The organism is Campylobacter sp. RM9333 (assembly GCF_020137705.1).
GTDB lineage: Bacteria > Campylobacterota > Campylobacteria > Campylobacterales > Campylobacteraceae > Campylobacter_E.
Genome location: NZ_JACGAY010000020.1, coordinates 1 through 40,621 on the forward strand (window position 1 = coordinate 1; position 40,621 = coordinate 40,621).

General features: G+C 28.3%; 38 protein-coding genes and 2 pseudogenes. 26 read left to right on the forward strand and 14 right to left on the reverse strand.

What is annotated here, in order from left to right:
- Positions 1 to 940, reverse strand: a 940-nt coding sequence (locus AVBRAN9333_RS07280) for a cache domain-containing protein (RefSeq protein ID WP_336609703.1), incomplete at its 3' end; no start/stop codon positions are given.
- Between the two features lie 382 nt (positions 941 to 1,322).
- On the opposite strand from AVBRAN9333_RS07280, the gene AVBRAN9333_RS07285 reads away from it, so the two are divergent.
- From AVBRAN9333_RS07285 to AVBRAN9333_RS07310, 6 genes are all read left to right on the forward strand, one after another.
- Positions 1,323 to 2,039, forward strand: a complete 717-nt coding sequence (locus AVBRAN9333_RS07285; RefSeq protein WP_250325159.1) for an amino acid ABC transporter permease — start codon at positions 1,323 to 1,325, stop codon at positions 2,037 to 2,039.
- A complete protein-coding gene (locus AVBRAN9333_RS07290; protein ID WP_214117900.1) occupies positions 2,032 to 2,766 on the forward strand; it encodes an amino acid ABC transporter ATP-binding protein in 735 nt (244 codons plus the stop codon). The genes AVBRAN9333_RS07285 and AVBRAN9333_RS07290 overlap by 8 nt, the downstream gene beginning before the upstream one ends.
- An 8-nt stretch (positions 2,767 to 2,774) precedes the next feature.
- Entirely contained in the window at positions 2,775 to 3,479 is a 705-nt protein-coding gene (locus tag AVBRAN9333_RS07295) for a transporter substrate-binding domain-containing protein (protein ID WP_336609704.1), read from the forward strand.
- A 9-nt stretch (positions 3,480 to 3,488) separates the two neighbouring features.
- A complete protein-coding gene (locus tag AVBRAN9333_RS07300) occupies positions 3,489 to 4,208 on the forward strand; it encodes a transporter substrate-binding domain-containing protein (protein WP_214117898.1) in 720 nt (239 codons plus the stop codon).
- Between the two features lies 1 nt (position 4,209).
- Positions 4,210 to 5,289 carry a flavodoxin-dependent (E)-4-hydroxy-3-methylbut-2-enyl-diphosphate synthase gene (gene ispG / locus AVBRAN9333_RS07305; protein WP_214149785.1) on the forward strand — a complete coding sequence of 360 codons (1,080 nt, stop codon included), beginning with the start codon at positions 4,210 to 4,212 and terminating at the stop codon, positions 5,287 to 5,289.
- Positions 5,290 to 5,370: 81 nt separating this feature from the next.
- Positions 5,371 to 6,690: a DnaB-like helicase C-terminal domain-containing protein gene (locus AVBRAN9333_RS07310; RefSeq protein WP_214117896.1), complete on the forward strand. Its 1,320-nt coding sequence runs from the start codon at positions 5,371 to 5,373 to the stop codon at positions 6,688 to 6,690.
- Positions 6,691 to 6,711: 21 nt separating this feature from the next.
- Here the strand turns inward: AVBRAN9333_RS07310 and AVBRAN9333_RS07315 are convergent, their stop codons facing one another.
- The 3 genes and pseudogenes from AVBRAN9333_RS07315 to AVBRAN9333_RS09585 all read right to left on the reverse strand — a co-directional run.
- On the reverse strand, positions 6,712 to 7,488 hold the full coding sequence (locus AVBRAN9333_RS07315; RefSeq protein ID WP_336607301.1) for a tetratricopeptide repeat protein: 777 nt from the start codon (positions 7,486 to 7,488) through the stop codon (positions 6,712 to 6,714).
- A pseudogene (locus AVBRAN9333_RS09580) lies at positions 7,485 to 7,979 on the reverse strand (methyl-accepting chemotaxis protein); the annotation flags it as partial. The pseudogene AVBRAN9333_RS09580 and the gene AVBRAN9333_RS07315, both read right to left, overlap by 4 nt.
- Before the next feature lie 363 nt (positions 7,980 to 8,342).
- Positions 8,343 to 9,164: pseudogene (locus tag AVBRAN9333_RS09585) on the reverse strand (cache domain-containing protein); the annotation flags it as partial.
- Between the two features lie 159 nt (positions 9,165 to 9,323).
- Here AVBRAN9333_RS09585 and AVBRAN9333_RS07325 point away from each other — a divergent pair.
- From AVBRAN9333_RS07325 to AVBRAN9333_RS07375, 11 genes are read left to right on the forward strand one after another with little or no spacing between them, the layout of a single operon-like run.
- A complete protein-coding gene (locus AVBRAN9333_RS07325; RefSeq protein WP_239803509.1) occupies positions 9,324 to 11,027 on the forward strand; it encodes an acetolactate synthase large subunit in 1,704 nt (567 codons plus the stop codon).
- A complete protein-coding gene (gene ilvN, locus AVBRAN9333_RS07330; protein ID WP_214117892.1) occupies positions 11,024 to 11,485 on the forward strand; it encodes an acetolactate synthase small subunit in 462 nt (153 codons plus the stop codon). The genes AVBRAN9333_RS07325 and ilvN overlap by 4 nt, the downstream gene beginning before the upstream one ends.
- A gap of 1 nt (position 11,486) precedes the next feature.
- Positions 11,487 to 12,422: a UDP-3-O-(3-hydroxymyristoyl)glucosamine N-acyltransferase gene (lpxD, locus tag AVBRAN9333_RS07335; protein WP_336609706.1), complete on the forward strand. Its 936-nt coding sequence runs from the start codon at positions 11,487 to 11,489 to the stop codon at positions 12,420 to 12,422.
- Positions 12,419 to 12,640, forward strand: coding sequence for a hypothetical protein (locus AVBRAN9333_RS07340; protein WP_214117890.1), 222 nt, complete (start codon positions 12,419 to 12,421; stop codon positions 12,638 to 12,640). Before lpxD ends, AVBRAN9333_RS07340 begins: the two co-directional genes overlap by 4 nt.
- 2 nt (positions 12,641 to 12,642) lie before the next feature.
- Positions 12,643 to 13,824 (forward strand): FtsW/RodA/SpoVE family cell cycle protein, encoded by a 1,182-nt coding sequence (locus AVBRAN9333_RS07345; RefSeq protein WP_336609707.1) that lies wholly within the window; start codon positions 12,643 to 12,645, stop codon positions 13,822 to 13,824.
- Positions 13,821 to 14,801: a UDP-N-acetylglucosamine--N-acetylmuramyl-(pentapeptide) pyrophosphoryl-undecaprenol N-acetylglucosamine transferase gene (locus AVBRAN9333_RS07350; RefSeq protein ID WP_214149782.1), complete on the forward strand. Its 981-nt coding sequence runs from the start codon at positions 13,821 to 13,823 to the stop codon at positions 14,799 to 14,801. Before AVBRAN9333_RS07345 ends, AVBRAN9333_RS07350 begins: the two co-directional genes overlap by 4 nt.
- Positions 14,802 to 16,139, forward strand: a complete 1,338-nt coding sequence (locus AVBRAN9333_RS07355; protein ID WP_336609708.1) for an MBOAT family O-acyltransferase — start codon at positions 14,802 to 14,804, stop codon at positions 16,137 to 16,139. It begins immediately after the preceding gene.
- Positions 16,139 to 17,059, forward strand: coding sequence for a DUF459 domain-containing protein (locus tag AVBRAN9333_RS07360; RefSeq protein WP_336607305.1), 921 nt, complete (start codon positions 16,139 to 16,141; stop codon positions 17,057 to 17,059). The genes AVBRAN9333_RS07355 and AVBRAN9333_RS07360 overlap by 1 nt, the downstream gene beginning before the upstream one ends.
- Positions 17,056 to 18,174 (forward strand): GDSL-type esterase/lipase family protein, encoded by a 1,119-nt coding sequence (locus AVBRAN9333_RS07365; protein WP_214117885.1) that lies wholly within the window; start codon positions 17,056 to 17,058, stop codon positions 18,172 to 18,174. Before AVBRAN9333_RS07360 ends, AVBRAN9333_RS07365 begins: the two co-directional genes overlap by 4 nt.
- A 1-nt stretch (position 18,175) precedes the next feature.
- A complete protein-coding gene (locus AVBRAN9333_RS07370; protein WP_214120006.1) occupies positions 18,176 to 19,540 on the forward strand; it encodes a uracil-xanthine permease family protein in 1,365 nt (454 codons plus the stop codon).
- On the forward strand, positions 19,537 to 20,295 hold the full coding sequence (locus AVBRAN9333_RS07375) for a 5'-methylthioadenosine/S-adenosylhomocysteine nucleosidase (protein ID WP_336609709.1): 759 nt from the start codon (positions 19,537 to 19,539) through the stop codon (positions 20,293 to 20,295). The genes AVBRAN9333_RS07370 and AVBRAN9333_RS07375 overlap by 4 nt, the downstream gene beginning before the upstream one ends.
- Positions 20,296 to 20,337: 42 nt before the next feature.
- On the opposite strand, the gene AVBRAN9333_RS07380 is transcribed toward AVBRAN9333_RS07375, so the two are convergent.
- The 4 genes from AVBRAN9333_RS07380 to AVBRAN9333_RS07395 all read right to left on the reverse strand — a co-directional run bounded on the left by AVBRAN9333_RS07380 (position 20,338) and on the right by AVBRAN9333_RS07395 (position 25,175).
- The gene (locus AVBRAN9333_RS07380) at positions 20,338 to 21,981 is read right to left on the reverse strand and encodes a methyl-accepting chemotaxis protein (protein ID WP_214117882.1); all 1,644 of its coding nucleotides are present in this window, start codon (positions 21,979 to 21,981) and stop codon (positions 20,338 to 20,340) included.
- An 803-nt stretch (positions 21,982 to 22,784) separates the two neighbouring features.
- Positions 22,785 to 23,375 (reverse strand): hypothetical protein, encoded by a 591-nt coding sequence (locus AVBRAN9333_RS07385; protein WP_336609710.1) that lies wholly within the window; start codon positions 23,373 to 23,375, stop codon positions 22,785 to 22,787.
- A 344-nt stretch (positions 23,376 to 23,719) separates the two neighbouring features.
- On the reverse strand, positions 23,720 to 24,709 hold the full coding sequence (locus AVBRAN9333_RS07390; protein WP_214117880.1) for a GMP reductase: 990 nt from the start codon (positions 24,707 to 24,709) through the stop codon (positions 23,720 to 23,722).
- Between the two features lie 109 nt (positions 24,710 to 24,818).
- Entirely contained in the window at positions 24,819 to 25,175 is a 357-nt protein-coding gene (locus AVBRAN9333_RS07395; protein WP_336609711.1) for a RidA family protein, read from the reverse strand.
- Positions 25,176 to 25,349: 174 nt separating this feature from the next.
- Between AVBRAN9333_RS07395 and dcuC the strand changes: the two genes are divergently transcribed.
- The 5 genes from dcuC to AVBRAN9333_RS07420 are packed head-to-tail and all read left to right on the forward strand — an operon-like array spanning position 25,350 to position 32,022.
- Positions 25,350 to 26,741, forward strand: coding sequence for a C4-dicarboxylate transporter DcuC (dcuC, locus tag AVBRAN9333_RS07400; protein ID WP_214117878.1), 1,392 nt, complete (start codon positions 25,350 to 25,352; stop codon positions 26,739 to 26,741).
- Positions 26,742 to 26,756: 15 nt separating this feature from the next.
- Positions 26,757 to 27,914 carry a trans-sulfuration enzyme family protein gene (locus AVBRAN9333_RS07405; RefSeq protein WP_336609712.1) on the forward strand — a complete coding sequence of 386 codons (1,158 nt, stop codon included), beginning with the start codon at positions 26,757 to 26,759 and terminating at the stop codon, positions 27,912 to 27,914.
- An 11-nt stretch (positions 27,915 to 27,925) separates the two neighbouring features.
- Complete coding sequence (gene purB / locus AVBRAN9333_RS07410; RefSeq protein WP_214117876.1) at positions 27,926 to 29,296, forward strand: adenylosuccinate lyase; 1,371 nt, start codon at positions 27,926 to 27,928, stop codon at positions 29,294 to 29,296.
- A 2-nt stretch (positions 29,297 to 29,298) separates the two neighbouring features.
- A complete protein-coding gene (locus tag AVBRAN9333_RS07415) occupies positions 29,299 to 30,621 on the forward strand; it encodes an MmgE/PrpD family protein (protein ID WP_336609713.1) in 1,323 nt (440 codons plus the stop codon).
- Positions 30,622 to 30,675: 54 nt separating this feature from the next.
- Positions 30,676 to 32,022, forward strand: coding sequence for an ATP-binding protein (locus AVBRAN9333_RS07420; RefSeq protein ID WP_336609714.1), 1,347 nt, complete (start codon positions 30,676 to 30,678; stop codon positions 32,020 to 32,022).
- A gap of 32 nt (positions 32,023 to 32,054) precedes the next feature.
- On the opposite strand, the gene AVBRAN9333_RS07425 is transcribed toward AVBRAN9333_RS07420, so the two are convergent.
- Genes AVBRAN9333_RS07425 through AVBRAN9333_RS07435 form a run of 3 tightly spaced genes read right to left on the reverse strand, consistent with a single transcriptional unit; the run spans position 32,055 to position 34,767 of the window.
- On the reverse strand, positions 32,055 to 32,849 hold the full coding sequence (locus tag AVBRAN9333_RS07425; RefSeq protein ID WP_336609715.1) for a nitrilase-related carbon-nitrogen hydrolase: 795 nt from the start codon (positions 32,847 to 32,849) through the stop codon (positions 32,055 to 32,057).
- Positions 32,849 to 33,508: an RraA family protein gene (locus AVBRAN9333_RS07430; RefSeq protein ID WP_214117872.1), complete on the reverse strand. Its 660-nt coding sequence runs from the start codon at positions 33,506 to 33,508 to the stop codon at positions 32,849 to 32,851. Before AVBRAN9333_RS07430 ends, AVBRAN9333_RS07425 begins: the two co-directional genes overlap by 1 nt.
- Positions 33,509 to 33,528: 20 nt before the next feature.
- Positions 33,529 to 34,767 carry an MFS transporter gene (locus tag AVBRAN9333_RS07435; protein ID WP_214117871.1) on the reverse strand — a complete coding sequence of 413 codons (1,239 nt, stop codon included), beginning with the start codon at positions 34,765 to 34,767 and terminating at the stop codon, positions 33,529 to 33,531.
- Positions 34,768 to 34,998: 231 nt separating this feature from the next.
- Between AVBRAN9333_RS07435 and AVBRAN9333_RS07440 the strand changes: the two genes are divergently transcribed.
- From AVBRAN9333_RS07440 to AVBRAN9333_RS07455, 4 genes are all read left to right on the forward strand, one after another.
- Positions 34,999 to 36,297, forward strand: coding sequence for a GntT/GntP/DsdX family permease (locus AVBRAN9333_RS07440; RefSeq protein ID WP_214120533.1), 1,299 nt, complete (start codon positions 34,999 to 35,001; stop codon positions 36,295 to 36,297).
- A gap of 9 nt (positions 36,298 to 36,306) precedes the next feature.
- Positions 36,307 to 37,578, forward strand: coding sequence for a D-serine ammonia-lyase (locus AVBRAN9333_RS07445; RefSeq protein WP_336609716.1), 1,272 nt, complete (start codon positions 36,307 to 36,309; stop codon positions 37,576 to 37,578).
- A 71-nt stretch (positions 37,579 to 37,649) separates the two neighbouring features.
- Entirely contained in the window at positions 37,650 to 38,276 is a 627-nt protein-coding gene (locus AVBRAN9333_RS07450) for a helix-turn-helix transcriptional regulator (protein ID WP_214117868.1), read from the forward strand.
- Positions 38,277 to 38,360: 84 nt separating this feature from the next.
- Positions 38,361 to 39,251 (forward strand): radical SAM protein, encoded by an 891-nt coding sequence (locus AVBRAN9333_RS07455; protein WP_214117867.1) that lies wholly within the window; start codon positions 38,361 to 38,363, stop codon positions 39,249 to 39,251.
- 31 nt (positions 39,252 to 39,282) lie between these two features.
- Here the strand turns inward: AVBRAN9333_RS07455 and AVBRAN9333_RS07460 are convergent, their stop codons facing one another.
- From AVBRAN9333_RS07460 to AVBRAN9333_RS07470, 3 genes are all read right to left on the reverse strand, one after another.
- Entirely contained in the window at positions 39,283 to 39,753 is a 471-nt protein-coding gene (locus AVBRAN9333_RS07460; protein ID WP_336609717.1) for a hypothetical protein, read from the reverse strand.
- Positions 39,734 to 39,937 (reverse strand): hypothetical protein, encoded by a 204-nt coding sequence (locus AVBRAN9333_RS07465; protein ID WP_336609718.1) that lies wholly within the window; start codon positions 39,935 to 39,937, stop codon positions 39,734 to 39,736. The genes AVBRAN9333_RS07460 and AVBRAN9333_RS07465 overlap by 20 nt, the downstream gene beginning before the upstream one ends.
- Positions 39,934 to 40,621: hypothetical protein (locus AVBRAN9333_RS07470; RefSeq protein WP_336609719.1), on the reverse strand; the 688-nt coding region annotated here is incomplete at its 5' end. The genes AVBRAN9333_RS07465 and AVBRAN9333_RS07470, both read right to left, overlap by 4 nt.

Genomic DNA, 40,621 nt, shown 5'->3' on the forward strand with positions numbered 1-40,621 from the left:
GTCCTTGGGTGATTTTTGATAAAGGTTTTAAATAAAAATTAATAATTAAACTTAAAAATCCTATTACTATTATTAAAAATATTAAAAAGCTTATTAAAGTAGCATTTCTAGCATCATTTACACTATTATTTATTACATCTTCTAAAATAATGGTGCAAATACTAAATCCACTTATATCATTAATAATACAATAAGCTAAGTAATTTTTATTATCCTTTGTAAAAACAATATGATTTAAATTCTTATTAGTTTTTAGCGTAGATAATTTTTGATTTAGACTATCAAGCCATTCAGGTTTGCCTAATTCGTTTACGTTTTCACTAGCTATTATCTCATTATTTTTATCAAGAATTAAAGTGCTAATATCATTATGAGATTTAATTTTTGTAATGGTATCGCTAAAATCATTTATTAGTATATTTCCACCAATTACAGCTACGATTTTATCATTTTTAAACACAGGTGCAAAAATAGTTGTGGCTGATTTTTTGCTTGAGACATCTTGATAAATTGATGAATTACTAGCCTTTTTTAAAGCTACTGCTTCTTTATACCAAGCTCTAGTTCTACCATCAAAATTAGGGATTAATCTAAAAGTTAAATCAGGTTCAGCCTTATAAACATTTCCATTTGCTAAGCCTATAAATAATCCTTGAAAATCTAAAACCCTATTATCACTACTAATGATTTGCTTGATAAATTCTGGGCTTAAATCATCAGCATCTTCAAAAGTTTTTGCAATTTTTTCAATTTGCTCAATACGGGTTTTGATATATTCATCAACATAAGCATTTCTTAATTGCAACTCTCCTGCTATTGAAGAATCGTAATTATTTATGATTATATCTTCTGTCTTATTGCTTTGCATATAAGATAAAGCTAAAAGTAAAACTACAAATAAACTTGCAGTTGTTAATGAAATTTTGAAAGAAAGTTTCATTTGGTAATCCTTTTTTTAATTGAAATCGAATACCAATTTTACCCCCCCCCAACCTTAAATAAAAATAAAATTACAAAATATATTATTAGGTAATAAAAATTCTTTATATAAATTTAAATTCCAATTATAAGTATCTTAAAAAAATACAAAAAAGTTTTTAAGCTTAAAAATTAATAAATTTAATAAATCATTAAGCTAAAAAAGAGATAATCAAACTTATTTTTTTTAAAGGACGAAAAGATGAAAATTATAGATTTAATCAAGCACAACAAATATCTTACTATCCGTCATCATCTTCGTCATCTACATAATACTCATTAATTTATAATCGTTTTTTAGTTGTGTTTTTACACTTTTTATTATTTTGTTTAAAGGAAAAAAATTGAAGAATTTAGAAAATATTTTTAAAGTAATTTTTCCACTTGCAATAGTGATTATTACTACTTATTATTGTTATCCATTTAAAGAACTTAGCGAAGCAGAGCATTTAGCTTATCTTAAAAGTTATGGCACTACTTTAGGACTTACTTCACTTGGTTTGATTATTGGTCTTACTGGTGGATTTTTATTAGCGTTTTTATTAGTGCTTAGGAATAGATTTTTAACAATGTTAATCAATGAATATTTAGATTTAATTAGGGGTATGCCATTAATGCTGCTTTTAATGATATTTGCATTTGTGGTTTTTGCTCAAGTTGAAAATGTATTTTTTGTAGCTGTTATTGCTTTAGGACTTAATTCTAGTGCTTATGTTGCAGAGATTATTAGAAGTGGGATTGAAAGCGTTGATAAAGGTCAAATGGAAGCAGCAAGGTCTATGGGTTTATCGCACTTTCAAGCTATGAAAATGATAGTTTTTCCACAAGCTGTTAAAAATATCATTCCTGCTTTAGCAAATGAGTTTATATCGTTGTTTAAAGAAACTTCAGTAGTTGCGTTTATAAGCGTTGTTGATTTGACTTTTCAAAGCAAGATTTTTCAATCACTTTTATACGACCCTAAGCCTTATATTTTCGCAGGTGTTGTGTATTATGCTAGTGTTAAAGTATTTACTTGTTTTGTAAGATTATTAGAAATGAGGCTAAAAAGAAATGATTAAGATATCTAATTTATGCAAAAATTACGGGAATTTAGAAGTATTAAAAGATATTAGTGTAGAGATTAATAAAGGCGATATTATTGCTATTATTGGACCTAGTGGCGGTGGAAAAAGCACATTTTTAAGATGTTTAAATAAACTTGAAGTTGCAAGTAGTGGAGAGATTTTAATCAATAATGAAAATATCTTAGATGAAAAAATTGATATTAATAAGCACAGACAAAAAGTATCAATGGTATTTCAGCATTTTAATCTATTTGCAAATAAAAATGTATTGGATAATTTGATTTTAGCCCCTGTTAGTTTAAATATTTTAAGCAAAGATGAAGCTATTAAAAAAGCTAGAAATCTTTTAGCTAAAGTTGGTTTAGCTGATAAAGAAGAGTTCTTCCCACATAAATTAAGCGGCGGTCAAAAACAAAGAATAGCAATAGCAAGAAGCCTTATGATGGAGCCTGAAGTTATATTATTTGATGAGCCAACTAGTGCGCTTGACCCTGAAATGGTAGGAGAAGTTTTAGGACTTATTAAAGAAATAGCAAGTGGAGATAATGCTCCTATTATGATATTAGTAACTCACGAAATGGGTTTTGCAAAAAATGTAGCTAATAGGGTATTTTTTATGGAAAGTGGCAAAATAGCAGTAGATGATACGCCACAAGTTGTATTTAACTCTAGCACAAATGCTAGATTAAATGAGTTTTTAAACAAAGTTTTAAATCATTAGGATTAGATATGAGAAAGATTTTTTTAGCTTTATTTATAACTTTATTTGCTTATGCAAATGAAGTTGTTAAGGTTGGTATTTCGGCAAATTACGCTCCATTTGATATGATGGTTGATGGTAAATTGAGTGGTTTTGATGTTGATTTAGTAAATGAGATTTCAAAGGTTGCTAATCTTAAGATTGAATTTGTTAATATGAGTTTTGATGGGCTTATTCCATCTTTAGTAGCTGGTAAAATCAATATGATAGCTTCAGGAATGAGTATTAGCGAAAGAAGAATGAAGAATTGTGATTTTTCTAATCCTTATTTTTTTGGAAAAACTATGTATCTTAAAAGAAAGGGCGATATTTTCACTACAAAAGAAGATTTAAAAGGTGTTAAAACAGGAGTTAAACTTGGCACAATTCAAGAAAATACTGCAAGAAATTTAGGTGCTAATGTGATTTTACACGAAGATTCAGCAGTGGTTGTTATGAGCCTTGTGAATAAGCAAATAGATGCGGTTGTTTTTGATTCTTTTGTGGCTAAGAAATTTATGGCAAAAAATCCTGAAATTGAGAGTTTTTATGAAGAAAATGACGGGGCTTTAGGTTTTGCATTTGCATTTGCAAAGGATAAAAATAAAGACTTAATTGATATAATTAATAAAGCCCTTGAAGAAGTAAAAGCAAGTGGTAAGTATGATGAGCTTATCAAAAAATACGGGCTATAAGGAGTAGTTATGAAAAAGTTTTTATTAGTAGTGTTTGCACTGATTTTTAGTGCTTGTTTATATGCAAATGACAAGGTTTATAAAGTTGGGATTTCTCCTGATTATCCTCCATTTGATATGTTAGTTGATGATAAGATTAGTGGTTTTGATGCTGAATTATTTGATAATTTAGCAAAAATTGCTGGTATAAAATATGAGTTTAAAGCTATGAGTTTTGATGGACTTATTGCAGCACTTAAAGCGGGTAAGATTGATGCTATTATGAGTGCTATGAGTTCAAGCGAACAAAGAAAAAAAGCTTGTGATTTTAGCAATGTTTATTATAAAGCTAAGACAATTTATCTAAAGCATAAAGATAGTAGTATCGCAACTAAAGATGATATAAAAGGTAAAAAAGTAGGAGTGCAATTAGGCACGGTTCAAGAAGCAGCAGTAAAACAAGTAGGTGCGTTAGTGCAACCTAATGAAAATCCTGTTGTTTTAGTAATGGCTTTAAATGATAAAAAATTAGATGCTTTAGCATTTGATGCACTTGTAGCAAGAGAATATTTAGCAAAATATCCTAATTTAGCTGAATTTTATAATGAAGATGATGGCACAGAAGGATTTTCTATAGCGTTTAGCAAAAATGAAAATGTAGAGCTAAGAGAGAAATTAAATAAAGCTTTAGAAGAATTTATAAAAACTAGCGAATATGAAGCTTTACTTAAAAAATACAATATAAATTAATATGAGAAGTGATTTTTTTAAGCCTAGATTTAAAACTAGGCAAATTAGTGTAGGCGGGGTTAAAATCGGTGGTGATGCTCCAATTAGCGTTCAATCAATGCTATTTACAAAAACTCAAGATATTAATGGATGTTTAGAGCAATTAATTGAGTTAAAATTAGCAGGTGCTGATATAGTAAGAGTTGCGTGTTTGGATATAAAAGATGCAAGGGCTTTAGCAGAACTTAAAAAGCAAAGCCCACTGCCGCTAATTGTAGATATTCATTTTAATCACAAATTAGCTTTATATTGTGCTGAATTTATAGATGGGATTAGAATAAATCCAGGAAATATCGGTGGCAAAGAAAATATAAAAGAAGTAGTAAATGCTTGTAAGCAAAGAAATATTCCTATAAGAATTGGTGTAAATCACGGAAGTATTGAAAAGCAATTTGAAAACAAATACGGCAGAAGTGTAAAAGCCTTACTTGAGAGTGCTGTTTATAATATTAAATTACTTGAAGATTTTGATTTTAGGGATATTAAAATAAGTATTAAAACTTCAGACGCACAAAGCACAATAGAAAGTTATACGAGATTAAGAGAATTGTGTGATTATCCGTTTCATTTAGGAGTAACTGAAGCAGGAACTAAGTTTCATAGCACGATAAAAAGCTCAATTGCTATAGGTCAGTTATTATTAAATGGCATAGGCGATACTATTCGTGTTTCTATGACAGGAGAGCTTAGCGAAGAAATAAGGGTCGCTAAAGCGATTTTGCAAGATAGTGGAGTGCAAAAAAGCGGTATAAATATAATCTCTTGTCCAACCTGTGGAAGAATTCAAAGCGATTTGTTAAGTGCTGTTAAAGTGGTTGAAGAAAAGACAAAACACATTAAAGCACCATTAAATATAAGCGTAATGGGTTGTGTTGTAAATGCTTTAGGAGAAGCTAAAGGAGCTGATGTAGCGATTGCATTTGGCAAAAATGAAGGCTTAGTAATAAGACACGGCGAAGTGGTTGCAAAATGCAAATATGATACTTTAGTAGATAGATTTTTAGATGAAGTATTAGACGAAGCAAAACTTCACGAAGAATAGAATTTGAAATTCCTATTTCAAATTCTTATTTTAATTTCTTTAATTTTTACGAGAGATTAAAATAAGAATTAAGGAAGAATTATGAGTAAGTATTTTGATATCGAATTAGAGCAAAGTATTTTATTAGCTTGTATAGAAAATAATGAAAATATAGATATAGCCGCAAGTATTATTAAGCCAAGTGATTTTTCATATAGATTACACGCTGATATATTTGAGTTTATATTAAATAAAAGAAGACTTAGAGAGAGTGTGGATTTAAAATTAGTGAAAATTTCTTTTGCAAGTGCAAAGGATAGTTTTTGGACTGCACTTGAGCAGCAAAATTCTTTCATAGAAGTTGATGAATATTCAAAAATGTTAAGGAATTTAAGTGTAAAAGACCAGCTTAATTCTTTAATGAATACAAGCACACAAGAGCTAAGCAGTGTGCAAGATAGTATTGATTATACGCATAATTTAAATGCTAAGATTTATTCTTTAGTATCAGGCGTTAGTGATAATACTTTAAAGAGTTCAAGAACTGCTGTTAATGAGTTTTATGAAGAATTAAATAGGGTTAGTAAGATAATTGATAAAGATGTAATCGGAGTTGATACAGGTTTTTCTTTATTAAATCATTATACAAAGGGCTTTAAAGCAGGGGAGTTAATAATTCTTGCAGCTCGTCCTGGTATGGGTAAGACTACATTTGCTTTAAATATTTTATTAAATGCACTTAAAAAAGATGTTGGAGTGGTGTTTTATAGTCTTGAAACAGAAGCTTATAAGATAATGGCTAAATTAATAGCACAAGATACAGGAATAGGTTTGCAAAATATCTTAACAGGAGATAGATTAACAGAAGATGAGATAAATAATATGCAAATGAGTGCGAATATGCTTAGTGAAAAGACTTTATATATTTATGATAAGGGTAATTTAAATATAGAATTTCTTCGCTCATCTTTAAGAAGATTAAAAGAAGAGCATAACAATATAGGTTTATGTGTATTAGACTATATTCAGCTTATGAACTCACTAAATACAAGGGCTGATAGACATATTCAAGTAAGCGAGATTAGTAGGGGGTTAAAATTACTTGCATTAGAATTAAAAATCCCTATTTTAGCTCTTTCTCAAGTTAATCGTTCGGTAGATTCTAGGATGAATAAAAAACTTATGCTCTCAGACATTCGTGAGAGTGGTAGTATAGAACAAGATGCTGATTTGATATTATTTATTAATAAGGCTGATGATGATCCGACTATTTTAGCAGAACGCCACGCTATACTTGATATTGCTAAGAATAGAAGTGGGGAATTAAAAGAAATTCATTTTGATTTTAAAGCTTCTAAAGCGAAATTTTTACAACTTGAGTTTAGAAAAGACAACGAACCAAGCGAGACTGAAGAATTTTAATTTAGGAAATAAATTCCTAAATTATTCAAGTATTTTTAAATTTTCACAAGCTATATTGTTTCCTAAATCACAAGATTTTTTATAATACAATTTAGCCATATTTTTATCTTTTTTATGATACATAACGCCTAAATTATTACATGCGTATGCGTCTTTATTATCGCAAGATTGATTCCACAAACTAGCTACTTTATCATAATCTTTTAATTCATAATATACATTACCTAAATTATAACAAGCATTATAATCTTTAGCAGAACAAGCAATTGATAGATATTTAATAGCTAAGTTATTATTTTTTTCATTAGCATATAAATTGCCTAAGCCATAACAAGCTGGGATTAAATTATCATCACAAGCTTTTTTTAGATATATTTTTGCATTATCAAATTCTTGATTTTTCTTAAATAGTATTCCTAAATTATAGCAAGCGTCTTTATGGCTATTTTCACAAGCTCTTGCTAAATATTCTTTTGATTTATTAAAATCTTGAGTATTAATCCCTGCATAAAAGCAAGCTTCATAATTTCCATTATCGCAAGATTTTTCATAATATTTACTTGCTTTATCTTTTTCGTTATTTTTACTATAAATTACCCCTAAATTGTAGCAAGCATTATAAATATCGCCATCACAAGCTAGGGTAAAATGTCTTATTGCAAGACCTAAATTATCTTGATTATATTCAACTACACCTTGATTATAACAAGCAGCAGGGATTTTGCTATTTTCACAATCACTTAAATAATCAGCCATTGATACTAAACTCATACTAATTAAAAATAATATCTTTTTCATGTTCTAAACTCTTGTAATTTTTTATTTAGCTCTTCAGTCATTTCACTAAGGTGATTTGCTGCACCAGCTATTTCTTCAACGCTTCTTGCGTTTTCGTTCGTTATTGTATTCATATTGTTTAAATTATTTAGAATTTCTTCCATATCTTTACTTGTATTTATATAATCATTCACGGTTTTTTCACTTGAGCTAATAGCTTCTGCTACGCTATTTTTCATAATATTCATATTATCTTTAGTAGAATTTGCAATATTACTTAAATCTTGCATTTGGTTTGAGTTAATACTCATTTGCTCACTTGCGTCTTTTATACCTTGAACTATAATGCTTATAGTAGCATTCACCTCGCTAAGACTTCTTTGTGTTTTTTCAGCTAATTGTCTAACCTCATCAGCTACTACGGCAAACCCACGACCTGCCTCGCCTGCACGTGCAGCTTCAATAGCGGCATTTAGTGCAAGAAGATTTGTTTGGTCTGCAATTTCGTTAATGATTTCTAATACTGATTTTACATTATCAGCATCTGTGCTAAGCTTTTCTATTTTCATAGCAAGTTCGCTTTCAATACTTGCACTATTTATAATTTTATTACTTAATATATTAATTTCTTTATTTGAAGTTTCCATCATATTTAAAGCTTCATCTAATTTTATAGTAGCGTCTTTAGCCTTTTGAACTCCTATTTCCAAGCTTTCTTTGGTATTTTGTCCTTTTTTAGCTATTTGATTTACTATTTCACTGCCTTCTTCAGCGCGTTTTCCTGTTTGAAGACTAGTATTGCCTAATTCACTTGCTATTGAAGCATTTTCGTTAGAAATATTTTTAGCTTGTTTGATTAAAATTCTTATTTTTTCTAAAAATTCATTAATAGCACTTGAAGCGTGAGCTATTTCATCATTTCCTTTTACTTCTAATTTATTAGTTAAATCCCCATCTCCACTGCTTAAATCTCTTGCTTTAATCTCTAATATTTTTAAAGGTTTTGATATAAATAAAGTTGCGAAAATATATGCAATAAGCATTAAAACTATGAAAATAATTGCACTAATAATTATAAATTTTATTAATTCTTTAAATTGTTCTTCGCCTAATTCTTTTGCGTTTTTATCTAAAAATGTATAAACACTATCTAAATCAACTGCAGTGCTAAATATCAAGCCACTAGCTTTATCTTGTAATGAATATGCTAAGAATTTCTTAGTAGTTTTATCTTTATATTTAAACTCATATTCGCTAAAGCCACCACCATTTTTTCCAGCATTGATTATATCTTGTATGAAAGCTTTATTATTGGTATCAACTGAATTAATTTTATTAGTTCCAATCCAATCTTTTAGTGTGTGATACACAACTAAACCATCTTCTTGAAATACTAAAAATCCTTTAGTATTGTTATCGTATCTTACTTCATCTAATTTGTTTTTTAATATGTCATTAAATTCTTTTAATTTGTTTTGATTTTCTAAATCTTTATATGTTGTTTTTGTATATTGAACCATACTTTCTACTAAAGTTTTTACTTGTTCTTTTCTAAGATATATGCTTTCGTTTTCAATTTCAGTTAGCATTTTGTTTTCTAACTTATCAAACATTAAACTAGAATTAAAGCTAAGTGATACTACTAATAGTAATAATGAACAAAATACCAATATACTAATCTTAAGTGAAATTTTCATTCTAAATCCTTTTAATTTTTTGTAAATAATAAATATATTAGATAAATTTTTATTAATTAAATTTTATTTTTTTTACATTTTTCATTCTTTTTAATTTGTATTAATTATTAAATAAGCAAAATTTGATTAAATCCTAAGAAAAAACCTAATGGAGGCAGTATGATTACAGGTGCAAAGATGATTTGTGAAGCTTTAAAGCTAGAAGGTGTTGAAGTAGTTTTTGGTTATCCTGGTGGAGCAGCTTTAAATATCTATGATGAATTATATAAACAAAATGATTTTAAACATGTTTTAGTTCGTCACGAACAAGGTGCAGCTCACGCAGCAGATGGCTATGCAAGGGCTAGTGGTAAAGTTGGAGTTGCTATTGTTACAAGTGGTCCAGGATTTACAAATACTTTAACAGGGATTGCTACAGCTTATGCTGATAGTATTCCTATGGTTTTAATTTCAGCTCAAGTTGCAAATTCACTAATAGGAACTGATGCGTTCCAAGAAATTGATGCAGTTGGAATGAGTAGGCCTTGTGTAAAGCATTCTTATTTAGTAAAAACTATTGAAGAATTACCAAGAGTTTTAAAAGAAGCTTTTTTTATAGCAAGAAGTGGTCGTCCAGGGCCTGTTCATATTGATATTCCAAAGGATATTACAGCTATTAAAGGCGAATTTAAATATCCTAGTGAAGTAAATATGAAAACATATAAGCCAACTTATAAAGGCAATCCAAGACAAATTAAACGCCTAGCAAGTGCTTTAATGGAAGCTAAAAAACCACTTTTATATATAGGTGGTGGTTGTATTAGTTCAAATTCTAGCGAGGCTATCCGTAAATTTGTGGAAAAAACTAAAGTTCCTGCGGTTTGCACTTTAATGGGTTTAGGGGTATTAGAACACGATAATCCGTATAATCTAAGAATGGCAGGAATGCACGGAAGTTATAGAGCTAATATGGCTATGAGCGAATGTGATTTATTAATTTCATTAGGTGCTAGATTTGATGATAGAATTACAGGTAAAACTAGCGAGTTTGCAAAATTAGCAAAAATTGCTCATATTGATATTGACCCAACTTCAATTTCTAAAATCATTAAAGCTGATTTTCCTATAGTTGGAGATGTTGGTAGTGTTATTAGCGATCTTTTAGATGAGGTAAAAGAATTTGAATTTGATTTATCAACTTGGCATAGTGTTTTAGATAGACACGAGAGTTTATATCCATCATTTAGCTATGAAGATAGCGATGAAATCTTAAAACCACAATGGGTAATTAATGAATGTGCGAAAATTACTCCTAATGCAAATATTATTACCGATGTAGGGCAACACCAAATGTGGGTAGCACAATTTTTTAAATTCAATGAGCCAAGAAGACTTAGTACAAGTGGTGGTTTAGGAACTATGGGATATTCAATTCCTGCTGCTTTAGGAGTTGCATTTGCAAAAAATAATGAAGTAGTTCTTAATTTTGCTGGCGATGGTTCGTTTTTGATGAATATTCAAGAATTAATGACGCTAACTGCAGAGCGTAAAAAAGTAATTAATATTATTTTAAATAATGCTTATTTAGGAATGGTTCGCCAATGGCAAACTAGATTTTATAATGAAAGATATTCAGAAACTAATCTTGAAGATGTGCAACCTGATTATGAAATGTTAGCAAGAAGTTTTGGCTGTGATAGCTTTAGAGTAAAGAGTAAAGATGAATTTATTAAAGCATATCACGAATGTTTAAAAAGCCCTAGAACTTGCGTGATTGATGTTGTTATTTCAAGATTTGAAGATGTTTTACCAATGGTTCCAGCAGGTGCTGCAATTTATAATATGATATTACCACAAAAATTAATCACAAAGGATAGCAAATGAGAAGGGCGTTAAGCGTTATTGTAGAAAACCAACACGGGGTTTTAAGTAGAGTAGTAGGGTTATTTTCTGGTCGTGGTTATAATATAGATAGCTTAACTGTTGCTCCTATTGCAGGGACAGAGTTTTCAAGAATTAATATAATTACAAGTGGAGATGAAGCTGTGTTTGAGCAAATTACTAAACAACTTCACAAATTAATTTCTACTTATAAAGTCTTTGAAGATTGTGAATTTGTTGAGCGTGAATGTGTTTTGGTAAAAATCAATATAGACCAAAATCTAGCTGGTCTTGATAGTTTATTAAAAGGCTATAATGGAACAATAGCTCACTCAAATGATGAATATATGACAATTTGCGTAAATGATACTAGCGATAGAGTGGATAATTTTTTAAAGACGATTAAAAAATACAATCCTAAAGATTGTGCTAGAAGCGGCGTTGTTTTGATGGAAAATTAATATGAAAAGTTTAAAAGAATTATGTGAAAATATAGGAATTAAAATAGAATTTGAAATGCAAATTTCAAATCTAAATTCCTTAGAAGATGCAAATGAAAATGAGCTTAGTTTTTGTATAAAAGAATGTGATGCTTTAAAAACTACTAAAGCAGGTGCGGTATTAATTAGTGAAAAATTAGCAAATCTTTTACCAACAAATGTAAAAGCAATTATTTGCGAAGACCCAAAATATATTTTTGCATTGTTTAGTAAGGTATTTTCTAAGGATTTAATTAGAGTTGGTAAAGACGCAATTATAGGCGAAAATACAACAATAATGCCAAATGTTTATATAGGTAAAGATGTTAGCATAGGAAGTAATTGCACTATTTTAGCAGGTGCTTATATTGGCGATGGAGTTTGTATTAAAGATAATGTAATAATATACCCAAATGTTACAATTTACAATGATAGTGTAATAGGAAATCATTGTATAATTCACGCTGGAAGTGTTATTGGAAGCGATGGTTTTGGCTATGCAAGTAATAGCAAAGGACATTTTAAAATCTATCATAATGGTTATGTAGAATTACAAGATTTTGTTGAGATTGGTTCGTGCGTTTGTATTGATAGAGCAGTGTTTTCAAAAACACTTATAAAAACAGGCACTAAAATTGATAATTTAGTTCAAATAGGACATAATTGTGTTTTAGGTCAAGGTTGCTTAGTAGTATCTCAAACAGGACTTGCGGGTTCAAGTGAGCTTGGAAATGCTGTTGTAATGGGCGGTCAGAGTGCAACGAGTGGGCATTTAAAAATTGGCGATGGTGCTATTATTGCTGCTAGGGGCGGAGTTAGTAAAGATTTAGCTGGTGGCAAGGTTTATGGTGGATTTCCTATAATGGAGCAAAGTGAGTGGCTAAAAATGCAAGCAAAATTAAAAAGGATTAATAAATGAAAGCTGAACTAATTAGTTCAATTTTACTCAAAGGCACTCAAAGTGGCAAAATATCATTAGCTAATATTAAAAACCCTTATGGAGATGGTAGCAATGATGTTTTAAGCATAGCTGTGTGTTTAAAAGAAAATATTCCAGAATGGAAAGTTCATATTCCTTATGAAAATTTAGATGAATTAATAATAGCTTTACAATCAATTAGCGGCAAAAGGCAATAAAATTGATTAAAACCCATTTAAGAATTTTTGAAATAGTGCTAATACTTATGATGTGTAGCATTGTTTTTGTTTTCTCTATGGGTTTTTTTAATTATGGGGGACAAAAATCTCCTTATGGATTTTTATTTTCTCAAACTCTTTTTGCCTTAGTTGGTGTGCTTATAATTTTTACTTTTCAATTAATTAGCGAAAAAAATTGTTATAGAATTTTATATGCAATTTTATTTTGTAGTGTGTTAGCTTGTTTTATTTTACCATTTTTGCCATCTTCTTTAGTAGTAGAAACTAAAGGGGCTAGAAGGTGGATTAGGCTTTTTGGCTTTTCTATTGCACCATTAGAATTTTTAAAAATATCTTTTATAGCATTTTTGGCTTTTACATATTCAAGAAAGATTGATAAAAGCAAAAGAACTTTTATACAAGATTTAAAATTATTAGCTCCTACTATAGCTATATATTGTGTGATTTTTGGCTATGCTTATATTACTCAAAATGACTTAGGACAATGCGTTGTAACTGCTGTTACTATGTTTATTATGGCACTTTCTGCTGGGGTTAGATTTAAAAATATTTTTTATTTATTTTTAGCTGCAATTGCTGTTGGAATTTCATTAATAGCTTATAATCCTAGAAGACTTGAAAGAGGACTTGAGTGGTGGGGTAGTATTCAAGATTTTGTTTTACCAATTTTTCCTGAAAGCATTCAAGAAAGTCTTAAAATAGCCCATTCAAGTGAGCCTTATCAAATATCACATAGTCTAAATGCTATTACAAATGGAGATTTATTAGGGCAAGGATTTGGATTAGGAGTTTTTAAATTAGGATTTTTAAGTGAGGTTCATACGGACTTTATTTTATCAGGTATTGCTGAAGAAATAGGATTTTTAGGATTTTTATTCGTAGCTTTATTGTTTGGTTTTTTAATAGCTTCGGTATTAAAATTATCAATTTATATGAAAAGTAAGCAAAATTATTTGTTTTGTATAGGTTATGGTGTTTGTATTATGGTAACTTTTTTAATGAACACTGGTGGAATTATTTCTTTAATCCCTTTAAAAGGAATTGCAGTGCCGTTTTTAAGCTATGGGGGTAGTTCTATGTTGGCTAATTCTATAGCTATTGGAATATTATTAAGTATTTTTAAAAATACAGGAGAAAATATTAATTTGGAAAATAAAGAATGATAGCAATTACTGGTGGTGGAACAGGTGGGCATTTAGCAGTGGCTAAAGCTGTATCAAAAGAATTAGATGAGTTTGTTTATATAGGTAGCACTAAAGGACAAGATAGTTTATGGTTTGAAGGTAGCAATTGCTATTTTTTAAAAAGTAGTGGTTTTGTAAATCAAGGAATTTTAGGCAAGATTAAAGTTTTATTTTCTTTAATAGCTTTAGTATTTGAATGCCTTAAAATATTTAAAAAGCATAAAATTACTTGTGTTTTAAGCGTTGGTGGATATTCAAGTGTGCCTGCTAGTATAGCTGCAATTATCAGTTTTAAAGCACTAATAATTCACGAACAAAACTCAAAAATGGGTCTTGCAAATCGTCTTACAAAACCATTTGCTAAAAGGTTTTTTTCAGCTTATGAAAAAGAGTTTTGCCCTTACCCTGTGCAAGAAAAATTTGCACTCAATAAAAGAAAAAGAACCGAAATTAAAACGATTTTAATAATAGGTGGCTCTCAAGGAGCTAGATTTTTGAATGATTTTGCATTAGAGCTTTATCCTGAATTATTAAAATTAAATATTAAATTAATTCATCAATGTGGTGCTAAAGAGTATGATAAATACGAAAAAGCGTATGAGAAATACGAAATTAAACCAACACTAATAGGTTTTTCAAAAGAGATTGATAAGTATATGCAAGAAGCTGATTTTGCTATTAGTAGAGCAGGTGCTAGTGCTAGTTTTGAGCTAATAAATATAGCTTTGCCAACACTTTTTGTGCCGTATAAATATGCTTATAAAAATCATCAATATTTTAATGCCTTGCATTTAGTAGAAAACAAACTAGCATTTATTTGTGAAGAAAAGAATTTAAATAAAGAATTTGTATTGAATTTGCTTAAAACAAATGCCTTAGAATATGCTAATAATTTATATGAATATGAAAATGTAAATGGTGCTAAATTCTTAGCAAATGTTTTAAAGGAATATTGATTGAGCTTTTTTTCTGTTGAGTTTTTAATATTAATATTTATATTTTTCATTGTATTTAATTTACTAGGCAAAAATAAGCAAAATGCTTTATTGTTAGGGTTTAATATACTAATACTATATTTATTTAATCCTTATTGCTTATTAGTAGTGCTTGTTTTTAGCTTTTTTATTCATTTTTTTGCTTTGAGTGTTTATGTTAGAAATACTAAAAATATCTTTTATACTGCTATATTTTCTATAGTGTTAAATCTATGTATATTCAAATATTATTCAAGTATTAAAGATAGTGTTGATTATGTTCTAAGCTATTTTGATATTATGATTGCTGATATAATTTTTCCTTTAGGGCTTAGTTTTTATACTTTTAATGCAATTACTTATATTGTTTGGGTTTATAAAGAAAAACAAGAGCCAGTTGGTTATTTAACGCTTTTTACTTATCTTAGTTTTTTTGCTACTTTTGTTAGTGGTCCTATATTTAGATATGTTGATTTTATTAAGCAATTTAATACTTTAAAACGCTTTAAACACAAGGATTTAATACTAGCTAATTTATTGTTTGCTTTAGTAAAAGTATTTTTGATTTTACCTATTGTGGATAAGTATTTTTACGCATTTTTAAATGATTTAAATAATTTAAGTTTTTTAGGTTTATTAAATTGTTTTTACTTGTATTCAATCAAATTATATTTAGATTTTAGTGCTTATATTAATTTAGTTTCCGCATTTGCTTTAATGATTGGCTTTAAATTGCCTAAGAATTTTAATAATCCATTTAAAGCTAGAAACATTCAAGATTTTTGGAAAAGATGGCATATTAGTTTATCAAGTTTTATTCGTGATTATATTTATATTCCACTTGGTGGAAATAGGGTAAATAGAACAAGTTTAAATATTATTATTGCCTTTGTTATTTCGGGTATTTGGCACGGAAATTCGTATAATTTTGCTTTATGGGGTTTAGCTCACGCTTTAGGGCTGATTTTTATTTCTTTATTTTCTTATAGGTTTAATAAATTTGTAGCTTCATTTATAACTTTTACTTATATTAGCATTGTTTGGAGCTTTTTTTATTTTGTGAGTTTTGATGAGGTTAGAGAATATTTTTCATTTTTCTTGAAATTTAATTTCATTGATAAAAGAGAAATTTATATATTTTTAGTAGTATTTGTTTTATTTATAATTAATTTTTATTCTAAAAACCACTTAGCATTGGTTGTAAATATTTTAAGACATTTAAATATTTTTATAAAAATTATTGTAATTAATCTAGTTTTATTAATTGTGTTTATTTATATGCCAAGTGGAATTCCTAACTTTATATATGCAGGGTTTTAATGAGAGAATTTGTTTTAATAATTATTAGTTCAAGCATTATTTTTATTAGCTTATTTAACGACTCTTTAAAAGAATATTATGAAGTAAATTATCATAAAAATATAGATTTAGATTTTGCATTTTTTAAAAAAAGCAATGAATTTAAAGAATACCTAGAATACAATGTGTTTTTTACAAAGGTAAAAGAAATAAAACCACAAATAAGCAATGAAAACAATAATAAAATAAAGGTATTTCATAAATGCTATCTTGATACTTTATATATGATTAAGCTAATTGCTAAGCAAGAAATTCACAATAATCAAAAATTAGTTTTAAGTAAAGATAATGGAGTAATTTTATTAGGCGATAGTTTAATGCAAGGTGTTGGGCTAAGTATATGCAATTCTTTAAAAAAACAAAATATTAAATGTGAGAATTTAGCAAAGCAAAGCACAGGATTACTTAGGAAAAAATACTATGATTATGCAAAGGTTTTAAAATCTTCTTTACAAGAAAGTGCAATTAAAAATGTAGTAATTTTAGTAGGTGTAAATGATTTATGGAACGCTAATGAAAACAACAAGGTATTAAAATTTGGCGATAGTGAATGGAAGAGTTTTTATACAAAAAGAATTGATGAACTTGTAAAAATTACAAGAGATTATAACGCTAATATTTTTTGGTATGAATTACCTGTAGTTAAAAACGATGAGCAAAATGAAAAAATAAAAATATTAAATGAAGTATTTTATGAATTGGCTAAAAAAAATAATTATCAATTTATAAAATTAGATTCTGTATTAACCGAGCATTTTGATTTTTATATCAAGATAGATGGCAAAAGCAAAAGGATTAGGTCAAATGATGGCATACACTTTACTCCACTTGGGTATGAGTTGATTTCACAAGATTTTTTTAAAACAGTTGAAATACAATGAGAATTATTATTTATCTTAGTATAGTTATATTTTTTTCATCTTGTAGTTATGTGGATAGTTTATTTATAAAAGAGATAAAAACAGATAAGATTTATAAATCCCCTAAAATATCTCAAAAAAGCCAAAATGAAATTCTTGTAAGCAAAGAAGCAAAAGTTAAAACAAATTTAGTTAATTTTCAGTCTGATAAACCAAAAGAAATCCAAGTAAAACCTAAAAGCAATCTTTTAATTCCTTATAAAAAAATAGCATTTATAGGAGATTCTCATTTAGCAAGTGATTATATTCCCGAATATTTTAGAAAGGCTTTAAATATTCACTCTTTAGGATTTGTTCCTGCGATTTTACCTAAATGGCACAATCAGTATTTAGCAGATTATAATAATTTAGGATTTAATGTAGAGTATTTGATAAATACAAAAACTAATTTAAGTTTTGGTGGAATTAATGCAAATTGCAATGCAAAATGTGAAATTAATATAAATCTTAAATTCAAGGCTAATAATGTTGAGTATTTAGAATTTAAATCAGGAATTTGGAATATAAAAAATTATCAAAAAAATACAAATCAGATTAATTTTTCTACAACGGCAAATAAAATCGGTGGTTTTATTACTAATAATTCTAGTTATATTGATAATTTAGGTATTAATGGAGCTAGTATTTTTAATTATTCAAGAATAGATTATAACTTAGCTAAAAGTGTTGCTAAGAAACTAGATTATGATTTAATAATATTTTCTTTTGGCACAAATGAGAGTGTGTCAAATAAGATTAATCAAGAGAATTTCATTAATAACTATTTAAATATTATAGAACTTTTCAAAACAAAAAAATCAAAAATAATATTATTAATCCCGCCAGAACCAACATTATTTGTGAATAAAAACTATGTTAAAGGAGAGAATAATGCTTTAGTAAAAACTTTAATCAAACAAGTGGCAAAGACAAGTGGTGTTTATATTTTTGATATAGATAATTTAATGCAAAAAGAAGGGGGAAAAATTGCTTGGATAAATGATAAAAAATCATTAAAAAATACACATCTTACTAAGTCGGGCTATGAGTATGTAGCATTTAGGTTATTAGAGTTTTTAAAGATTACAAAGGAATAAAATGAAAGATGAATTAATATATAAATTAGAAGATAGGCCTCCGTTTGTGCGTGCTGTTTTAGCTGCACTTGTTCATTTATTAGCTATGTTTGTAGCAGTAATAACTCCTTCATTATTAATAGGAAAAGAATTAGGACTTAGCCCTGAAAATGCTACTAGGATTATTTCTATGTCATTATTTGCTAGTGGGGTGGCTGGATTTATTCAAATGATGACTTTAAAGGTTGGAAAATTTCAAATTGGTTCAGGTTTATTAAGTGTTCAAGGAACAAGCTTTAATTTCGTTTCAGCAATCATTACAGGTGGTTTGGTGCTAAGAAATCAAAACCTAAGTGATGCAGAGATTTTAGCAGCAATTTTTGGAACTCTTATGCTGTGTAGTATCACTGAAATGCTAGTATCTATCAGTTTAAAATATGTAAAAAGAATTATTTCAAATCTAGTTTGTGGCATTGTTGTAATGATAATAGGTCTTACTTTAATTAGTGCAGGACTTATTAGTGCAGGTGGTGGATTTGCTAGTATGAGCAAGGATATTCCTGCGAATTTACAATTTGCAAGTTTAGAAAACTTAGCTTTAAGTGGAGTAGTATTATTATCAATTGTAGTATTTAACTCTTTTAAAAAGCCTATTTTTAGGGTTGGAGCTTTATTTTTCTCAATTATTATTGGTTTAATACTTGCTACATTTTTAGGTAGATTTGATTTAAGTAATGTGCATTCGGCTAATTTATTTATAGTTCCTGAACCATTATTTTATGGTCTTAGTATTGAAGTTAGCCTAATTTTGCCATTTGCGATAATATTTTTAGTTACTTCACTAGAAACCATTGGTGATATTAGTGCTACAAGTGAGCTAAGTCATCAACCAATGAAAGGCGAAATATACGAAAGAAGATTAAGGGGTGGGGTATTTGCTAATGGGTTTAACTCTTTAGTATCAGCATTTTTTAATACTTTTCCAAATTCTTGTTTTGGTCAAAACAACGCAGTAATTGCACTAAGCGGGGTTGCAAGTCGTTATGTTGGATATATTGTTTGTATTATGCTTATGATTTGTGGGATTTTTCCTATTGTTGCAGAGTTTGCTTTAAGAATACCTGAACCTGTAATTGGTGGTGCTATTTTAGTAATGTTTGGAACAATTGCTGCAACTGGAATTAAGATAATTTCAAGAGAAGAATTAAATAAGCGTTCTGTTATGATACTTTCAATTTCACTTGCTCTAGGTTTAGGAGTAAGCACTCAACCACTTATTTTAGAGCATTTACCTGATGTGTTTAAAAATCTATTTGGCTCAGCAGTTGCGACTGCAGGATTTAGTGCTATATTGCTTGAGATTTTATTACCTAAGGATAATAAATGAGAAAACTATTAATATTATTAATTCCTAGCTTTATTTTTGCTAGGATTTTAATTCAAGGTGCAATGCCTATTGAGATTGATACTTTAGTAAATGCTATGAATGATAAAAAGGTAGTTAAAATAGGTAGTTATATATTTTATGAAGGCAAAATTAAAGGAAGAGATATTGTAGTATCAAGGACTTTAATAGGTCTTGTAAATGCTTCAGCAGCTACAACTTTAGGCATAACTTATTTTAAGCCTGATATTATCATAAATCAAGGCACAGCAGGTGCTATTGTAGAAGGTCTTAAATTAGGAGATATAGTTGTAGGAGATAGAATTTATAATGCAAATTCTTATAAAACTCCTAAGAGTTTATACACTATCAACCCTTTAGCAAAAGAGCCAATGATAGCTCCACTAACTTTGCTAGATACAAATAATGAAGATTTAAAAAATGAGTATTTTACAAGTGATGAAACTTTAGTAAATAAATTTATAAGCCTAGCTCCTAAAGGGGTTTTAAAGGTAAATATAGCTAGTGCTGATGCGTTTAATAAAGAAATCTTAATGCTTCATCTTTGGAATAAAACCTATAATGCAAGCGTTGAAGAGATGGAAAGTGTAGCTGCTGCTCAAGTTGCTAAAGCTTTTAATGTGCCGTTTTTAGCTATTAGAATTGTATCTGATAATTTGATTGAAGATATTGATTATACTCCTAGTATTGCTATTAAATTACAAGAATTATTAATAAAGATTATTGATAAGTTTTGATATTTAATTTTTATCCTAGCAAAAACTAGGATAAAAATCTTTTTATATTTTAAAATATTTTATATGTTGTGTTAAGGTATTTGCAATTTCTTTTAAGCTATTTGCTGCGTGTGTGTTTTCTTGCATAGATTTATTGGTATTTTCAGAGCTTTTTGTGATACTTATCATATCGTTATTTAGGCTTTGAAGTTTTTCTACTTGTGCGTTAGCAGCGTTACTTACTTCATTAGCTTTTAATAATGAATCATTTGCTTGATGGCTGATTTGCTCTAAAATCAAATTAGCTTCATTAGCTAGTCTCATTCCGCTTTCTACTTGTGGAACTGCTGTTTGAATAGCATCAACCGTTGCTTGAGTTTCGCTTTGTATTATTGAAATCATATTTGATATTTCATTTGTTGCTGTGTCAGTTTTTTCTGCTAATTTTCTAATCTCATCAGCTACAACTGCAAATCCACGCCCATGCTCTCCTGCACGAGCTGCTTCAATTGCAGCATTTAATGCAAGAAGATTTGTTTGCTCTGTGATTTCTTTAATCAATTCTGCACTATTGCTAATTTCGGTTGAGTGTTTATCTAGCATTTTGATTTGCTCTGAAGAATAATGCACGGTTTCTGTGATTTTTTCTATTTCTTTAATTGTAGTTCTCATAGAATTAATTCCATTATTTGATAATTCAACCGTTTTTTGAGAATTTTCTTTAGTTTGATTTGCTATATTTAATACATCTTGCATAGCTATTCTAGCATTGTTTATATTTTCTAAAGATTCTCTTGATTTGTTTTGTTGTTCGTTTGATAATTTGCTAGCATTATTTGAAGCATTTGTTACTTCTTTTGCACTATTTTCTAATTCTTTTGAAGAATGAATTACTTCTCCTACAATATCTTTTAATTTATTTTCCATTTCTTTTAAAGCATATAACATACTATCTTTATACTTAGTATCAATTTTAGTATCTAAATTCCCGTGTGATATGCTAATTACTGCTTTAACTGCGTCTTTTACTTCACCACCAAGTGAGCTAATAATTAATCTTGTTATATAAAGTGCTAAGAAAATCGCTACTAAAAATGCAACTATGCTAATTGCTATACTACTACTTAAAAAGCTGCTAATTGTCCCTCTTGCTTGTTTTGTTAATGCTTGATTTTTTGCTTCTTGATAGTCAATAAATTCATTAATAACATTTAGCCAAGTAACAAAACTATCTCTTGCTTGAGATAATAATATTTCGTGAGCTTTGTTTGTATCATTATTGTTTTTATATTGAATTATTTCTTTTATTAAAGGAAGAGTTTTTGCTTCTACGCCTTTAATTTTTTCTAAAATCAATCTATCTTTATCATCTACCAAATTAGCATTTGCAAATATTTTTGCCATATTATTAGCTGCTACATTGTAATTGTTTTCTAATTTATCAATTAAAGATATAGCATTATTTATCTCGTTTTTATCACTTAATAAAACAACATCTCTAATAGCTATTGCTCTATCATGCACACTACCTCTAAAATCAACTGCATACCTTTGTTTTACAGCATTTACATCGCTAATTTCGTTTAAATCATTATTTACGCTATTAATTTTAATATATCCGCTAAAAAATATGATTAAAATAAATGCAAGAATACTAGCAAAACCAATGAATAATTGAGCTTTTAAAGAAAGATTTTTCCCTAACATTTTATTTCCTTTTAAATTAAATTTATTTTATTATAATAAAAATTATTAATTAGCAAAATAAAAATTAGAAAAATTATAATGATAATTTAATATATGAATTAATTAAGTTTAATTTAAGCATATAAGCTAGGAATTTTAGTTGAAATTCATATATTTAATAGCGTTAAAATCAATATCTTATGATGATTTTTATATTTTAAAATTAAAAGAATTTAAATTAGGAATTAATTGCATAATCCTTTTAATTAATAGCTTTTGTGTTTTAAGGTGCTTAAATTTATTTTTTTAAAGGTTTTTTGATAATTTCAATTTTAGTTTAATAATTTTCATTAATTTAGCAAGATAGCTTATGGATTAGGTTTTTGTTTTATACCAAAATTGACCTAATCCCATTATAAGTCCTTTTTAATCTTTAATAATCTTACGAAGGTGTCTAAGACAGAGCTTCGTATTTTTCTAAACTTAAAGTGATTTCAAACGCTAATGTGTTGTAAGTCTATGATTAGTTTTTCCACTAAAGTGCTAAAATTTGAAAGAATTTTAAAAGTGGAAAAATCACTACTTTTTAAAAACTCTCAAATACTTAACATATAAGCAAGTTTTCCTTGCAATTGCAAACCTAATTCTACCACAACATGGTTTGAAACATTTGAATACTTAAAGTTTTTAGCTGATTTGTAATTGCAAACCTAATTCTACCACAACATGGTTTGAAACGCCAAGTACTCTACTGCTGAGCTACAATGACATAAAAATATATGTTAAGACATTGTTTTTTACAACATCTTAACATTTGAAACTTATTATAAGTTATAGAAGTCTTCAATTTTATCAGTACAATTTGTATCCTCTAAACCATAATTTTCATATTTTGTATAATTATAAAGTATTCCTTGCTCGTTTGTTCCATTACGTCTTTGAGCTTCTTTTACTAAAGTTAAAACCTGAGGTTTAATGTTTATATATAGTTCAAGCAGTTCTTGGTAAGCTTCTTTAGCCTGTTCTTTTGCTTTATCTAATTCCTCTTGTTGTTCTTTAGTAGTTGGCTTACGATCATATACAGGACCATTTTCTTCATTATGTCGTGCTTTTATACCATAAATTTTTGAAATACTTTCATGCATCTTTATTTTAGCATCTCTATATTGTGAAGTTATAACAAATATGTGATGATGAAGTCTTGCATTATCATAATTTTTAAAATTTGCAGTAGAAGCTTTTACATCATGCAATATATCTGCTTTTCGTATAACACATTCTGACATGTACTTATTATCTTTATTATCATCACTAAAAGAATCACTATTCATTCCTTTAAATGCTCCAAAAGAACCTACAATAGTTATTATGACTAATAATATTGCTATACCTTTAATATTAAATAATTTTTTCATTGTTTTTTCCTTTTAAAATAGTTTTTTAATTTTTAGATTTTTTATATTTTTTAGTTTTAAAATAAATTAGTTAGATAGCATCGTAATTTTTATCCATATTAACTCCTTTAATGAAATAAAATTTATTGTAATACCCCCCCCCATTAATAAAAGTTAATAAGATTAATTAGATAGTTTAAAAATAAGTTTTTTTATGTGAATTAAATATTAAATGTCGTTATAAGGCAAAATATTATATTTTGTGCTTAATCAAAATAATTACTAGTTTGGAATTTAAATTAAAAAAATTATTTAATAGAGTATGTATTTTCCTAATTTATAGCTAAATTAGGAAAATTTATTAATTAGATAGTATCTCCGTTAAAGATTGAGTTTTTAACCACTACATAATCAACTTTTCTAATATCACGAAGTTCTTTTCCACCTGCATAAGAAATTGAGCTTTGCAAATCTTCTCTCATTTCATTTAAGGTATCAAAAATATTTCCCCTAAATGGAACATACATTTTTTTACCTTCTACATTTTTACGCTCACCTTTTTGAAATTCACTTGCTGAGCCATAATATTCTTTCATTTTTTTGCCATCAATTTCTATGGTTTTTCCAGGACTTTGCTCGTGTCCGCTAAATAATGAGCCTATCATTACAAAAGTAGCTCCAAAACGAATTGATTTTGCTATATCTCCGTGATTTCTAATACCACCATCTGCAATTATTGGCTTTTTAGCACTTTTAGCACACCAGCGAAGCGCTGCAAGCTGCCAACCACCAGTTCCAAAACCGGTTTTAAGCTTAGTAATACATACCTTACCAGGTCCAATACCAACCTTAGTTGCATCAGCTCCAGCATTTTCTAAATCCCTAACAGCTTCAGGAGTTCCGACATTTCCTGCTATTACAAAGCTAGTTTTTAATGTGCTTTTAATGTATTTAATCATCTTAATTACATTGTCGCTATGCCCGTGAGCAATATCAATTGTAATATATTCAGGATATAGCTCATTTGCTTTTAATTCATCAATAAATTCGTATTCTTTTTGAGTAATGCCAACAGAAATTGACGCAAAAAGCCCTAATTCTTGCATTTTTTTTACAAAGTCTAATCTTTTTTCAGGCTCAAATCTATGCATAATGTAAAAATAATCACTTCTAGCAAATGAAATTGCTAATTCTTCATCAATGATTGTTTGCATATTTGCAGGAACTACAGGTAGTTTAAAAGTTCTATTACCAAGCCTTACGCTAGTATCGCATTCGCTTCTTGAATTGATTATACATTTTGCAGGGATTAATTGCACGTCTTCATAATCAAATACTAATAAATTATTTAACATCTCATCTCCTTAAATTAAAGAACTGATTTTATCTTATAAACAATTAATAAAAACTTGATTTTAAAAGTAAAAATACTTTACGGAATTTAAATCCGGATTTTCACCGGAATTATTTTTTAGCTATCGCTTCTATTTCTATTCTTGATGCTTTTGGTAATGCTGCTACTGCAAATGCACTTCTAGCAGGGAAAGGCTCTTTAAAAAACTCAGCATAAGCTTCATTAACTGCTACAAAATCATTTATATCAGCTAATAAAACCGTTGTTTTTATAACATTATTCATATCTAAACCTTGCTCGTTTAAGATAGCTTTTATATTTCTTAAACTTTGTCTTGTAAGCTCTTTAATATCGCCTTTTACAAACTCTCCTGTACTAGGGTCAATTGGTAGCTGACCACTAACAAATACTAAATCATCTGATTTACCACACACACTATAAGGTCCAATAGCCTTTGGATAATTCATTTTTTCTCCTTTTTTGAAAAATTTTGCAAAAATATTAGCAAAAAAATATTAATTGATAAAAAATAATAAAAAATATTACTTTTTTACTAAAATTTTCTTAAATTTATCTAATTTTAAGAAAATTTTATTAAATTTACTTCAAAATAATAATTTTATTTTTAAAGGAGAGTTGAGATGTTTAGCATTTTGTTTTCACTAGTAGCAATTGCTATATTAGTTTTTATGCTTGCAAAAAAGATAAATGCTCATATGGCGTTGTTGCTTAGTGGTTTATTTTTATTATTAGTTGCGACTATGCACGATAGTAATGCTATTTTTACTAGCAAAGTTTTAGACGCTAAAGGGGATTTAAATTTTTGGTTTTTTAATCTTTTTGAAGTTTTTAATAAAAACCTTTCTTCTACACTTAGTGGTCTTGGGCTTACTCTTATGTGTATAGCAGGTTTTAGTGCGTATATGGAGCATGTTGGGGCTAGTTATGCTTTATTTAAGGTTTTTGAAAAGCCACTTAGTATGGTAAAATCTCCTTATATGCTTTTAATAGTTTCTTATTTTGTTACACAATTTTTGGTAATTTTTATACCATCTCACGCTGGACTTGGACTTTTACTTATGGTTACTATGTATCCTATTTTGGTTAGGACTGGTGTTTCAAAATTATCAGCATTAACAGTTATTGGGACTTGTCAATATATTGACCATGGCCCTGGAAGTGGTAATGTTATATTAGCTGCTAAAACAGCAGGAGTTGATCCAGCTACTTATTTTGTTCAGTATCAATTACCAACTACTATACCTATTATATTAGCTGTTGCGATTGCTATTTATTTTACATCTAAATATTTTGATAAAAAAGATAATTTTGTGTTTAATAAAGATGAAATTGAAAAAGAACTTAGTGAAAATGGCGAAAATAAAACAAAATATCCGCCAAAAATTTATGCGATATTGCCAATAATTCCACTAATTTTAATATTAGGATTTTCAAAAGTTGTTGGAAGTAGCATAAAAATGAATGTTCCTGTAGCTATGATGATTTCTACATTTGCAGCAATTATTTTTGAAATGATTAGATATAAAAGCGTAATTGAAACTTTAAATTCTATTATGGTATTTTTTAAAGGTATGGGACATTTATTTGTAATAACCGTAAGCCTTATTGTATGCGGTCAAGTATTTGCTGCTGGGCTTTTATCAATAGGTTTTGTGGATACTTTAATTAATTTTGCAAAAGACGCTGGATTTGGTGTATTAGCAATAATTATATTTGTATCAATTTTACTTTCTTTATCAGCATTTTTGATGGGTTCAGGAAATGCAGCGTTTTTTAGTTTTGCACCATTAATTCCAAATATTGCAAAATCTTTTAATGTTGAAACAATTATGATGATAGCACCTATTCAAATAATGACAGGATTTGGAAGATGCGTAAGTCCAATTGCACCTGCTATTTTAGCAGTAGCAGGAATTGCTAAAGTTAGCCCATTTGCGGTTGTAAAAAGAACAGCAATACCTATGATAGTAGCTGGTATTGTAAATATTATTTGTACTTGTATTTATATTTAAAAAAAAGGAGAGAATATGAAAACTAAAACAAAATTAATTCATTTAGGTCGTGGTCAGGATTTACCTGTAAAAGCAGTAAATCCTAGTGTTATGAGAGCTTCAACTATATTATTTAAAGACCATAAAACTTGGCAAGAATATCGTGAGCTTAGAAAAACGCAAAGAGTTTTAAGTTATGGTGCAAGGGGAACTGAAACTACTTTTGAACTTGAAAAACTATTATGTGAGCTAGAAGGTGGATTTAGAGCTTCGCTTTATCCAACAGGACTTGCAGCACTTGCTATGGTTTTATTAAATTATGCAAGTAAGGACTCACATTTTTTAATAACTGATGGAATTTATGGACCTGTTAGAACTATATGTGATTTGTTTTTAAATAAAGTTGGAGTAGAAGTTGAGTTTTTAAAAGCAGATGCTAGTGATGTTGAAAGTAAAATAAAGCCAAATACAAAACTTATTTTATGTGAAAGCCCTGGTTCTATTATGTATGAAATAATTGATGTTCCTAAATTATGCGAAATAGCACACAAACACAATATACCTGTAGCAATTGATAGCACATATTCAAGTGCATATTTATCAAATCCTATAAAACTTGGGGTTGATATTTGCGTAATTGCAGCTACAAAATACCTTAGCGGACATTCTGATGTTGTTATGGGTTGTGTGATTGTTAATGAAAAAGAATACAAAAATTTTAATGAATTACCAGAAGCTTTAGGTTTAACTACAAGTCCTGATGATTGTTATTTAGTTCTTAGAGGTATGAGAACTCTTGGAATTAGACTTAAAAATCACGAAGAAAATGCAGATAAGGTTGTTGAGTTTTTACAAACAAGAAAAGAAATTAAAAATATTTTTTATCCAAAATTACCAACCCATCCAAACAATGAAATATTTAAAAGAGATTTCATAGGAACTAATGGTATGGTAACTATAGAATTTAATTCAGGAATTAGCAAAGAACAAGCTATTAAATTCGTAGATGATTTAGAATATTTTTCAATAGGTGCTAGTTGGGGTGGATATGAAAGTCTTGCAACGGTTACTATGCCACCAAGAACTGCTACTAAAGTTGATAGTAATAGGGTTTTTGTGAGATTTCATATAGGTTTAGAAGACGCTAGTGATTTAATAGCTGATTTAGAACAAGCATTTAACAAAATTAAATAAAAGGAGAAATTATGACAGGTATTAGTGTATTTGATATGAGATTATTAGGTGATTCTTGGAGCACAAAAGCTATGCGTGATATTTTTTGTGAAGAAAATAGAATTCAAAAATGGCTTGATGTTGAAGCTGCACTTGCAAAAGCTCAAGCAAAGCTTGGCATTATCCCAGAAGCTGCAGCTACAGAAATAGCTAAAAAATCATTTTATAAATATATGGATATGGATTTTATATTTAATGAATATAAAAAGACAAAACATCCGTTAGTTCCAACCGTTAGGGGCTTAGAAAAAGCTTGCGAGAATGGATATGGAGAATTTGTTCATTTTGGGGTAACTACTCAAGATATTATGGATACTGGGTTTGTTTTACAATTTAAAGAAGCTTTAAAGCTTATAAAAGATGATTTAAAAATCATAGCAAAATCTTTAAAAAAACTAGCAGTAGAGCATAAAAATACAGCTATGATGGGAAGAACTTTAGCGCTTCAAGCTCTTCCTATTACTTTTGGACATAAAGTTGCTATTTGGCTTGATGAGCTTAATAGACATTATGAAAGAATACTTGAATGCGAAGAAAGACTTTATGTAGGTCTTATAGTTGGTGCAGTTGGCACTAAAGCTAGTTTAAGTGATAAACATAATGAAGTTGAAAAACTAACAATAAAGAGTTTAGGATTAAAAGTTCCTTATATTTCTTGGCAACCAGCAAGAGATAGATTTATTGAGCTTGGATATGTATTAGCTAATATAAATGCTACATTTAATAAAATAGCTCATCAGATTTTGATTTTATCTCATAATGAAGTAAATGAAGTGGCTGAACCATTTGGCAAAGGTCAAGTAGGAAGCTCTACAATGCCACATAAAAGAAATCCAGCAATAAGCGAAAATGCTGTAACAGTTAGTAATACTTTAAAAGCAAATATTGCAATTTTAAGCGATATTGAAAGACACGAACACGAAAGAGATGGACAAGTATGGAAAATGGAATGGAAATTACTTCCTGAAATCTTTTTAATGCTTTCTTGTGTTCTTGATAATATGAAAACAGCTTTAGGCGGATTAGAAGTTAAAAAAGATTCAATGTTAAATAACCTTAATACTTTAAAAGGTTTTGTTTTAGCCGAAAGGGTTATGTTTGCATTAAGTGAGCATTTTGGAAAACAACACGCTCATGAGATTGTATATGAAAATGCTATGATTGGAATTGAAAATAATAAAACATTTAAAGAAGTTTTATTAGCAGATAGCAGAGTAAGAGAAGTTTTAGATGAAAAATCAATAGATGCTTTACTTGATGCTACTACTTATGTTGGATATGCACCAAAATTAGTTGATGAGTTTTTAGAAAAAATTAAAAACGCAGAGATTTTAAAGGATTAATTATGCTTTATAGTGAAAAATTAGCTGAATTTGTAGTAAATAAAAGTTATGAAGATATACCAGCTGATGTAAAAACTAGAGCAAAAGAATTGATGTTAGATACCATTGGAGTTGCTCTTGCGGGTAGCAAAAATGACGCTATTTTAAAAACCATTAAGGCATTTAAAGAAGAGAATGCTAATACAAGCATTTGGGGTAGTGAATTTAAGGCTACCCCACTTAATGCTGCTATGATAAATGCTATGAGTTCTCATATACTTGATTTTGATGATACTCTAACAGAAGCTATACTTCACGCAAGTGCTATTTTAACCCCGCTTTGTCTTAGTTATGGATTTTCTAAAACAAACGATGGTAAAAAAATATTAAAAGCTTTTATTATGGGTTGGGAAGTTGCAGGAAGAATTGGGGTTGCTAGTAATGGGACATTTCATAAAAATGGTTTTCATACAAGTGCTATTGCTGGAGTTTTTGGAGCAAGTGCTGCAGCTTGTGTTATCAATGATTTAAATGTTTCGCAAACAATCAATGCTTTAGGTTTTGCTGCTAGTTTTGCAGGTGGGATAAATGAGTTTTTAAGTAATGGAAGCAATTCTAAAATACTTCATATAGCAAGTGCGGTTTTAAATGGAATTAGAGCTTGTGAATATGCAAAAGCTGGTCTTTTTGCTCCTGTTAGTATTTTTGAAGGTCGTGATAATATCTTTAGAGCATTTGGTATAGAAGATGAATGCGATAAGACAAGGCTTGATAAAAATTTAGGAAAAGATTATATGGTAAAAGAAGTATCAATTAAGCCATATCCAAGTTGTCATTTCGCACACGGGCTTATTGATTGTGCTAAAGAACTTAGAAATGATGGTTTAAAGCCTGATGATATAAAGGAGATTTTATGCTATGTAGATAGCGTTCCTATTTCTTTTATATGCGACCCTATAGATAAAAAACACAATCCAAAAACAGATTATGAAGCAAAATTTTCATTTGCGTATTTAATAAGTTATATGTTTATAGATGGTAAAGTGAATTTAAATTCTTATAATGAATTAAATCGTGAAGAGATTGTTAATTTTGCTAAAAAAATTAAATATGAAAAATATATTTCAGGTGGATTTCCAAAGTATTTTTGTGGTAAATTTAAAGCAACGCTTAATAATGGAAGCACTATTATTAAAGAAGTAAAAATTAATAAAGGTAATCCAGATAATGCTTTAAGTTTAGATGAATTACTTGAGAAATTTAATGCAAATGTAAATGATAAAAATCTTTCAGAAAAAATTAAAAAACAAGTCTTAGATTTAGAAAACATAAAAAGTTTTGAATAAATTAAAATTTATCGTTTTTAGATTATAATAATTTAAAAACGATAAAGGTTAAATATGTTTGTTAATAGAGAAAAACATTTAAAAACTTTAAACGATGAATTTAATAAAATTGGTTTTACTTTCACTATTCTTTATGGTAGGCGTAGGGTTGGAAAAACTAGACTTATTAAAGAATATATAAAAGATAAAAAAGCTTTTTATTTTTTATCAAGCCTTGAAAATATTAACATTACAATTAATAGAATGAAAGATGAATTAGCTAATTTTTATAATGATGATTTATTAAAACAAATTCAAATAAATGATATTAAAACTTTATTTTTATATGTAGCAAATAAAATAGATGAAAAAATAATAATAGTAATTGATGAGTTTCAATATCTTGCAAAGCTTGATAATTCTATTCCATCGCAATTTCAGTATATTTGTGATGAGATATTTAAGAATAAAAATATTCATTTGATTTTATGTGGCTCAATTATTTCTATGATGTATGAATATACATTATCATACAATTCTCCTTTATATGGTAGAAGAACTAGTGCTATTAAGCTTGAAGCACTTGAGTTTAAGTATTTAAAAGATTTTTTTCCTAATAAAACTAAAAATGAACTTATAGAAATATATAGTGTGTTTTATAGTATCCCAAAATATCTTGAGCTTATAAATGATAAAGGGGATATTTATGAAAATATTAAAGGAAATATTTTAAATCCAAATTCATATTTATATAATGAAGCTAGTTTTGTATTACAAAATGAAATCAATGAACCTATAACTTATTTTTCAATTTTAAAAATTATTGCTAGTGGAGAACACAAGATTGGAAATATTGCTAGTAAATTAGGTAAAAGTCCAAATAATATAACATCTTTTATAGATAAATTAATTGAGCTTGATATTATTTATAAAATTATTCCTATAACCGAACAAAATCCAGAAAAATCAAAAAAAAGTTTATATTTTATAAAAGATAACTTTTTAAGATTTTATTTTGCATATATATTTCCTTATAAATCTCAACTTGAACTTGATAATACAGATTATGTAATTAATATAATTAAGACAAGTTTTATGGAATTTATAAGTAGGGTGTATGAAGATTTAGCGATTAATTATCTTTTAAACACACATAAAGACCTTTTAAAATGTGGTAGATGGTGGGATAAAAATACAGAAATTGATGCGGTTGGGGTCGCTAAAGATTATTTAATAGTTGCTGAATGTAAATATAAAAATAAAGCAGTAGGAACTAATGTTTTAGAAGATTTAAAAGCAAAAGCTACTAAAATAGATAGTAATTTACCTATTAAAAAATATATTTTATTTAGCAAAAGCGGTTTTACAAATGATTTAAAAACACTTGCTAGTGATGAAATACAATTAATTGAGTTATTATAAATTTCGTATGTTTAAGGCATACGAAATTTAGTTTATAGGCTATATAAATTAGGCTTTCTTTGAGATATACAAGGCAAGGCTTTTCTAGCTTCATCAATTTTATTAAAATCAATTTCAAATATTTGAATACCTTCATCAACGCCAAGTTTTATTTCTTCAAGTCCAAGTGGATTTATTAGGCACGAGCGACCTGTGTAGATATTACCTGTTTGATTACTAGCACATAAATATATTGTGTTTTCTAAAGCTCTTGTTTTAGTAAGTAGCATAAAATGTTCATCTTTATGTTTGCCATCTACCCAAGCAGTAGGAACTAATACAAGCCTTGCACCATCAAGTGCTAAAGTTCTAGCAATTTCAGGGAAACGAAGTTCATAACACACCATTATCCCCATTTTGCCCCATTTTGTATCAAAGGCTTTTATTTTTTCATTACTTGCATTTATATCTTTACTTTCATCATAGCTAAAAGCATCGTAAAGGTGAGTTTTTGAGTATTTATGGATTATTTTGCCACAATCAGCAAAAATTACACTATTTTTAGTTTTTTCATTATCTTTTTCATAAAAACCAAAAACAACTGCGATATTTAACTCTTTACTTTTATTAATAATGCTTGTTACAAATTCTTCATCAATATTTTGAGCAATGGTATTAAAATTAATCCCTTCATTACTAGGCACAAAAGCCTGTGAAGTTTCTGGAAACACCACAAGCTCAGCACCAAAAGATTTTGCCTTTTGCATAAAATCAATAATTTTTTCAAGGTTAATTTTATAATTTCTATCAGTTTTTATTTGAGCTAAAGCAATTTTTAATTTATTCATCATAAACCCTCAAAATATTTGTTTGCACCTAAAATTTCGCTAAGTGGAATGCCTTTATCTATTTTTGCTTTTGTTTCAATTTCTCCGATTTGAACATTTATTGCTCTTTTGCCAAGTTCTTCAACATTATCAATATCTGGATTTAAAACTAGTATTCCATCATCATCAGCCACTATCAAATCTCCTGGATTTATAACAACATTATCAATAGCAATAGGAACATTAATTGAGCCTTCAATTCCTTTAATTCTAGTTGTTAAAGCACTAACATTTCTATACCAAACATTAACGCCAAGATTTTTAATAGCATTCAAATCAGTTACACAACCATCAATGATTACCCCACCAACTTTTTTGTGTCTTGCCATATAGCAAACTAATTCTCCAAAAGGTGCTCTTTCATAATCTTTATTGGTATCAATTACTACAATATCACCTTCATTTACAATATCAAATACTTTATGAACAGCAGTAGAATCAAGGTGTGGTATTCTAACGGTTATAGCAGTTCCTACTAATTTTTTTCCACTATGAAGTGGCTTTAAATTTCTAATAAAACCACAATCTTGCATATGTCCTATAGTTGAAGGGCAAACCTCTTTATAAAGATTAAGAATTTCATCTGAAACTTTACTAACTCTTTTGTTTAAAATAAACATTTTTTCTCCTTTTATTAAAATTAATTACTTTCTAAAGCATTGTCAGGTTTGACAAATAAATAAGCTATCATAGCAAGTGTTACAGGAATTATATTAAATAATATAGCTATATTCCATCCATATTTTTGTGCCATCCAGCCAACTAAAATAGGCGAAAACGCTGAACCTACATTTCCCCATAAATTCATCCAAGAGCTAACTGCTGCTGCTTGACTTCTACCTTTATCAGCTGCAACAGCCCAAGATACAACAACAGGAAGTCCTAAAAACCCAAAACCAAGACTTAAAAATAAAATACTAAGCATTGTATTTTCAACATATACAACTAAAAATAAGCATATATCAAATATTAAAAATCCAGCAACTGCTAAATAAGTTCTAGCTTTTTTAAAACTATTTGTAATTTTTAAAATCTTATCGCTTAATCCACCACCAAGTGCAACAAATATACAAATAGCAAGCCAAGGAGCTCCAGCGTAAAATCCCATAGCTTTTAAATCAAGCCCTTTAGCTTCTAGTAAGAATGTAGGAAGCCAAGTCATAAACATACCTGTCATATAAACACAAAAAAAGTATGCAATTCCAAGTGCATAAAATTCTTTATTTTTTAAGAATGCTTTCCAAGGAGTTTTTTTAATACTATCTACAAATCTTTCACTTTGAATATATAAAAGTTCGTCTTTACTAATAAATTTATTATCTTCAGGTCTTGATGAACTTATAAAATAATAAATCAAGGCGATTAAAATTCCAATCGCACCAAATACATAAAATACACTATGCCAACCATAATTATTGACAAGCCAAACAGATATAAATGGAGCAATTACTGGCCCAAAGTATGAACCTGCTAGTAAAAATGAAGCTGCTCTTGCTTTTTCTTTTTTACCAAACCAGTTATTATTAAATGCTGCATTGCTAGGATATATAGGAGCTTCTCCTAAACCAAATAAAAATCTAACTACTAAAAGTAGCATAAATGTTCCTGCAAGTGGCGTTAAAATAGTAAAAATTGACCATAAAATTAATGCAAAAATAGTCATAAATTTATTGCCAAATTTTTGAATTAAAATACCACTTGGAATTTGAGCTGCGGCATAAGCTATAAAAAATGCAGAATTTAATAAGCCAAATTGAGTTTTATCTATATTAAATTCTTGCATCATAAAACTAGCAACGACAGAAATATTTGCCCTATCCATATAAGCGATTAAGCCTATTAGGAAAAATACAAAGGCTATAAGCCACCTAAATCTCATAATTTCTCCTTTTTTTAAAATTAACTTATTTTCATTATATAAAAATAATAAAATTTTATTATTATTTTTTCTAAAATTAATAAAAATTTGTTACTTTTTGTAATATTTTATGAAAAAGTAAGAAAAATTAAGAAAATTTATTAAAAAAAATCAAAAAAATTATTATTTTAAGAAAATTTTAAAGATGGGGGGGGTATAATCAAATGATGATTTTTAAATAAAGGAGAAAATATGAGCAATTTTGCTTTAATTTCGGTCTTAATAGCTTCTATTGCTTTAGTTGTGTTTTGTATTACAAAACTTAAAATCCACGCTTTTTTATCATTAAGCTTAGCAAGTATTTTTGTCGCACTTATAACTGGTGTTGATTTAACAAAAATCGGTTCTATTATTGAAAATGGAGTAGGTGGGACGCTAGGATTTTTAGCTGTTATTATTGGTTGTGGAAGTATCTTAGGAAAAATGCTAGAAGTTAGTGGCGGAGCGCAAAAAATAGCCCTATCATTACTAAATCTACTTGGTAAAAAAAGAGCTGATATTGTTATGATGTTGGTTGGATTTATTGCTGGTATTCCTGTATTTGTTGAGGTTGGATTTGTCTTATTAGTGCCTTTAGTTTTAGTTGTAGCTAAAGAAATAGGTGTTAGCAGAATAAAAATAGGCATAGCATTAGCAACTTCGCTAATGGCAGTTCATTGTATGGTGCCACCACACCCAGCAGCTACTAGCATAGTAGCTACTTTAGGTGCTGATATAGGTCAAGTAATTTGGATGAGTATAGTTGTGGGTATGATATGTGCTTTTATAGGTGGGGTTTTGTTTTTGAAATTCTTTGATTTTTCAAAAGATAATGAGATGAGTGTTTTTGATAATACAAGTTCTACTTATAACTCTATGCCAAGCACAGCAATTACTTATTTTACAATACTTTTGCCTTTAGTTTTAATGTTGCTTAAGACTTTAGTATTTAAAGATAATGCAGTATTTGCATTCATTGGAAATCCTATTATCGCATTATTAATAAGTGTTTTTGTAGCATACTATACTTTAGGTTTAAAGCAAGGCTATTCTATGCAAAATTTAATGGAATTTAGTTCTAATTCATTTACGCAAATTGCTTCAATTTTATTAATCATAGGAGCAGGTGGAGCTTTTAATGAGATATTAATTGCTTCAGGCATTGGCGAAGCATTAAAGCAGACTTTAGGAAGTTTGAGTTTAAATCCTGTGTTTTTAGCTTGGTTAATTGCTATTATTTTACATGCTAGTGTTGGAAGTGCAACGGTTGCTATGATTAGTGCAGCAGGAATTGTCTTGCAAATGGATAGTAATGTTAGTAAAGAAGTTTTATGCCTTGCAATAGGAAGTGGTGCTATAGGTTTTACTATCGTAACTGATAGCTTATTTTGGCTAGTAAAAGAAAGCTTAGGAATGAGTGTAAAAGCTATGTTTAAATATTTTACAAGTGCGACTTTAGTAGCAAGTATAAGTGGTTTAATCTTAAGCTATGTTTTATCAATAATTTTATAAGGAGTAAAAATGTTAATTGAAAATCTAAAAGCAATGAAAGAAACAAGTTGGATTAATACAAATCTAAGCAATGATGTATTAAATGAATTAAACAAAGGTGCTATTAAGCTTGATAGAATTGATGATGCAAGGGCTAGGCTTAATCGTTTTGCACCTTTACTTAAGATAATTTTTCCTGCTACAAATATTACTAATGGTATTATAGAAAGCCCATTAGCTTGTGTGAATAATTATAAAAAAGAGTTAGAAAAATTAAGTGGTGCTAGTATTCAAGGCGATGTTTATATAAAACTTGATTCACATTTACCAATATCAGGCTCTATTAAGGCTCGTGGTGGAATATATGAAGTATTAAAACACGCAGAAGATTTATTAATAGAAAATAATATGCTAAGCATTCAAGATGATTATTCAAAACTTGCCGAGCCAAAATATAAAGAATTTTTAAGTAAATATAAAATAGCAGTTGGCTCAACCGGTAATCTTGGTCTTTCAATAGGAATTATGAGTGCAAAACTTGGCTTTAAAGTAGAAGTTCATATGAGTGATTGTGCTAAAGAATGGAAGAAAAAAATGCTAAGAGAGCACGGATGCAGCGTGATTACTTATGAAGATGATTACGGCGTCGCAGTAGAGCAAGGAAGAAAGAGTGCTGAAAATAATCCATATTGTTATTTTATAGATGATGAAAACTCGCATAATTTATTTTTAGGATATAGCGTTGCTGCAAAGAGATTAAAAGGACAATTGCAAGCATTAGATATTAATATCAGCAAAGATAGACCGCTTTATGTTTATCTTCCTTGCGGTGTTGGTGGTGGTCCTGGCGGGGTTGCTTATGGGCTTAAGGCTGAATTTGGCGATTGTGTAAAATGCTTTTTTGCTGAGCCAACGCATAGTCCTTGTATGATACTTGGACTTGCTACCGGAAAACATAATGAAATAAGTGTAGCTGATATTGGGCTTGATAATATTACGGCTGCTGATGGGCTTGCTGTTGGTCGTGCGAGTGGGCTTGTAGGCAAAGTGCTTGAGCGTGTAATTGATGGAAGCTTTACGGTAAGTGATGAGAATATGTATAGATATTTAAGCTTACTTGCATCTAGCGAAGGTATTAAACTTGAGCCTTCGGCTTTAGCTGGGGTTAAAGGCTTAATGATTTCTAATGAGCTTAAAACTGAACACAAAAACGCAATTCATCTAATATGGGCAACAGGTGGAAGTATGGTGCCAGACGCTGAAATGGCTGAATTTATTAAAACAGGAGATGAATTATTATAAAATAAGCCCTAAAATAGGGCTTATAATTACTTTACGCAACTATAATTTACAAAACATTTACCGAGGGCTTTATGAATCAACAAACAAGAACAGAATATATAAAATTAGTGCATTTTTTAGCACAAGCTTTAGGCAAGGATTATGAAATAGTTTTGCACGATATAAATGATGATGGAATGAGTATTGCAGAAATTGCTAATAATCACATAAGCGGAAGAAGTATTAATTCTCCTATTACAGGATTTGCACTTGAGCTTGTTAATAAAAAGATTTATGAAGAAAGAGATTTTTTAAGCAATTATAAAGCAAGTGCAGGTGGAAAAAATATAAGAGGTAGCACATTTTTTATCAAAGAAGGCAATAAATTAAGTGGAATGCTATGTATAAACTACGATAAAAGTAGAATGGAAAATATAGCAGCACAATTATTAGGTAGTGATATACCTGTAGAAGAAGCTGCTTATGAAGAAGTTTTGAGCCTTGATTTAAATGAGCTAATTCAAGAATTAACAGGGCTTAGCGTAAATGAGCTAAAAAATACTAATCTAAAACCAAAACAAAGACAAATAATAGTAGATAAAATCTATGAAAAAGGTATTTTTAATATAAAAGGCTCAATTACAGAAATAGCTAATCTTTTAAATCTTTCAGAATCAAGCATATATCGTTGTATAAACAAATCTAAACAAAAATTTTAATCAAGCATAAACGCTTGATTAAGTTAAATTCCATTAGTATTTAGTGCTAAAATCTCAATAGTAATTAATATTAAAGGTATTTTTATGAAAGTAATTTTTGGCCCAGTTAATTCAAGAAGATTTAAAAAATCTTTGGGTATAGATTTAAGTCCTAATGAGAAATGTTGTAATTTTGATTGTTTATATTGTGAGCTTGGAAAAGCTAAATTAAAATATGAAAATAAATCAAATTTAAGTGTTGAATATATAATAAATGAGCTAAAAGAAGCTTTGAAAATACATAAAGATTGCGATTATATAAGCATTAGTGCAAATGGCGAACCTACTTTATATCCATATTTAGATGAATTGATTATAAAAATAAATGAAGTTAAAAAGAATGCAAAATCATTAATTTTGAGTAATGCAAGCACAATTTTTGATAAAAATATTCAAAAGGCATTATTAAATCTTGATAGCGTTAAACTAAGCATTGATAGTGTAAATCCTAAGGTATTTCGCAAAATTGATAGAACGAATATAGATATAAATAAAATAGTTCAAGGTATAAAAGAATTTAGTCAAATTTATAAAGGTGAGTTGATTTTAGAATGCTTGGTTTTAGATGGTATTAATGATGATGAAAAGGATTTTATTGCTTTAAATGATATTTTAAAGGATATTAAAGCAGCTAGACTTGATTTAGGAACTATTGATAGACCGAGTGATTATAATGTAAAGGCTGCAAGTTTTGAGAAATTAAGTAAATTGGCTAGTTTGATAACTAATATAAAAGTTAATATTATGAGTAGAAATACTAACATAAATAAATATGATGATTTGCTTAAAACTATTAGTTTAAGACCATTAAGCTCACAAGAAATTGATGAAAAAGATATAAAAATGTTAGATGAATTAGTAGATAAAAATATAATAAAATGTGTGAAAATAAATGATATTAATTTTTATAAATTAAACAAATCAAATTCTAATTAATATAAAAGCTATTGTGATTAATTTGCTTATTTTAAGTGTATTTATAAACCAAGTGCGAATGAAAGAAAAAGGGCTTGATTTTAACATCAAGCTTTGTTATATCAATATTAAAATTATTTAAAAAATATTCATACAAAAGCGAATAATTAGATTTATCCGTATAAATACAAATAATATTCTCATCATCTTCTATTAGTAAAGTATCATAAAATCTTTGATTATTTAAAGTAAAAATTTTATAAATATTTTTAAAAAATACTAAAAGTATAAAATTACAAACACTCATAAAAATATAAAATATACTCAAAAAATTATTTAATTTATATAATTGTTGTTTGCTTTGAATATTAAGGCAGGTTTTATAGATTTTAGCATTTTTTAAATATATTGTTTTTTCTTCTTCATTAAGCTCATCTCTTTGCCTACAACTATGATTAATAAAATAAATAAAATCCTTATGAAAATATATAATATTAGGCTTTTTAATACAAATATCGCTCATCAAAATATGCAGCAATAATAAATAAATTAATACTAGAAACTTTCATAGAAAAATTACCAATATACATAAAAACACAAAAGCAAATAAACAAAGCACTACAATGAACTAAGCTAGTAATATAAGCGTTTTTATCTTTTAAATAAAATAAAGGCGTAAAATTACTAGAAGTTAAATATTCGCTCAAATTTTCTCCTTTTTTAAATTTGTTTCACAATCTAAATATTCTATTTTGGTTTTATGAAAAGAGCAGTTTTTATAATAAGCATAATATTCATCAGAAGTCATAGCAAAAATACTATTGAGATTTATGCTATAGCCTGTATTATTGTATATAATATAACTTAGAATATAATCTCTTTCTCTATAGTTTATCGCAAAAACATTTTTTGTATGTTCGTAAAAACGATATGACATTTTCATTTTATTAGATTTTTTTAAAAGCTTTAATAAATCCTTATTTTTCATAGGGTGATTGCAAAAATCTTTTTCTATAAACAATATATTTCCAAATTCTCCTGATAAGGCTAAGTAATTTTTATCATTTAAAATTACATCACTTATAGTTATATTTTTGTGTTTTTCTATGTATTTTTTACCCTTAATTTTACTTGCAAAATAGAGCTCTCCATTTTTATCAACTTCAAAAAAAGAATAAACCCCATAATTTGGCTCTACAGTTTTTGAAACTCTCCTATCAAGCCCTAAATCCCAGCAGTATTTAAGAGTGTCCTTTACTTCTTGGCTTGCGTAAGGCTTAGCATCTACAATTTTTGGCTTTATTTTTATATCTTTGTATCTAAAAAAATCTTGCCAAAAATTATTTAGTGGTGTTTCTTCACACTCTACAACATAATTGCCTTTATAACAC

Excerpts from the sequence above, each read along its gene's own strand:
- ilvN (WP_214117892.1), top strand. The coding sequence starts at position 11,024 with ATGAGAAGGGCGTTAAGCGTTATTGTAGAAAACCAACACGGGGTTTTA.
- AVBRAN9333_RS07405 (WP_336609712.1), top strand. The coding sequence starts at position 26,757 with ATGAAAACTAAAACAAAATTAATTCATTTAGGTCGTGGTCAGGATTTA.
- AVBRAN9333_RS07420 (WP_336609714.1), top strand. The coding sequence starts at position 30,676 with ATGTTTGTTAATAGAGAAAAACATTTAAAAACTTTAAACGATGAATTT.
- AVBRAN9333_RS07370 (WP_214120006.1), top strand. The coding sequence starts at position 18,176 with ATGAAAGATGAATTAATATATAAATTAGAAGATAGGCCTCCGTTTGTG.
- AVBRAN9333_RS07460 (WP_336609717.1), bottom strand. The coding sequence starts at position 39,753 with ATGAGCGATATTTGTATTAAAAAGCCTAATATTATATATTTTCATAAG.
- AVBRAN9333_RS07425 (WP_336609715.1), bottom strand. The coding sequence starts at position 32,849 with ATGAATAAATTAAAAATTGCTTTAGCTCAAATAAAAACTGATAGAAAT.
- AVBRAN9333_RS07445 (WP_336609716.1), top strand. The coding sequence starts at position 36,307 with ATGTTAATTGAAAATCTAAAAGCAATGAAAGAAACAAGTTGGATTAAT.
- AVBRAN9333_RS07360 (WP_336607305.1), top strand. The coding sequence starts at position 16,139 with ATGAGAGAATTTGTTTTAATAATTATTAGTTCAAGCATTATTTTTATT.
- AVBRAN9333_RS07325 (WP_239803509.1), top strand. The coding sequence starts at position 9,324 with ATGATTACAGGTGCAAAGATGATTTGTGAAGCTTTAAAGCTAGAAGGT.
- AVBRAN9333_RS07365 (WP_214117885.1), top strand. The coding sequence starts at position 17,056 with ATGAGAATTATTATTTATCTTAGTATAGTTATATTTTTTTCATCTTGT.
- AVBRAN9333_RS07290 (WP_214117900.1), top strand. The coding sequence starts at position 2,032 with ATGATTAAGATATCTAATTTATGCAAAAATTACGGGAATTTAGAAGTA.
- purB (WP_214117876.1), top strand. The coding sequence starts at position 27,926 with ATGACAGGTATTAGTGTATTTGATATGAGATTATTAGGTGATTCTTGG.
- AVBRAN9333_RS07375 (WP_336609709.1), top strand. The coding sequence starts at position 19,537 with ATGAGAAAACTATTAATATTATTAATTCCTAGCTTTATTTTTGCTAGG.
- AVBRAN9333_RS07440 (WP_214120533.1), top strand. The coding sequence starts at position 34,999 with ATGAGCAATTTTGCTTTAATTTCGGTCTTAATAGCTTCTATTGCTTTA.
- AVBRAN9333_RS07340 (WP_214117890.1), top strand. The coding sequence starts at position 12,419 with ATGAAAGCTGAACTAATTAGTTCAATTTTACTCAAAGGCACTCAAAGT.
- dcuC (WP_214117878.1), top strand. The coding sequence starts at position 25,350 with ATGTTTAGCATTTTGTTTTCACTAGTAGCAATTGCTATATTAGTTTTT.
- AVBRAN9333_RS07450 (WP_214117868.1), top strand. The coding sequence starts at position 37,650 with ATGAATCAACAAACAAGAACAGAATATATAAAATTAGTGCATTTTTTA.
- AVBRAN9333_RS07385 (WP_336609710.1), bottom strand. The coding sequence starts at position 23,375 with ATGAAAAAATTATTTAATATTAAAGGTATAGCAATATTATTAGTCATA.
- AVBRAN9333_RS07390 (WP_214117880.1), bottom strand. The coding sequence starts at position 24,709 with ATGTTAAATAATTTATTAGTATTTGATTATGAAGACGTGCAATTAATC.
- ispG (WP_214149785.1), top strand. The coding sequence starts at position 4,210 with ATGAGAAGTGATTTTTTTAAGCCTAGATTTAAAACTAGGCAAATTAGT.
- lpxD (WP_336609706.1), top strand. The coding sequence starts at position 11,487 with ATGAAAAGTTTAAAAGAATTATGTGAAAATATAGGAATTAAAATAGAA.
- AVBRAN9333_RS07455 (WP_214117867.1), top strand. The coding sequence starts at position 38,361 with ATGAAAGTAATTTTTGGCCCAGTTAATTCAAGAAGATTTAAAAAATCT.
- AVBRAN9333_RS07300 (WP_214117898.1), top strand. The coding sequence starts at position 3,489 with ATGAAAAAGTTTTTATTAGTAGTGTTTGCACTGATTTTTAGTGCTTGT.
- AVBRAN9333_RS07415 (WP_336609713.1), top strand. The coding sequence starts at position 29,299 with ATGCTTTATAGTGAAAAATTAGCTGAATTTGTAGTAAATAAAAGTTAT.
- AVBRAN9333_RS07380 (WP_214117882.1), bottom strand. The coding sequence starts at position 21,981 with ATGTTAGGGAAAAATCTTTCTTTAAAAGCTCAATTATTCATTGGTTTT.
- AVBRAN9333_RS07395 (WP_336609711.1), bottom strand. The coding sequence starts at position 25,175 with ATGAATTATCCAAAGGCTATTGGACCTTATAGTGTGTGTGGTAAATCA.
- AVBRAN9333_RS07430 (WP_214117872.1), bottom strand. The coding sequence starts at position 33,508 with ATGTTTATTTTAAACAAAAGAGTTAGTAAAGTTTCAGATGAAATTCTT.
- AVBRAN9333_RS07435 (WP_214117871.1), bottom strand. The coding sequence starts at position 34,767 with ATGAGATTTAGGTGGCTTATAGCCTTTGTATTTTTCCTAATAGGCTTA.
- AVBRAN9333_RS07295 (WP_336609704.1), top strand. The coding sequence starts at position 2,775 with ATGAGAAAGATTTTTTTAGCTTTATTTATAACTTTATTTGCTTATGCA.
- AVBRAN9333_RS07315 (WP_336607301.1), bottom strand. The coding sequence starts at position 7,488 with ATGAAAAAGATATTATTTTTAATTAGTATGAGTTTAGTATCAATGGCT.
- AVBRAN9333_RS07310 (WP_214117896.1), top strand. The coding sequence starts at position 5,371 with ATGAGTAAGTATTTTGATATCGAATTAGAGCAAAGTATTTTATTAGCT.
- AVBRAN9333_RS07350 (WP_214149782.1), top strand. The coding sequence starts at position 13,821 with ATGATAGCAATTACTGGTGGTGGAACAGGTGGGCATTTAGCAGTGGCT.